General features: G+C 60.4%; 52 protein-coding genes, 1 tRNA gene and 1 pseudogene (2 of these 54 only partly in view). 27 read left to right on the top strand and 27 right to left on the bottom strand.

The genetic code is table 11. The features are described from left to right. Positions 1-48: the 5' end (the start) of an ABC transporter ATP-binding protein gene (locus ACS4NR_RS23360; RefSeq protein WP_041071351.1), read on the bottom strand. The gene continues 726 nt to the left of window position 1, outside the view; 48 of the gene's 774 nt are visible here — the first part of the coding sequence; the start codon lies at positions 46-48; the stop codon falls past the left edge of the window. A gap of 553 nt (positions 49-601) precedes the next feature. Between ACS4NR_RS23360 and gabP the strand changes: the two genes are divergently transcribed. Beyond that, positions 602-1,993, top strand: coding sequence for a GABA permease (gene gabP / locus ACS4NR_RS23365; protein WP_253148834.1), 1,392 nt, complete (start codon positions 602-604; stop codon positions 1,991-1,993). A gap of 96 nt (positions 1,994-2,089) precedes the next feature. Here the strand turns inward: gabP and ACS4NR_RS23370 are convergent, their stop codons facing one another. From ACS4NR_RS23370 to ACS4NR_RS23385, 4 genes are read right to left on the bottom strand one after another with little or no spacing between them, the layout of a single operon-like run. Next, entirely contained in the window at positions 2,090-2,257 is a 168-nt protein-coding gene (locus ACS4NR_RS23370; protein ID WP_456018457.1) for a hypothetical protein, read from the bottom strand. Between the two features lie 44 nt (positions 2,258-2,301). Continuing rightward, positions 2,302-2,754, bottom strand: coding sequence for a hypothetical protein (locus ACS4NR_RS23375; RefSeq protein ID WP_003220723.1), 453 nt, complete (start codon positions 2,752-2,754; stop codon positions 2,302-2,304). A gap of 6 nt (positions 2,755-2,760) precedes the next feature. Then, the gene (locus tag ACS4NR_RS23380; RefSeq protein ID WP_042608625.1) at positions 2,761-3,174 is read right to left on the bottom strand and encodes a hypothetical protein; all 414 of its coding nucleotides are present in this window, start codon (positions 3,172-3,174) and stop codon (positions 2,761-2,763) included. Beyond that, positions 3,065-4,153, bottom strand: coding sequence for an alpha/beta hydrolase family protein (locus ACS4NR_RS23385; RefSeq protein ID WP_456018458.1), 1,089 nt, complete (start codon positions 4,151-4,153; stop codon positions 3,065-3,067). The genes ACS4NR_RS23380 and ACS4NR_RS23385 overlap by 110 nt, the downstream gene beginning before the upstream one ends. Positions 4,154-4,418: 265 nt before the next feature. Between ACS4NR_RS23385 and ACS4NR_RS23390 the strand changes: the two genes are divergently transcribed. Together ACS4NR_RS23390 and ACS4NR_RS23395 are read left to right on the top strand one after the other, a co-directional pair. Continuing rightward, a complete protein-coding gene (locus tag ACS4NR_RS23390) occupies positions 4,419-4,868 on the top strand; it encodes a carboxypeptidase regulatory-like domain-containing protein (RefSeq protein WP_253148824.1) in 450 nt (149 codons plus the stop codon). Positions 4,869-4,943: 75 nt separating this feature from the next. Then, a complete protein-coding gene (locus ACS4NR_RS23395) occupies positions 4,944-5,225 on the top strand; it encodes a YceK/YidQ family lipoprotein (RefSeq protein WP_095137954.1) in 282 nt (93 codons plus the stop codon). 13 nt (positions 5,226-5,238) lie between these two features. On the opposite strand, the gene ACS4NR_RS23400 is transcribed toward ACS4NR_RS23395, so the two are convergent. From ACS4NR_RS23400 to panM, 6 genes are all read right to left on the bottom strand, one after another. Then, positions 5,239-5,586: a hypothetical protein gene (locus tag ACS4NR_RS23400; RefSeq protein ID WP_456018459.1), complete on the bottom strand. Its 348-nt coding sequence runs from the start codon at positions 5,584-5,586 to the stop codon at positions 5,239-5,241. A 166-nt stretch (positions 5,587-5,752) separates the two neighbouring features. Next, positions 5,753-5,828, bottom strand: a tRNA-Phe gene (locus ACS4NR_RS23405). A 103-nt stretch (positions 5,829-5,931) separates the two neighbouring features. Continuing rightward, positions 5,932-6,204 carry an oxidative damage protection protein gene (locus ACS4NR_RS23410; RefSeq protein ID WP_007961706.1) on the bottom strand — a complete coding sequence of 91 codons (273 nt, stop codon included), beginning with the start codon at positions 6,202-6,204 and terminating at the stop codon, positions 5,932-5,934. Then, positions 6,201-7,268, bottom strand: coding sequence for an A/G-specific adenine glycosylase (gene mutY / locus ACS4NR_RS23415; protein ID WP_456018460.1), 1,068 nt, complete (start codon positions 7,266-7,268; stop codon positions 6,201-6,203). The genes ACS4NR_RS23410 and mutY overlap by 4 nt, the downstream gene beginning before the upstream one ends. Beyond that, entirely contained in the window at positions 7,265-9,490 is a 2,226-nt protein-coding gene (locus ACS4NR_RS23420) for an AsmA family protein (protein WP_456018461.1), read from the bottom strand. The genes mutY and ACS4NR_RS23420 overlap by 4 nt, the downstream gene beginning before the upstream one ends. A 78-nt stretch (positions 9,491-9,568) precedes the next feature. Next, entirely contained in the window at positions 9,569-9,973 is a 405-nt protein-coding gene (panM, locus tag ACS4NR_RS23425) for an aspartate 1-decarboxylase autocleavage activator PanM (RefSeq protein WP_456018462.1), read from the bottom strand. A gap of 318 nt (positions 9,974-10,291) precedes the next feature. Between panM and ACS4NR_RS23430 the strand changes: the two genes are divergently transcribed. The 7 genes from ACS4NR_RS23430 (at position 10,292) to ACS4NR_RS23460 (ending at position 16,102) form a co-directional block, all read left to right on the top strand. After that, on the top strand, positions 10,292-11,956 hold the full coding sequence (locus ACS4NR_RS23430; protein ID WP_095137959.1) for an OFA family MFS transporter: 1,665 nt from the start codon (positions 10,292-10,294) through the stop codon (positions 11,954-11,956). A 264-nt stretch (positions 11,957-12,220) separates the two neighbouring features. Continuing rightward, positions 12,221-12,814 (top strand): imidazoleglycerol-phosphate dehydratase HisB, encoded by a 594-nt coding sequence (gene hisB / locus ACS4NR_RS23435; protein ID WP_007909204.1) that lies wholly within the window; start codon positions 12,221-12,223, stop codon positions 12,812-12,814. Continuing rightward, complete coding sequence (gene hisH, locus ACS4NR_RS23440) at positions 12,814-13,452, top strand: imidazole glycerol phosphate synthase subunit HisH (protein ID WP_443531808.1); 639 nt, start codon at positions 12,814-12,816, stop codon at positions 13,450-13,452. The genes hisB and hisH overlap by 1 nt, the downstream gene beginning before the upstream one ends. Beyond that, positions 13,453-13,713 (top strand): DUF2164 domain-containing protein, encoded by a 261-nt coding sequence (locus ACS4NR_RS23445; RefSeq protein ID WP_103368309.1) that lies wholly within the window; start codon positions 13,453-13,455, stop codon positions 13,711-13,713. Between the two features lie 42 nt (positions 13,714-13,755). Then, positions 13,756-14,493 carry a 1-(5-phosphoribosyl)-5-[(5-phosphoribosylamino)methylideneamino]imidazole-4-carboxamide isomerase gene (hisA, locus tag ACS4NR_RS23450; protein ID WP_095137961.1) on the top strand — a complete coding sequence of 246 codons (738 nt, stop codon included), beginning with the start codon at positions 13,756-13,758 and terminating at the stop codon, positions 14,491-14,493. Between the two features lie 9 nt (positions 14,494-14,502). Further along, the gene (gene hisF / locus ACS4NR_RS23455) at positions 14,503-15,273 is read left to right on the top strand and encodes an imidazole glycerol phosphate synthase subunit HisF (RefSeq protein WP_007909211.1); all 771 of its coding nucleotides are present in this window, start codon (positions 14,503-14,505) and stop codon (positions 15,271-15,273) included. Positions 15,274-15,346: 73 nt separating this feature from the next. After that, a complete protein-coding gene (locus ACS4NR_RS23460; protein ID WP_096796692.1) occupies positions 15,347-16,102 on the top strand; it encodes a substrate-binding periplasmic protein in 756 nt (251 codons plus the stop codon). Here the strand turns inward: ACS4NR_RS23460 and ACS4NR_RS23465 are convergent. The 6 genes from ACS4NR_RS23465 to gpmI form a co-directional block, all read right to left on the bottom strand. Next, the gene (locus ACS4NR_RS23465; protein WP_456018463.1) at positions 16,083-17,387 is read right to left on the bottom strand and encodes a Vps62-related protein; all 1,305 of its coding nucleotides are present in this window, start codon (positions 17,385-17,387) and stop codon (positions 16,083-16,085) included. The two genes, ACS4NR_RS23460 and ACS4NR_RS23465, sit on opposite strands and share 20 nt — an antisense overlap. Positions 17,388-17,593: 206 nt before the next feature. Continuing rightward, the gene (locus ACS4NR_RS23470; protein ID WP_456018464.1) at positions 17,594-19,072 is read right to left on the bottom strand and encodes a trypsin-like peptidase domain-containing protein; all 1,479 of its coding nucleotides are present in this window, start codon (positions 19,070-19,072) and stop codon (positions 17,594-17,596) included. Positions 19,073-19,203: 131 nt separating this feature from the next. Beyond that, positions 19,204-19,980, bottom strand: coding sequence for a divergent polysaccharide deacetylase family protein (locus tag ACS4NR_RS23475; RefSeq protein ID WP_456018465.1), 777 nt, complete (start codon positions 19,978-19,980; stop codon positions 19,204-19,206). Positions 19,981-19,982: 2 nt separating this feature from the next. Further along, positions 19,983-21,302: a S41 family peptidase gene (locus ACS4NR_RS23480; RefSeq protein ID WP_027611261.1), complete on the bottom strand. Its 1,320-nt coding sequence runs from the start codon at positions 21,300-21,302 to the stop codon at positions 19,983-19,985. Between the two features lie 31 nt (positions 21,303-21,333). Continuing rightward, positions 21,334-22,620, bottom strand: a complete 1,287-nt coding sequence (locus ACS4NR_RS23485; protein WP_027611262.1) for a murein hydrolase activator EnvC family protein — start codon at positions 22,618-22,620, stop codon at positions 21,334-21,336. 252 nt (positions 22,621-22,872) lie between these two features. Then, the gene (gpmI, locus tag ACS4NR_RS23490) at positions 22,873-24,402 is read right to left on the bottom strand and encodes a 2,3-bisphosphoglycerate-independent phosphoglycerate mutase (protein ID WP_166496358.1); all 1,530 of its coding nucleotides are present in this window, start codon (positions 24,400-24,402) and stop codon (positions 22,873-22,875) included. 153 nt (positions 24,403-24,555) lie between these two features. On the opposite strand from gpmI, the gene ACS4NR_RS23495 reads away from it, so the two are divergent. From ACS4NR_RS23495 to secB, 3 genes are read left to right on the top strand one after another with little or no spacing between them, the layout of a single operon-like run. Beyond that, positions 24,556-24,969, top strand: a complete 414-nt coding sequence (locus ACS4NR_RS23495; RefSeq protein ID WP_108590832.1) for a rhodanese-like domain-containing protein — start codon at positions 24,556-24,558, stop codon at positions 24,967-24,969. A gap of 1 nt (position 24,970) precedes the next feature. Next, positions 24,971-25,225 (top strand): glutaredoxin 3, encoded by a 255-nt coding sequence (gene grxC / locus ACS4NR_RS23500; RefSeq protein ID WP_003220774.1) that lies wholly within the window; start codon positions 24,971-24,973, stop codon positions 25,223-25,225. 57 nt (positions 25,226-25,282) lie between these two features. Further along, positions 25,283-25,768, top strand: coding sequence for a protein-export chaperone SecB (gene secB / locus ACS4NR_RS23505; protein WP_025110924.1), 486 nt, complete (start codon positions 25,283-25,285; stop codon positions 25,766-25,768). A gap of 130 nt (positions 25,769-25,898) precedes the next feature. On the opposite strand, the gene trmL is transcribed toward secB, so the two are convergent. Beyond that, positions 25,899-26,354, bottom strand: a complete 456-nt coding sequence (trmL, locus tag ACS4NR_RS23510; RefSeq protein ID WP_027611265.1) for a tRNA (uridine(34)/cytosine(34)/5-carboxymethylaminomethyluridine(34)-2'-O)-methyltransferase TrmL — start codon at positions 26,352-26,354, stop codon at positions 25,899-25,901. Between trmL and ACS4NR_RS23515 the strand changes: the two genes are divergently transcribed. Beyond that, on the top strand, positions 26,353-26,793 hold the full coding sequence (locus tag ACS4NR_RS23515) for a hypothetical protein (RefSeq protein ID WP_456018466.1): 441 nt from the start codon (positions 26,353-26,355) through the stop codon (positions 26,791-26,793). The two genes, trmL and ACS4NR_RS23515, sit on opposite strands and share 2 nt — an antisense overlap. A 515-nt stretch (positions 26,794-27,308) precedes the next feature. Here the strand turns inward: ACS4NR_RS23515 and ntrC are convergent. The 5 genes from ntrC to glnA all read right to left on the bottom strand — a co-directional run bounded on the left by ntrC (position 27,309) and on the right by glnA (position 32,879). Further along, on the bottom strand, positions 27,309-28,745 hold the full coding sequence (ntrC, locus tag ACS4NR_RS23520; RefSeq protein WP_007961729.1) for a nitrogen regulation protein NR(I): 1,437 nt from the start codon (positions 28,743-28,745) through the stop codon (positions 27,309-27,311). Then, positions 28,742-29,827, bottom strand: a complete 1,086-nt coding sequence (gene glnL, locus ACS4NR_RS23525) for a nitrogen regulation protein NR(II) (RefSeq protein ID WP_007909240.1) — start codon at positions 29,825-29,827, stop codon at positions 28,742-28,744. Before glnL ends, ntrC begins: the two co-directional genes overlap by 4 nt. 231 nt (positions 29,828-30,058) lie before the next feature. Beyond that, on the bottom strand, positions 30,059-30,676 hold the full coding sequence (locus tag ACS4NR_RS23530) for a DUF4124 domain-containing protein (RefSeq protein WP_456018467.1): 618 nt from the start codon (positions 30,674-30,676) through the stop codon (positions 30,059-30,061). Further along, a complete protein-coding gene (locus tag ACS4NR_RS23535; protein ID WP_456018468.1) occupies positions 30,673-31,185 on the bottom strand; it encodes a DUF4124 domain-containing protein in 513 nt (170 codons plus the stop codon). Before ACS4NR_RS23535 ends, ACS4NR_RS23530 begins: the two co-directional genes overlap by 4 nt. A 287-nt stretch (positions 31,186-31,472) precedes the next feature. Next, entirely contained in the window at positions 31,473-32,879 is a 1,407-nt protein-coding gene (gene glnA, locus ACS4NR_RS23540; RefSeq protein WP_007961736.1) for a glutamate--ammonia ligase, read from the bottom strand. A 328-nt stretch (positions 32,880-33,207) separates the two neighbouring features. Here glnA and thiI point away from each other — a divergent pair, with 328 nt between their 5' ends. Together thiI and typA are read left to right on the top strand one after the other, a co-directional pair. After that, the gene (gene thiI / locus ACS4NR_RS23545; protein ID WP_027611269.1) at positions 33,208-34,662 is read left to right on the top strand and encodes a tRNA uracil 4-sulfurtransferase ThiI; all 1,455 of its coding nucleotides are present in this window, start codon (positions 33,208-33,210) and stop codon (positions 34,660-34,662) included. 139 nt (positions 34,663-34,801) lie between these two features. Continuing rightward, the gene (typA, locus tag ACS4NR_RS23550) at positions 34,802-36,622 is read left to right on the top strand and encodes a translational GTPase TypA (protein ID WP_007961739.1); all 1,821 of its coding nucleotides are present in this window, start codon (positions 34,802-34,804) and stop codon (positions 36,620-36,622) included. Between the two features lie 229 nt (positions 36,623-36,851). Here the strand turns inward: typA and ACS4NR_RS23555 are convergent, their stop codons facing one another. After that, on the bottom strand, positions 36,852-37,289 hold the full coding sequence (locus ACS4NR_RS23555) for a YkgJ family cysteine cluster protein (RefSeq protein ID WP_007961740.1): 438 nt from the start codon (positions 37,287-37,289) through the stop codon (positions 36,852-36,854). A gap of 259 nt (positions 37,290-37,548) precedes the next feature. Here ACS4NR_RS23555 and ACS4NR_RS23560 point away from each other — a divergent pair, with 259 nt between their 5' ends. From ACS4NR_RS23560 to ACS4NR_RS23580, 5 genes are all read left to right on the top strand, one after another. After that, complete coding sequence (locus ACS4NR_RS23560; RefSeq protein WP_095137971.1) at positions 37,549-39,999, top strand: glycogen/starch/alpha-glucan phosphorylase; 2,451 nt, start codon at positions 37,549-37,551, stop codon at positions 39,997-39,999. 255 nt (positions 40,000-40,254) lie between these two features. After that, the gene (locus tag ACS4NR_RS23565; protein WP_456018469.1) at positions 40,255-43,851 is read left to right on the top strand and encodes a DUF2339 domain-containing protein; all 3,597 of its coding nucleotides are present in this window, start codon (positions 40,255-40,257) and stop codon (positions 43,849-43,851) included. After that, positions 43,848-45,212 (top strand): DUF3999 domain-containing protein, encoded by a 1,365-nt coding sequence (locus tag ACS4NR_RS23570; protein ID WP_456018470.1) that lies wholly within the window; start codon positions 43,848-43,850, stop codon positions 45,210-45,212. Before ACS4NR_RS23565 ends, ACS4NR_RS23570 begins: the two co-directional genes overlap by 4 nt. A 328-nt stretch (positions 45,213-45,540) precedes the next feature. Continuing rightward, a complete protein-coding gene (locus ACS4NR_RS23575) occupies positions 45,541-46,551 on the top strand; it encodes a class 1 fructose-bisphosphatase (RefSeq protein WP_007961744.1) in 1,011 nt (336 codons plus the stop codon). A 3-nt stretch (positions 46,552-46,554) separates the two neighbouring features. Next, entirely contained in the window at positions 46,555-47,157 is a 603-nt protein-coding gene (locus tag ACS4NR_RS23580) for a DUF924 family protein (protein ID WP_115985293.1), read from the top strand. Positions 47,158-47,291: 134 nt separating this feature from the next. On the opposite strand, the gene ACS4NR_RS23585 is transcribed toward ACS4NR_RS23580, so the two are convergent. Then, entirely contained in the window at positions 47,292-48,056 is a 765-nt protein-coding gene (locus ACS4NR_RS23585) for a methyl-accepting chemotaxis protein (protein ID WP_371920137.1), read from the bottom strand. A gap of 93 nt (positions 48,057-48,149) precedes the next feature. After that, positions 48,150-49,184: pseudogene (locus ACS4NR_RS23590) on the bottom strand (cache domain-containing sensor histidine kinase); the annotation flags it as partial. A 282-nt stretch (positions 49,185-49,466) separates the two neighbouring features. Between ACS4NR_RS23590 and ACS4NR_RS23595 the strand changes: the two are divergent. Beyond that, positions 49,467-49,721, top strand: coding sequence for a hypothetical protein (locus ACS4NR_RS23595; RefSeq protein ID WP_003220802.1), 255 nt, complete (start codon positions 49,467-49,469; stop codon positions 49,719-49,721). Positions 49,722-49,752: 31 nt separating this feature from the next. After that, positions 49,753-50,322, top strand: a complete 570-nt coding sequence (locus tag ACS4NR_RS23600) for a lipocalin family protein (RefSeq protein ID WP_041071454.1) — start codon at positions 49,753-49,755, stop codon at positions 50,320-50,322. A gap of 119 nt (positions 50,323-50,441) precedes the next feature. On the opposite strand, the gene ACS4NR_RS23605 is transcribed toward ACS4NR_RS23600, so the two are convergent. Next, complete coding sequence (locus ACS4NR_RS23605; protein WP_456018471.1) at positions 50,442-51,806, bottom strand: formimidoylglutamate deiminase; 1,365 nt, start codon at positions 51,804-51,806, stop codon at positions 50,442-50,444. Positions 51,807-51,952: 146 nt separating this feature from the next. On the opposite strand from ACS4NR_RS23605, the gene hutC reads away from it, so the two are divergent. The 4 genes from hutC to ACS4NR_RS23625 all read left to right on the top strand — a co-directional run. Further along, positions 51,953-52,663: a histidine utilization repressor gene (hutC, locus tag ACS4NR_RS23610; protein ID WP_162803449.1), complete on the top strand. Its 711-nt coding sequence runs from the start codon at positions 51,953-51,955 to the stop codon at positions 52,661-52,663. Continuing rightward, entirely contained in the window at positions 52,660-53,229 is a 570-nt protein-coding gene (locus tag ACS4NR_RS23615) for a HutD/Ves family protein (protein ID WP_456018472.1), read from the top strand. Before hutC ends, ACS4NR_RS23615 begins: the two co-directional genes overlap by 4 nt. A gap of 480 nt (positions 53,230-53,709) precedes the next feature. Further along, positions 53,710-55,410, top strand: a complete 1,701-nt coding sequence (gene hutU, locus ACS4NR_RS23620) for a urocanate hydratase (RefSeq protein ID WP_183783819.1) — start codon at positions 53,710-53,712, stop codon at positions 55,408-55,410. A 163-nt stretch (positions 55,411-55,573) separates the two neighbouring features. Continuing rightward, positions 55,574-56,762 carry the 5' portion of a cytosine permease gene (locus tag ACS4NR_RS23625; protein ID WP_204894324.1) on the top strand. The gene runs 284 nt beyond the window's last position, so 1,189 of the gene's 1,473 nt are visible here — the first part of the coding sequence; it begins with the start codon at positions 55,574-55,576; its stop codon lies beyond the right edge, outside the window.

The following is a 56,762-nucleotide window of genomic DNA, read 5'->3' on the forward strand; positions in this document are numbered from 1 at the left end:
GCGTTTGTGCAAGTTGCGGATTTCAAGCGCGGGCGTGGCCTCAGCCATGTGCGTTCCTCATATATGTTGCGCTCCTGCTGTTGGCGGGCCTTCCTGGCGAGGCGGCCAAGCTAGCATAGCGTTTCAATGGCAGCCAACAGCGCTACGAGCGGTAAGCGGATGGCGTGTGGCAGGTTGTCGCATCGGCACAGCAGACTGTCGCCCCATCAACAACCGAACGGGTGTTTGATCGTGCAAACCCGTGGGCGTCGCGTAAAAAAAGGCGCGATGTTGCCAGCTTTGGCGGGGTGTTGGAAGCGCTATCCGGCCGAACGTTCCTGAATCGCCCTTTTATTGTGCATCCCACACTTTTTCAGTGTGTTTCTGGTGCGCTGAATCGTCTGAAAAGTGAGTCGCAGGGTAACGCTCTGGCGAATTGCCATTCATTCCAATGACTTGCGATGACTGTCCGGTCTCGCTGAAAACCGCGGCCCAGAAGAGTTTGAAACATTTTGGCGCATTTATTGCGTGCAGAATCTGGAACGCCCTGTTGGTTTCTTTTTACGAGAAGGAAATACCAGACAGGACGGACGCAATCGCTTTCCTCGCAAAGGTAGTTCCGATGAGCAGTACCCCAAGCTCCAATGGCCTCGAACAGGGGCTCAAACCGCGTCATGTGACCATGTTGTCGATCGCCGGTGTTATCGGCGCCGGTCTGTTCGTTGGCTCCGGCCACGCGATCGCTGCCGCCGGCCCTGCCGTGCTGCTGGCCTACGCCGCCGCCGGTACCCTGGTGGTGCTGGTGATGCGCATGCTCGGTGAGATGGCTGTCGCCTCGCCCGACACCGGCTCGTTCTCGACATACGCCGACCGTGCCATCGGGCACTGGGCCGGCTTCACCATCGGCTGGTTGTACTGGTGGTTCTGGGTATTGGTGATTCCACTGGAAGCCAACGCCGCCGCGACCATCCTCCATGCCTGGTTCCCAGGGATCGAGATCTGGGCGTTTGCACTGATCATCACCATGCTGCTGACGGTCACCAACCTGTTCAGCGTGAAAAACTACGGTGAATTCGAATTCTGGTTTGCTCTGATCAAAGTCCTGGCGATCATCGGCTTCATCGCGCTGGGTCTTGCGGCCGTTTTCGGCTTCCTGCCGACCAGCCAGGTCAGCGGTGTTTCGCACCTGTTTGATTCCGGCGGCTTCCTGCCAAACGGCATGGGCGCGGTACTGGGTGCAATCCTGACCACCATGTTCTCGTTCATGGGTACCGAGATCGTGACCATCGCGGCCGCGGAGTCGAAGAACCCGGGCAAGCAGATTTCCAAGGCCACCAACTCGGTGATCTGGCGGATCGGCCTGTTCTACCTCGTATCTATCTTCATCGTTGTGGCCCTGGTGCCGTGGAACGATCCTGCGCTGGCCAGCCTCGGTTCCTACCAGACCGTGCTTGAGCGCATGGGCATTCCGAACGCGAAAATGATCGTCGACATCGTGGTTCTGGTCGCGGTAACCAGCTGCCTGAACTCGGCGCTGTACACCTCGTCGCGCATGCTGTTCTCCCTCGGCAAGCGCGGTGACGCACCGGCGATGTCGACCCGGGTCAACAAAAGCGGTACGCCTTACTGGGCAGTCATGCTGTCGACCGGCGCGGCGTTCCTCTGCACCTTCGCCAACTACGTGGCCCCGGCTGCCGTGTTCGAGTTCCTGCTGGCCAGCTCCGGGGCCATCGCGCTGCTGGTGTACCTGGTGATCGCGTTCTCGCAACTGCGCATGCGCAAACAACGCATGGCCCGCGGCGAGAAAATCGTCTTCAGCATGTGGCTGTTCCCGGGCCTGACCTACGCGGTGATCATCTTCATCGTCGCGGCCCTGACCATCATGCTGTTCCAGGAAGCCCATCGCGTGGAAATCCTCGCAACCGGCCTGCTGAGCCTCATGGTCGTTGCCGCCGGCCTGCTGGTGGCACGCCGTCGCAAGCTGGAAAACCGTGGTGCGGTGGTGTTGAACTGATCCGCAACGCGTAATGCAAAACGGCCGCTGTCAGTGATGACGAGCGGCCGTTTTTGTTTGTGCTGCCGGTGGCGAAACATCGCCACATATCCGTAATCAGCTTTGTTCTCGCAAGAACATAAAGTCTGAGCTGCCTTTCTCTTCGTCGAACCATTCATCCCAAGTTGCTTCCTTGGGAGTTTTAACAGTTTTGCTTTGGAGGGTCGCAGCTGAGTCTTCTGATTTCGGCAATTGTCCATCCTTGCATGAAGCTGTCTTCTTCACCTGACCTCCTTTTTTGATCGTGCGTGAATGTCAGGTGCAAAAAGTTACTCGGCTTTGGGGGCGCTGTCCTCCAGCGACTTGCCGTAAGTATCCAGCGCAATTCCGAAATCGGTGATGAACTGTGGCTCGGTCAGCCAGGCCTGGGCGGTTTCGATGTCCATGCCGTCGGCCCACATGCGGTAGTCGATCAGCATGTCGGCGGCCAGGTGAGTGGCGGCCATGCCTTCGTTCTCGGCGTTTTCCATGTCCAGCAGTTCTGGATGGTCAACGATGATGAACGCCAGTTCGCGTAGCAGGGTCAGCAGCATTTCGTTGCGGCTGACGGCTTCGGCGTCGCGCATTTTGCTGAACATCGCCAGGGTGTATTCCGGGATCGGCTCGTCCAGATGCCCGAGGTTGTCGTCCTGGTCCAGCGGCTTACGGCCGACCATGCGGATGTGCTTGGCTTTGGCCTTGGCGCGTTTGGCGCGTTTCTGTTGCTTGTTCAGGGATGCCATGGGAACTCAGTTTTTCTGTTGGGTTTGTGCGGCAATCGCGTCGGACGCCGCCACATAGTCGGCCTGGAAGGCCGGGGATTCGATCCACGCCAGAGCGCCGGCTTCGTCGGTTTCCTGCGACCACTGGCGATACTCGATCAGCGCGGCAAGGATGAAGTCCATCGCGCCTTCTTCGCCTTCCTGCTCGTAAACCAGCTCCAGCAGCGGGTCTTCGAGGAATGCGGTGCACATGGCTTGCTGGCTGATCTTCTCGGCGTCGATCATTTTCTTGAACAGCTCGGTCAGGTCCACCGACTCGAAGTCGATGCGGTCATCGTTCGGGTCCAGTTCGACCGGCGCCTCGGCGCGTTTGGTGCGGTTCTGCTTGGCCTTGGTCTTGGCCCGGGCGGCGCGTTTTTGCTGCTTGTTGGCGGAGGCCATGGTGTGTTCCGTCGTGCGTTGAAAGGGCTCGGCTGCGTGCCACTGGCCGCCCGGGTGTGGCGGGGGCCAGCTTGCCGGTTTGCAGCCAGGTCAGAGCGATGGGCCATAGTGTGGCTTGGTATGCGCTACGAAAAAAGGCGAAATGTCCGACTTGTTGTTCGCCGATGTCTTGTGGCGCGATGCGCAAGTGGGTTTTGTGCGCATGGCTGAAGTAGCCGAGCAGGCGTTCGATGGCCGGGATCGTGCCATAAGGGTCGTCGCTGATGCTGATCGCCAAGGTCTTTGCGCGGACATTGGCGAAGGGCAAGCGACCGCTGGCCTTAAGCAGTCGGCGGCCACTGGGACGCTGCTCGTAGCGCGCGGCAGGCGTGCTCCAGTCGCGTACGACGCCTGTTGGCGTGTCCTCCAGCCAGCCGAGGCGTTTGCCCGGGAAGTAGCCACAGAGCCGCGTCAGCAGCGGCATCAGCAAATGCCATTGACCAAACATGCGCCAGCGCTGTGCCGGCGCATAGTCGCGCCAGTAAGCGAACTGCGCGCCGACCGTCACCAGCCGACGAATGACCTGCCCGGACTCGCCGAGCCCAGCCGCGCAACCGCCGAAGCTGTGGCCGACCACATCAATCGGCTGGCCGGGGAATTCCCGTTGCGCGCGTTTGAGCATCGCTTCGAAATCCAGCGCGCCCCAGTCGGTCCATGAGGCCTCAAGGCCTTTCAGGGTGGCCGGGCGCGATTCGCCGATGCCTCGGTAGTTGTAGGTGATCACGTCGAAGCCGTTGGCGAACAGGTAATCGGCGAAGCGCGAATAGTGTTGGCAGAGTACCGAGGTGGCAGCGTTGATGATGACCACCGGGCGTTGCGGGTCAGGCAGGGTGTGCCGCCAGGTGAAGCCTCCAAGGACAAAGTCGTCGGCCGCGGCCTCATGGAAGGGCTCATTGACGATAACGGCGCTGTGGGTGAGCGCAGTGCTGCATGAGTTCATAAGGACTCGGTCTTTGCGGGATCTCCTGAGCATGAGCTTCATCAAGGCGTAAATGCAACGATTCGGAACGCGCTGCGTTCCAGATCCGAAGGCAGTGCGCTTTCGAGAATTCGTGACGCACTGCGTCACAAAATCAATGCAGTCCTGCCGGCGTAGTCCATTTCGGACACAGGCCAAGTTCCAATCATTCTAAAACACGTGCTTCCCTGGCCGGATCAAATAAGGAGTAACGATTGGGCTCTACAAGAGCCCGGGAGTTGTCATCATGAAACGCGTTCTTTCATTCCTGCTTCCCATCGCGGCGGTGGCTGCATTGGTCTTTCCGGCGATGTTGCAGGCGGCCAACCTCGACCCGATCGACAGTGCCGGTGTGCAAGTTCAGCAACAACAGCAAAACGGCATCAATTACCTGTCCGGCGGGATCGGTCTGGACGAGTCAAAAGCCATTCAACAATCCACCGGTTATAACCTGCACATGACGTTCGCGGTGGGCGCGCAAGACCAGTACACCGCTGATGTCGATGTGATGATTGAAAAGTCGCCGGGGCAAACCGTGCTGACCCTCACCCAAACGGGTCCGCTGGTGTACGTGCAACTGCCACCCGGTAAGTACACCGTGGTCGCCACGCGCAACGGCGAAACACGGCGTGACGTGACAGACGTTGGCAGCGGCACTGCGCGCAATCTGGTGTTCCACTGGAATGACGCTGGATAACGTTGGGTGTATTGAAGAATCGAGGCGCGGGTACAATCCCGCGCCTTATGTTTTGTGATGCAAGGAAGTACTGGTTTGAAAGGGATTTTGCGTATTGGCTCAGTGATGAGCCTGGTTTTGCTGCTGGCCGGTTGTGGAACGATGATGGGGCGCCTGAATGGTGATTCAGCAGAGCCGTACTACAAAGGTGTCGACGGCAACCTGCACTTGCTTGGCGTGAGAGGGGGCGACGGCATGCCCTCAGCGGTCATCTGCTACATGATGATCGTTTGCCCGCTGATTACCGTGGTATCGCTGCCGGTAGACGCTGCGCTCGACACGGTTTTGTTGCCGGTCGACTACGTCAACACCCTCTGAGGCCGGTCTTCATTTAGCGCGTACGCTTGGCCTTCTGCTTGTCACTGGGCTCTTGCGCCATTCGGTGAATCCATAATCCGATCCAGCCGACGGCTATCAGGAATAACGTGCCGACGCACTGCGACACGATCTCGAACCAGAACATTCGGGGTTGCAGCGCGAGGGTGTAGGTATGGCGTGGGCCCGATCGGTTCCAGGTGGTGATGGAGCCGCTGATCAAGCTGTGGACGATCAGGTAAATCGACGCACCGATGAGGAAGGCGATCAGTACGCCGACCAGCACCGTCAGCCAGAATGCCACCCGGCTCTGACGATAGGGTGGCGGATGGGGCAGGGGGACGCGGGTTCTTTTCTGGTTCATCGAGCGGATGACCCTCTTCCTTAAGGTGCGGCCAAAGTAGCGCGGATCGCCTTTGTTCGAAACCCGTCGCGCATTTGCGCAGCCCGGAAAAAAGGATCAAGAGAGCCGCCATCAAATCGCAGGCATAAAAAAACCCTGAATCTTGCGATTCAGGGTTTTCGGTATTTGGTGCCCAGAGACGGAATCGAACCGCCGACACGGGGATTTTCAATCCCCTGCTCTACCGACTGAGCTATCTGGGCAACGGGGCGCATTAAAAGGGTTTTTCGGATTTACGTCAACGACTTTTTTAAAATTTCTTAAATTAATTCCGTCGCTTACGATCCGCCCCCCGATTTTGCGGGTTTACTCAGCAGGCGGAACGTAGCCTTCAGCCTTGGCGTAATCCTCGCCGGAGAAGTACTTGTCCATTTCGCCCTGCAGATATTTGCGGTCTTCGGCATTCATCATGTTCAGACGCTTTTCGTTGATCAGCAGGGTCTGGTGTTTCTGCCAGTCAGCCCAGGCCTTGGCCGAGACGTGGTCAAAAATATCCTGACCTTTGGCGCCCGGGAAAGGAGCGCGGTCCAGCGCGGGCAGTTCTTCTTTGTACTTGCGGCACATGATGGTGCGGGTCATGACGACTCTCCTGCGTTCAATACGGCGGCCGCGCGTTCGAGCAAGGTTTTGACCGGGGCGGCAAGGCCCAGGCGCGGCGGGGTGGCGAGGTTATACCAGAGCCAGTCGGCCTCGGCCATGTGGTGACCGGCCTCCCGCACCTGAACCAGCCAGGGTTCGATGGACAGCTGGAAGTGGCTGAAGGTGTGGACGAGGCTTGGCAGCGCTTGCTGCTCGCCCATGGTCAGCGAGTGCTGATCGGCCAGATGCTGCAGGTCGTCGAGATCGTCGAGTTCCGGCAGGCTCCATAAGCCGCCCCACAGCCCTGTGGACGGGCGGCGATAAAGCAGAATCGCGCCTTCGCCATTGGCCAGCAGCGGCATCAGCGTGCGTTTTTGCGGGATCGCCTTGCGCGGTTTGGGGATCGGGTAGCGTGTCTCCAGGCCGAGCATGTGCGCCTCGCAGCCCTTTTCCAGCGGACACAGCAGGCAGCTCGGTTTGCTCCGCGTACACAGCGTGGCACCGAGATCCATCATCGCCTGGGTGTAGGCGTTGACCCGATCGTGCGGCGTGAAACGCTCTGCGTTGGCCCACAGCTGTTTGGCGACCTTCGGTTCACCCGGGTAACCCTCTTGCGCAGTGAAACGCGCGAGAACGCGTTTGACGTTGCCATCGAGGATCGGTGCGCGCAGGCCCATGCTGATGCTGGCGATGGCCCCCGCGGTGGACAGGCCGATACCCGGCAGATCCGTCAGTTTTTCGACGTCCCGCGGAAATTCGCCGCCGTACTGGCTGACGACGATCTTCGCGGTCTTCTGCAGATTGCGCGCGCGGGTGTAGTAACCCAGTCCGGTCCACAGGTGCAGCACTTCGTCCTCCGGCGCTTCGGCCAGGGCTTGCACCGTTGGCAACGCGGCCATGAAGCGGTCGAAGTAATTGAGCACGGTGCTGACCTGGGTCTGCTGCAACATGATCTCCGACACCCACACCCGATACGGGTTGATGTCTTGCTGCCAAGGCAAATCGTGGCGGCCGTGGCGGTCGAACCATTCCAGCACCGCCGTGGAAAACTGCTCCGCTCTCATCGCTTGAACAGCCCCTTCAATGCGTTTTTCAATTCCGGGCTGACCTTGTCGCCGAGTTTTTCATCGATCTTCTCGCTGAGTTTGTTACCGGCCATTTTGGTCGCGACCTGGCCGAGACGTTCGTTATCCACACGGCAGGCCTTGGCGCCCAGCTCCAGCGGGCCACGGCAACGCAGCGGCCACTCGATGCCGACGAATTTCTCGCCGACCTGACAGGCCGGATCCGGCATCGCGCTGGTGTCGCCTTCGACGATGATGCCGACGCGGTAATCCATGCCCAGTACCCGCAGGTCGATGTCGCCATCGCCGTTGACGGTCATGCCCGGGATGCGCACTTTCAGGTCCGGGTTGCTGGCGATACCGTTGCGCAAGGTCAGGTTGCCCTTGAGTTCCTGGAACGGCGTGTCCTTGCCCCGTGGCTCGCCGCTGAGGGTTTTGCGGTTGAGGGTGGCGATGCCTTTGCACAGTTGCTGTTCAAGGTTGGCGTTGAGCAGCACGCCGTTGTTGATCACGAAACTGGCGTTGCCGTTGAGGGTTTCAATCAGCGCCTGCTGGCTGTTGCCGCTGCCGGTGAGGCTGCTGGTCAGTGTGACCAGGCCTTTGACCGGCGGATTCTTGCCTTGGCTTTCGAGGATTTTCTCGGCCGGTACGCGGTTGATCCTGGTTTGCAGGTTCAGCACCGGCGCACTCGGGCGTACGTCGAGGGTGCCCTTGGCTTCGAAGTCGCCGTTGTACAGGCCACCACGCAGATTTTCCAACGTCAGCAGGCCGCCCTGGCCGGTGGCTTTGAGCGCGGCGTTCTGGATCGGCAGTTTGTCGAGGGTCAGTTGGCCGAAGGTCAGGTCGGCATCGACGTCGAGTTTGGCCAGGCGCTCGACCGGCAGCAGGCGCTCGGTGCTCCAGGCGCTTTTGCTTGGTTTGTCCGGCAACGGTGTGCTGCCGGCGCCGGCCATGGCATCGGCTTCGGTGCTGGCGACTTCGGCCTGGCGCACTTGCGTGGCGTTATTGGCTTTTTCCGACTTCGGCGGCAGGTAGCGGTCGACGTCGAAGGTGTCGGCCTTGAGGATCGCGCGCAGCGACTGCTTGGCGAAATCTTCCACGGCAATGCGCCCGCTGAAGCTGCTGTCGTCGAGTTTCAGGTTGATGTTGTCGAAGGCGACGCTGGTGGGCGTGGCGGCCACGCGGCTGACCAGTTCGACTTTGCTCAGGCTGCCGGGCGCCATGGCTGGCAGCGTTTGGCCGATGCTGTCGACAAATTTCGCCAGATCGAACTGGGCGATCGAGATTCCGCCAGTGATCTGCGGGGTCTTGTCGAGGTCGTTGGCCTTCAGCTCACCGAGCGCGCGCAATTGGTTGGCGGAGATCTTGATCCCGGTCCATTCGGCGACGTTCGCCGCCTTGTCCAGCAAGATCTGCCCTTGGGCGGAGAAGGTCATGGCCTTGCCCTGCAGCGGATCGCCGGTCAGTTCGCCGGACAATTTCATGTCTTCGAACTTGTAGCGCTGCAAGGCGCGCTCGATGCGCAGCTCGCCGTTGAGTTCGGTACGCACCCGCAGCACAGGCTGATTGGTGCTGAGGAACGCCGTGGCTTTCAGCGGAATGTTGGTCGAATCGTGTACCGCACCGGTGCTCAGCTGGATGCTTTCGGCGCTGTACTGCTTGCCGGTCTGCTCGTCGTTGTATTCAACGCGGGCGTTGTTGACGGTCAGGCTGTCGATGTCGAGGCGGATCGGCTGCGGCGGTTTTTCCGGCTGGGCGGCGGCCTCTGCTGCAGGTGCGCTGGCGGGTGCCGAGCTGCCGGCAGGTGCAGCGGCTGTCGGCAGCTTGCCAATGTCTTCCCAGTTGCCGTGGCCGTTCTTGTCGCGTTTGAGGCGCAGGTTCAGGCCTTCGACGCGCACATCGCTCATCTGCACTTCGCGGCGCAACAGAGGCAACACGCGCACGGACAGTCCAAGCATCTGCAGGTCGGCATACGGTTCAGTCGGATTGATCAGAGTGGCGACGCTGGCCTCGTGCAGTTCCAGGCCGAGCCACGGGAACAGGCTCCAGCCGATATCGCCATTGAGCGTCAGCTCGATGTGGGCCTTGTCGCGGGCTATCTGGCGAATCTCGTCTTTGTAGTCGTTGGGATCAAACAGGTGGGTCAGGGCGAAGCCCGCCGCCACAATGATCAGCAACAGCCCGAGAAGTACCAGACCCAGGATTTTGCCGAACGCTTTCATGGGCGAGTCCTTGTAGTTAGTCGAATTCGTAATTTAGCCGGGGAGTATAGCGCTGCATCCGCCCGGTTCGGGGCGCTGTCATGTCGCGATGACGTCCAGCGGCAATTGCAATCTGGCGGCCAGCGCCTGGGTTTCAAGGTGTCCGGCCGGTGCCAGCAGGCGCAGTTGGGCACCCGCTTGCGACGCCATTTTCTGTGCTTGGTTCACCAATCGCTCGGCTACCCCACGGCGCCGGGTGACTTTTCGTACACACAAATGTGACAAGTACCAAACCTTGTCGTGCCGTGTCAGCCGTGCTGCACCGAGCAGGCGATCGTTGAAACGTCCTGCAATCAAAGCGCTGTCAGCCAGGCTGCTTTCGATCAGTTGAGCGTCCCCGGAATACGGTGCGAACAGCCATTGCGGAGCGTCACGATAGATTTTTTGCAGATCCTGTTGATCCTGGTAACTGGCGTCTTCAAGCATTTGAACGGTGACAGGCATTGGTGCCTCCTCAAAAGTGCCCCCTGTAGGCGCTGTCGCAGGCGGCGATCTTTTGATTTTGCCTTTCAAAACAAGGTCAAAAAATCGCAGCGTTCCGCAGCTCCTGCACGGGACTGGATCAGATGACATGAAAAAGGTGATATCAGTTTGGTTTTTCTGTCACGTGCAAATGGTAACCTTCGCCGGTTCGTCCGTCCTTCTGCGACTTAACGTCGCGCCTTCAAGGAGCTTCACCCGAAAAAACGGTCATGCCTGCGTGCATAAAGGCCGAGGGTGAGCAGTGGCTGGCGAACCATACTAATAATTGGGGGATACACAATGAGCACGAGCATCACGGCGGACGGCCTTCGCGCCGACCAGCCTGCGTTCCTGTCCAAGGAACGCATCATCGCCAAGCCCGGTTTCAACCGTTGGCTGGTTCCACCGGCCGCTCTGGCCATCCACCTGTGCATCGGCATGGCCTATGGCTTCTCGGTGTTCTGGTTGCCGTTGTCCAAGGCGCTGGGCGTCACTGCACCAGTGGCTTGCGCACCGGACATGAGCTTCATCGCTCAGATCTTCTCTTCGCAATGCGACTGGCCGATCTCCATGCTCGGCTGGATCTACACCCTGTTCTTCATCTTCCTCGGCTGCTCCGCAGCGATCTGGGGTGGCTGGCTGGAACACGCCGGGCCACGCAAGGCCGGTGTGGTATCGGCGCTGTGCTGGTGCGGCGGTCTGCTGATTTCGGCACTGGGGATTTATACCCACCAGATCTGGCTGATGTGGATCGGCTCTGGCGTGATCGGTGGTATCGGTCTGGGCCTGGGCTATATCTCGCCGGTATCGACCCTGATCAAGTGGTTCCCGGACAAGCGCGGCATGGCGACCGGCATGGCGATCATGGGTTTCGGTGGCGGCGCGATGGTCGGTGCACCGTTGGCGACTGCGCTGATGAGCCACTTCGCTTCGCCTGCCGGTGTCGGCGTCTGGCAGAGCTTCGTGGCCATGGCCGCGATCTACTTCGTATTCATGATCGGTGGCGCCCTGGCTTACCGCGTGCCGCCAACCGGCTGGAAGCCTGAAGGCTGGACTGCTCCGGCGAAGAAAGCCTCGAACGCGATGATCACCCACCGTCACGTGCACGTGAATGTGGCGTGGAAAACGCCACAGTTCCGTCTGGTGTGGCTGGTGCTGTGCCTGAACGTATCGGCCGGTATCGGCATCCTCGGCATGGCTTCGCCATTGCTGCAGGAAGTGTTCGGCGGCAAGCTGTTGGGCGTTGACGTGCCGTTCGGTCAACTGGACGCCGGGCAACTGGCTTCGATCGCCGCGATCGCTGCCGGCTTCACCGGTCTGCTGAGCCTGTTCAACATCGGTGGCCGCTTCTTCTGGGCCTCGTTCTCGGACTACCTGGGTCGCAAAAACACCTACTTCGTGTTCTTCGCCCTCGGTTTTGCCCTGTACGCACTGATCCCGAACATGGGCCATCTGGGCAACGTTGCGCTGTTCGTGGCGGCGTTCTGCATCATTCTGTCGATGTACGGCGGCGGTTTTGCGACCGTTCCGGCGTATCTGGCCGACCTGTTCGGTACGCAGATGGTTGGCGCGATCCACGGTCGCCTGCTGACTGCCTGGGCTGCGGCCGGGGTGCTCGGTCCGGTGTTGGTGAACTACCTGCGTGAGTATCAGTTGAGCATCGGCGTTGAACGCGCTGCCGCTTACGACATCACTCTGTACATCCTCGCCGGCCTGCTGGTGCTGGGTTTCCTGTGCAACCTGATGGTGCGCCCGGTGGCCGACAAGTACTTCATGACCGACGCCGAACTGGCCGCCGAACAGGCGCTGGGCCACGACAAAGGTGCTGATGCGAGCACCGTGCTGGAGTGGAAAGCCGCACCGGGCAGCAAGCCGCTGGCAATCGCCGCGTGGCTGGTGGTGGGTATTCCGTTGGCGTGGGGTGTGTGGGTGACCCTGCAGAAGACGGCGGTACTGTTTCACTAAACAAAACGTAGTACCCCTGTAGGAGTGAGCCCTGCTCGCGATAGCGGTCTGACAGTCACGGAAATGTTGGCTGTCACGCCCTCATCGCGAGCAGGCTCACTCCTACAGTTGTTTTCGGGGTGCCTGTAATGGCTTGTATGGACATGTCTACCCGCGACAGCCGGGCGTTCTGTCCGTCAGCCATCTCACGTCGCGTGTTTCTGTTTCGGCCCCGCGTGCCTATAATGGCTGCCTTTTTCGCCCAATGATTTTGCGGAGCTGGTGATGGCCGAACGTAAGGCGTCTGTCGAGCGCGACACTCTGGAAACCCAGATCAAAGCCTCGATCAACCTTGATGGCACCGGAAAGGCCCGATTCGATATCGGTGTTCCTTTTCTTGAGCACATGCTGGATCAGATCGCCCGTCACGGGTTGATCGACCTGGATATTGAATGCAAGGGCGATCTGCATATCGACGACCACCATACCGTGGAAGACGTCGGTATCACCCTCGGCCAGGCCTTCGCCAAAGCCATCGGCGACAAGAAAGGCATCCGTCGCTACGGCCACGCCTACGTGCCGCTCGATGAAGCGCTGTCGCGCGTGGTGATCGACTTCTCCGGCCGTCCAGGCCTGCAGATGCACGTGCCGTACACCCGCGCCACCGTGGGCGGCTTCGACGTCGACCTGTTCCAGGAATTCTTCCAGGGTTTCGTCAACCACGCCTTGGTCAGCCTGCACATCGACAACCTGCGTGGCACCAACACCCACCACCAGATTGAAACCGTGTTCAAGGCTTTCGGCCGCGCGCTGCGCATGGCCGTCGAGCTGGATGAGCGCATGGCCGGGCAAATGCCATCGACCAAAGGCGTTCTGTAATGCAGACGGTTGCAGTTATCGACTACGGCATGGGCAACCTGCACTCGGTGGCCAAGGCCCTCGAGCACGTTGGCGCCGGCAAGGTGCTGATCACCAGCGATGCCGACGTGATCCGCGAAGCCGACCGTGTGGTATTCCCCGGCGTAGGTGCGATTCGCGATTGCATGGCGGAGATCCGTCGCCTCGGGTTCGACTCGCTGGTGCGTGAAGTCAGCCAGGATCGTCCGTTTCTCGGCATCTGTGTCGGCATGCAAGCCCTGCTCGACAGCAGCGAAGAGAACGACGGCGTCGACTGCATCGGCCTGTTCCCGGGCGCGGTGAAGTTCTTCGGCAAAGACCTGCATGAAGAGGGCGAGCACCTGAAAGTCCCGCACATGGGCTGGAACGAGGTGAAGCAGAAGGTCAGTCACCCGCTGTGGCACGACATTCCGGACATGGCGCGTTTCTACTTCGTGCACAGCTATTACATCGCCGCTGCCAACGCGCGGCAGGTGGTCGGTAGCGGTCATTACGGGGTCGATTTCGCTGCAGCGCTGGCCGAAGGCTCGCGTTTCGCCGTGCAGTTTCACCCGGAGAAGAGCCATACCCATGGCCTGCAATTGCTGCAGAACTTCGCCGCGTGGGACGGTCGCTGGTAAATGGTTGCCAAGAAGTCCAAGCCGCCGATCCTGACCCTCACTCCCGAACAGGAGAGCGAGGCCAACCGCAAGATCCAGCGGTTCATGGAGGATCGGTTCGAACTCGACCTGGGTTCGTTCGAGGCGGCGGAAATTCTTGAGCTGTTTACCCGCGAAATTGCTCCGCACTATTACAACAGGGCGATTTTCGATGTGCAGACCCACCTCAAAGAGCGGTTTGAAAGCATCGAAAGCGACCTGTGGGCGCTCGAGAAGAACTGATTTCCGAGCCAAGCTGAACATTCAAATTTGAAGGTTTGCCAGATGCTGATTATTCCCGCTATCGATCTTAAAGACGGTGCCTGCGTACGTCTGCGCCAGGGCCGCATGGAAGATTCCACAGTGTTCTCCGATGACCCGGTGAGCATGGCTGCCAAGTGGGTGGAGGGCGGTTGCCGTCGTCTGCATCTGGTCGATCTGAACGGCGCATTCGAAGGTCAGCCGGTCAACGGTGAAGTGGTTACCGCGATCGCCAAGCGCTACCCGAACCTGCCGATCCAGATCGGCGGCGGTATCCGCTCGCTGGAAACCATCGAGCACTACGTCAAGGCGGGCGTGAGCTACGTGATCATCGGCACCAAAGCTGTTAAAGATCCGGCGTTCGTCGCTGAAGCCTGCCGCGCGTTCCCGGGTAAGATCATTGTCGGTCTGGACGCCAAAGACGGGTTTGTCGCCACCGATGGCTGGGCTGAAATCAGCACCGTGCAGGTCATCGACCTGGCCAAGCAGTTTGAAGCCGACGGCGTATCGTCGATCGTTTATACCGACATCGCCAAAGACGGCATGATGCAGGGCTGCAACGTACCGTTCACCGCTGCGCTGGCTGCAGCGACGAAGATCCCGGTGATCGCGTCCGGCGGTATCCACAATCTGGGGGACATCAAGTCGCTGCTCGACGCCAAGGCGCCGGGCATCATCGGTGCAATCACTGGCCGGGCGATCTACGAAGGCACCCTCGACGTCGCCGAAGCGCAAGCTTTCTGCGATTCGTACCAAGGCTGAGGACTGACCATGGCGCTGGCCAAACGCATTATCCCTTGCCTGGACGTGGACAACGGCCGGGTCGTCAAAGGTGTGAAGTTCGAGAACATCCGCGATGCCGGCGACCCGGTGGAAATCGCCCGTCGTTATGACGAGCAGGGTGCCGACGAGATTACCTTTCTCGACATCACCGCCAGCGTCGATGGTCGCGACACCACACTGCATACTGTCGAGCGCATGGCCAGCCAGGTGTTCATTCCACTGACCGTCGGCGGCGGCGTGCGCACCGTGCAGGACATTCGCAACCTGCTCAACGCCGGTGCGGACAAGGTATCGATCAACACCGCTGCCGTGTTCAACCCGGAATTCGTTGGCGAAGCGGCGCAGCATTTCGGCTCGCAGTGCATCGTCGTCGCCATCGACGCGAAGAAAGTCTCCGGCCCGGGCGAAACCCCGCGCTGGGAGATCTTCACCCACGGCGGGCGCAAGCCGACCGGTCTCGACGCGGTCGAGTGGGCGAAGAAAATGGAAGGCCTCGGTGCCGGCGAGATCCTGCTGACCAGCATGGATCAGGACGGCATGAAAAACGGCTTCGACCTCGGCGTGACCCGCGCGATCAGCGATGCGCTGGGCATTCCGGTGATCGCTTCCGGCGGCGTCGGCAACCTGCAGCACCTGGCCGACGGCATCCTCGAAGGCCACGCCAGTGCGGTGCTGGCGGCGAGTATTTTCCACTTCGGCGAATACACCGTGCAGGAAGCGAAAGCGTATATGGCCAAACGCGGCATCGTGATGCGCTAAACCGTACAGGCCAGTGGACAGCATGGCGTACCCAAGGCACTCTTGGGCACGCCATGGATTCCGGTAGCCCGACATGATCAAACGCCTGCTTCTTGTTCTCGCCAGTGCCTCTGTGTTGTTGCTCAACACGGCGCGGGCCGAAAACAGTCCCGACACCGATCTGGTGCTCCTCACCGAAAACTTTCCGCCCTACAACATGGCGAAAGACGGCAAGAACTTCGCCAAGGGCGAGAACATCAACGGCATTGCCGCCGACATCGTGCGCGAAATGTTCAAGCGCGCCGGGCTCACCTACAGCCTGACGCTGCGCTTCCCCTGGGAACGGGTCTACAAACTGGCGCTGGAAAACCCGGGTTACGGCGCCTTCGTGATGGCCCGCCTGCCGGATCGCGAAAAACTCTTCAAATGGGTCGGCCCGATCGGTCCGGACGATTGGATCATGTTGGCCAGGGCCGACAGCAAGATCACCCTCGACACCCTCAACGATGCACGCAAATACAAGATCGGCGCCTACAAGGGCGACGCGATTGCCGAGACGCTGACCAAGCAGGGTTTGAAACCCACGGTCGTGCTGCGCGATCAGGACAACGCGAAAAAACTGGTCAACGGCCAGATCGACCTGTGGGCCACGGGTGATCCTGCCGGGCGTTATCTGGCGCGGCAGGACGGGGTCACCGGGCTCAAGACCGTGTTGCGCTTCAACAGCGCCGAGTTATATCTGGCGCTGAACAAGGACGTGTCGGATGCAACGGTCGCCAGGCTGCAGGCGGCGCTGGATCAGATGCGCAAGGACGGGGTTGTCGACGAGATCATGGGGCGCTATCTGTAGCCGTCGGCAACGACTGGTCCGCTGCATCGTGGGTGCATTCTTGCGGCGGATACTGCAGCAGATTCAGGTTTTCGTTCTGGGTGTAAGCCAGATTGATCCCCGCCTGCGAGCCGTCAGCACGACGCAGCTCGTAGAAACTCTCCAGCTGATAAACCGCGACGAATTTGCCTTTGCCGGCCATCGCGATCACATGGGTAACAAATGGAGTCTGCCAACCACTGGTTGACGTCTCGCTGTGAGTGAACTGGCTGTCCAGTCTTGCCGAGAATGGGAGTGACGGAGGAGCGTCTGCCTTCGATGCCCACGGACTCACAAAACTGATCGCGGTAAGTTGAGTGAACAGACGCAACGTCTTCGGATTCTGCAGCCGCTGCGCAGTCCACTTGAAAGCCCGTGCCTCCTCGCCCGTGTTATGTCCGCTCCCCACCAAATAGTACTGGTCGGTTCTTTCCAGGCGATAAAACGGCGTGGTGCGTAATTGCTCAATTGGCGACAAGTCATCCTTGACCACGAACCATGGCAGCTTGATGACCTGGGAGAGCGTGGCCGCGCCTTTGGTTTCTGGGGCTTGCGCTGCGGAGAGCGTCGGCAGCTGTGGTGATGACTGGATCAGCGGCGCGATCTGCATCCGTAGTGAATAGGCACCGACATTGCCCTCTGGCCGGTTGAAACTGCTTGTCGCAACAAACGTACCTGGCGCGAAATGAATCTCTCCCGGCGGCGCATTCGTCGGTGTGACGCTCCAGGCGCTGAAACTCTGTCTGGCACCGCTGCCCCTGTCATTCCAGATCAGTTCGCCAACGTCCGAGGCGATCACCAGATCGGCGCGTACACAGCGAACCGCGTTGAGTGAAGGTTTTTCGTGATCATTGGAGCAGACCGCCCCCATGGCCACATAACCTTGCGGGGCGATCGGTCGCCATACGGCCCCGTCTTTCTTCGAGCCTGAGCCGGAATCTTTCCAGATCAGCTCGAAATCGTCCGGGCGCCTTAATGCCGGGCCCATGGCCGGATCTGCACTGGGTGCATCGCCTTCGCAAACCACAGCTACCACGGTGCTGCCGTTAATGTTGTCGTGCCCGGCGACGAACACGTCGCCGAGCGGGAAATAGCCCGGCAATACATCCGGAGCCGGAGTCGGGCGCCAGAAGGCTGCGGGTTTAGCCCGTGAGCCGGTGCTGTCCCAGATCCGGTGAAATTCCGTGGTGAAATGGATCAGCAGATTGTCGTGTCTGATCGGTTCGATTTGCCCGGATGGCGCTGCGGCCTGGTCATGAATGGTCATGGTCACTCCTGATAGTTGAACGGCGACTCAAGGGAGTCGCGACCCTTTGCAGGTTTCACTATCGGTATTCGCATCCGGCCTCTGGCGGTAACTATGTATGACGTCGTGACCAGTTATTTCCAAAAAACCGTTCCTTGCCATTGGCAGCCTTGCGCTCCTGTTTTGACTATTGATGCAGAAGCACAAGGCCAACGTCACTGATCAGCTCAGGGGGCGCTGTTTTTGAGCGCCTCCCAATCCAGGATGTATTCCTTCAATTCTGAGCGCTGATTGTTGGGGTCGACAGCGTAAACGCAGAGCTTGAGGGGGAAGTTGCTTTCCGGGCGTAGCCAATTGGAGGTCACATGCCTATAACCCTGCGGGTCTTCGCAACTGACTTTTTCAGCAAGGCCGCCTTTTACCTCGTATCGATCAAGGCCCTCGTTCCTGCGCTCTGGCCAAAGAATCTGCGCTCTGTTTATTTCTTTGTTAAACGAAGTCTCTATGGTCGGAACAGGCGTCGGGCCCGCATCAATCAGATAAGTGGGAACAGTCACAGCATTTCGATAAGTGCCTGCCGGTAATATGTCCTCAGTACTGTTTGTGGCGATGATACAAAGGTTGTTAAGCCCGGTTTCAGGTCCCATTGGAATATTTAACTGGGTGGGAGTAGTGCCAGTATTGATCGGCTGGCTGTAGCCTTGCGGAACTTCGCAGTCGACCGGGTCAGACGTCCGTTTGGTCCGGATAAACCGGGTGCTGGCGGTTATTTCGAAGTTCCATTCTGGATAAACGTAGTTGCCCTGAGCGCTTACGCTGATCTTTGCATGCGTTGGCAGTTGGGCGGGCAGTCTGATAGAGGCAGCCGGAAATAATTCGCACACCTGCGGATCCGTATTGAGTTTGCCATCGATAAAGCAATTGTTGAAAACCGAGGTCGGGCTGCCGTAACTGCCGCTCGGCATCTGACCGTATCCAGGCAGTGGCGTCAGATGGTGAGCCAAGGTCCCAAGGACGCCATAGACCTCGTTGTTCGCTCGAACGATGACCGGACTGCCCGAGCTTCCGGAAGCAATATCTTTGCATTGGTTGCTGACGGTATGCCGCCAAACCCAGGGCTTTTCGAAAATCGCCGGGGAGGGCATGTGGGTGCAAGCTGACATTTGTAATGGAGAACCAACGGGTTTGTGCACAATCAGAATGTCGCTATCTTCTGCCGGCGCCTGCCGGGCCAGTTTCATGGGCTTGATGCCCTGTGCCAGAAGTTCGCCCTGTGACACTCCAAGCTCCAACAGAGCCAGGTCGACACCCTGAATACTGCTCCAGGCTACGTTCTTCAGAGGAACAGTCCAGGAGGCAGAAGTCGTATCGATGAAGTCATTGAAGGTAATGGTGGCTTCGATAGGGTCATCTATTCGCATGACCCCGTTTTCCTTGCCCACGCAGTGCGCACTGGTCAGTGCATAGGCGGAATCGGACGGGCGAGAGCTGTTTGTGTCGATCAGGAAGGCGGTGCAGGAGCCATGCTCGCGGCTTTTGTACTCGCCGACTCCCATCCAGTGGTTATTTTCGCCATTTTTGTTAGTCAGGTATTGCGACGGTGAGAAGTTCTCAGCGCCCTTGCCGTAATCGACGGGGCTGGAACAGGCAGGAAGTGAGAATAAAGTCAGTAATAAAAAGCTTGGGTGAATATATTTCAAGTTCATGGCCAGTCCTTGGCTAATATAGGGGTGCAAGACTGGCGCAGAATAAGACAGTTAGGTTTGAGTCGGTTCCATAAGTTATTGCTACTTGTTTTTGGTTGTAGGGGCTTATGAAAATTTAATGACTTGATAGTTTAACGATAAATACCATTTTTCCCGTGTGCAGCTGTCGCCTTGTTACTGCGCACACTGATCATCTGCTTGATATCGATCCACTCGATGCCTTGGGCCTTGAGTTTGGGCAATTCACGTTCCAGCACCGCCAGCGTCTGCGGGTAAGGGTGGCCGATCATCACCGCCGAACCCTGCTTGCGCGCCAGGCTGATCGCCGTCTGTAGCTGGGTGAAGATGGCGGCTTCGGTGCGCTCGTCATCGAGGAAAACATCCCGCGAAACACTCGCCAGATCGATCTTCTGGGCCTGCTGCGCCGCCACGGTCTGCGCGCTGGTGCGGCTGTCGACGAAGAACTTGTGCCGGCGCTGCAACTCACCCATCAGCCACGCCATCGCCACGGGCTGGGCGGTCATGCGGCTGCCCATGTGGTTGTTGATGCCGGCGGTGTAGGGGACCATTTTGAACGCGGCGTCGAGGCGCTTTTGCAGCTCTTCGAGCGGCAGTTCGGGGTGCCAGGCGTACGGACCGGTGGCCGGGTCCATGGGCATATGCAGGATCACGATCTTGCCGGCGCGATGGGCTTCGCGGGCGAATTCGGTGGCGTGCGGGGTGTCGGGCATGACCGCCGTGGTCACCGGGCCGGGCAGGGCCAGCACACGGCGATCCCGGGGCAGGTTCTGCCCCAGGTCGTCGATGATCAGCGTCAGGTAGGCTTTTGGCGGTGGCGTCCTGGCGGGTTCTGCGTGAGCAGCACCCGCCAGACAGCACAGCAGGACGAAGAGCAAACGCAACGACATCCTCAACGGCCGGACGTGATGCTCAAGCCCTTAAGCAGGCTCAGGGCCTGGGCCAACTGGTAATCGTCATCCTGCGGCATGGCCTTGGCCTTGGTGCCGGAACCGGTCGGCTTGTCCGCGCCGCCGTTGCCGTTGCCCAGGTGGCCTTGCAGGTCGGCTTCCTTGAAGTAGTCGCCGTCCGCTTCGTTGGTGATCTTGGCCTTGCGCACTTCGATGTCCGGGACGATGCCCTGCGCCTGGATCGAGCGGCCGTTCGGCGTGAAGTACAGCGCCGTGGTGATCTTCAGCGCGCGGTCGTTGTTCAGCGGCAGCACGGTCTGCACCGAGCCTTTGCCGAAACTGGTGGTGCCCATGACCACGGCGCGTTTCTGATCCTGCAAGGCGCCGGCGACGATTTCCGAAGCCGAGGCGCTGCCACCGTTGATCAGCACGACCATCGGCACCGCTTCGCTTTCGTCCTTGCCGGTGGCGGAGAAGCGCAGTTCGGAGTTGGCGATCCGGCCTTTGGTGTAGACGATCAGGCCTTTCTTGATGAAGTGGTCGACCACTTCCACTGCCGCCTGCAACACGCCGCCCGGGTTGTTGCGCAGGTCGAGGATGATGCCGTTGAGTTTCTTGCCGTTGTCCTTGCGCAACTTGGCCAGAGCCTTGGAGACCTCTTCGCCGGTCTTGACCTGGAACTGGGTGATGCGGATGTAGCCATAGCCCGATTCCAGCAGCTGCGCCTTGACGCTTTTCACTTGAATCACGGCGCGGGCCAGAGTCACGTCGAACGGCGTGCCGCCGTCGCGCACCAGGGTCAGGGTGATCTTCTGGCCGATCTTGCCGCGCATCTTGTCCACGGCTTCGGTCATGGTCTGGCCGCGAGTTGGCGCACCGTTGATCTTGACGATGAAGTCACCGGCCTGGATGCCGGCCTTCGATGCTGGCGTGTCATCGATCGGCGACACGACTTTGATGAAGCCGTCTTCGGAGCCGACTTCGATGCCCAGGCCGCCGAATTCGCCGCTGGTGCTTTCCTGCAGTTCGGTGAAGTCTTCAGGACCGAGATAGGCGGAGTGCGGATCGAGGTTGCTGAGCATGCCCTTAATCGCGTTTTCCAGCAGAGTCTTGTCATCCACCGGCTCGACATACGCCGCCTTGATCCGGTCCATGACCTCGGCAAAGGTGCGCAACTCTTCCAGCGGCAACGGTGCCTTGGCGGTCGCGGCAGTGCCTGCCGGGGCGACGGCCGGGGCCGGTTGAGCGGCGAACGCCAGAGGCGCGCCGATCACCAGGGCGATCGTCAGGGCCAGCGAGGTAAGGCGGGACAAATGCAGCATGTCGAACGAACTCCTGAATTAGGCGACGCGCTTATCCTTGCGCGTGACACCATTGCGCCGGATCACTCGGGTGACCCTGCTGACGAATTGCGAAATACAGTGCTGGTGTGTCCTGACCGCCACTGTTACCCACAGTGGAGATCGACTCACCGGCTTTTACCACGTCGCCGGCCGACTTGAGCAGCGTCTGGTTGTGACCGTAAAGACTCAGATAACCATTGCCGTGATCAAGGATCACCAGCAGACCGGCGCCACGCAGCCAGTCGGCGAACACCACGCGCCCGCCGTGCACGGCATGCACCTGGCTGCCGGCGGCGGCGCTGATCATCACGCCATCCCACTTGGTGCGAGCATCGTCGCCACGGCTTTCACCGAAGCGTGCCAGCAATCGACCATCAACCGGCCACGGAAGTTTTCCCCGTGTTGCAGCAAAAGGGCCACCGAAGGTCTCGCCGCTGCTGGACACCAGTGCGCCGGGGGTTGATTTGACGGGTTTTCGTGGGGCGTCGCTGTTGTCAGCCTGCGCCTCACGCAAACGCTTTTTTTCCGCTTCCTGCTGGGCGATCAGCGCTTTCTGCCGCGCTTCTTCTGCCTCACGGGCCTGACGGGCCAAGGTTTCTTCAATGGTTTTAAGGACTTTAGACAGGTCTGCCTGATCCTGCTCGCGGGCGGCCAGTTTCTGGTCGCGGGCTTTCACGTCATCGTTGAGCTTGGCGAGAACCTGCTGGCGTTCCTTGCGGACCTTTTCCAGTTCGTCGCGCTGGGTGTCGAGGCTGCTTTTCTGTACCAGCAATTGCGCCTGCTGCATGGCGATGTCTTTTTCGACATTGGCCAGTTGGCGCAGGGTTTCGTTGAAGTTCTTCAACTGCTCCAGGCGGGCCTGGCTCAGGTAATCGTAATAGGTGAGGGTGCGGGCGAACTTCTCGGGATTCTGCTGGTTGAGCAGCAGCTTGAGGTATTCCTGACGGCCGTTCTGGTAGGCCGCGCGGGCCTGGATGGCGATCAGTCGCTGCTGTTCAGTGCGCGCGCTCTGGAGTTTTTTTTTCTCCGCATCGAGCCGCTGCAGCTCGGATTCGCTTTTCTTCAGCTCTTTCTGCAGGGCATCGACCTGCTTCTCGAGCTTGCCCATCTCGGTTTCAGTGCCCTTGAGCTCTTTCTGCACACCGGATTTTTCTTCCTGCAGCTTGCCCAGCAGCTTTTTCAGCTCGGCAATGTCCTGACGCGTGGCATCCAGCTGCTGTTGGGTTTGCGCGCGCTCGTCAGCGAAGGCCGGTTGGAGCAGGCAGGTCAGAGCGAGGGCGATCAGGACGCGGAGCATAGAGGCGGGCGGCACCAGGGTAATGGACGGCCTAGTATGCCCGCCCGGGGCTGCAAAAAAAACGCCCAATTGGGCTTGTGTGATAACTGGCTGGAGATGCAGCATCAAATAATCTTTGAAACAACCATAAACAAATGTAGGAGTGAGCCTGCTCGCGATGGCGTTCTCACATTCAACAGAGTAGTTGACTGTCAGATTGCTATCGCGAGCAGGCTCACTCCTACAGGGTTTTGCGGTGTTTGATCTGGCGAATTAGACCAGAATCGAGGTACCGGTCATCTCCGCCGGTTTTTCCAGGCCCAACAGCATCAGCATGGTCGGTGCCACGTCCGCCAACACGCCGCCTTCACGGACCTTGAGGTCGCGCTTGCCGACATAGATGAACGGCACCGGCTCGGTGGTGTGCGCGGTGTGCGCCTGGCCAGTGGAGGCGTCGGACATCTGCTCGACGTTGCCGTGGTCGGCGGTGATCAGCGCTTCGCCGCCCACCTTTTCCAGCGCCTCGACGATGCGCCCGACGCAGGTGTCCAGGCATTCCACGGCTTTCACCGCAGCGTCGAACACGCCGCTGTGGCCGACCATGTCGCCGTTGGCGTAGTTGACCACGATCACGTCGTAACGCTGGTGTTCGATGGCGTCGACGATGCGGTCGGTGACTTCCGGCGCGCTCATTTCCGGTTGCAGGTCGTAAGTGGCGACTTTCGGCGACGGAATCAGGATGCGCTCTTCGCCCGGGAACGGTTCTTCACGGCCACCGGAGAAGAAGAAGGTCACGTGTGCATATTTTTCGGTTTCAGCGATACGCAGCTGGGTCTTGCCGTTTTTCGCCAGATAGTCGCCGAGCACGTTTTCCAGGCTGCCGGCGGCGAAGGCCGATGGCGCAGGGATGCTGGCGGCGTACTGGGTCAGCATGACGAAACCGGCCAGTTTCGGCTGGCGCGCACGTTCGAATTCCTTGAAGTCGTCTTCGACGAATACGCGGGTCAGCTCGCGGGCGCGGTCGGCGCGGAAGTTCATGAACACCACGGCGTCGCCGTCTTCAACCTTGACCGGCTCGCCGATGGTGGTGGCTTTGACGAATTCGTCACTCTCGCCACGGGCGTAGGCGGCGTCGAGGCCTTCCTGGGCGGTGGCCGCGTTGAATTCGGCGTTGCCGTCGACGATCAGGTTATAGGCTTGGGATACGCGGTCCCAACGGTTGTCACGGTCCATCGCGTAGTAGCGACCGACGATGCTGGCGATACGGCCCTTGCCGAGCGCCTGGAAGGTCGCGTCGAGCAGTTCGATCGACGAAGCGGCGCTTTTCGGCGGCGTGTCGCGGCCATCGAGGAAAGCGTGCAGGTAGATTTTCTCGGCGCCGCGCTTGAAGGCCAGTTCGGCCATGGCGATCAGGTGATCCTGGTGGCTGTGCACGCCGCCATCGGACAGCAGACCCATGAAATGCACGGCTTTGCCGGCGGCCACGGCTTTATCCACGGCAGCGCAGATGGTCGGGTTGTCGAAGAACTCACCGTCGCGGATCGCTTTGGTCACGCGCGTGAAGTCCTGATACACCACGCGCCCGGCGCCGAGGTTCATGTGGCCGACTTCGGAGTTGCCCATCTGGCCGTCCGGCAAACCGACGTCCATGCCGCTGCCCGAGATCAGGCCGTTCGGCACCGTGGCCCACAGACGATCGAGCACAGGTTTCTTCGCCGCATAAACGGCATTGGATTCGTGGCTGTCACTGTGACCGAAGCCGTCGAGAATCATCAGGACCAAAGGTTTAGGCGTGGTAGTCATGGAATCCACTCGTGGCTAATAAAGAAGAGGGCGATGGAAAAGGGAGTGGCAGTTTAAAGCGAAGTTCCTGCGGCGTCACCGCCGGACGGGGTTTGGCCCACCATAGTGGCTGTGTATACTGGCCGACATTTTAACGCCCTGGAACCTCCTTCGATGGTTGCTCACCTGATTGAATTTGCCACTAACCACTACATTCTTGTCGGTATCTTCGTCGTACTGCTGGCTCTGCTGCTGGCGCACACGATGCAGGGCGGCGGTAAAAGCCTGAGCACCGGCGAGCTGACCGCACTGGTCAACAAGGACGCAGGCGTGGTGGTGGACATCCGTCCAGCGAAGGATTACGCCGCCGGTCATATCGTTGGCGCGATCAACATTCCTCAAGACAAGCTGGCCGCGCGCGTCGGCGAGCTGGAAAAGCACAAGGCCAAGACCATTATTCTGGTCGACGCCCTGGGCCAGACCGCTGGCACCCACGCTCGCGAGCTGATGAAATCCGGCTTCACCGCCGCCAAGCTGTCCGGCGGGATCTCCAGCTGGAAAGGCGACAACCTGCCGCTGGTGAAGTGATATGAGCGAAGTCATCGTCTACTCCAGCGACTACTGCCCTTATTGCATGCGAGCCAAGCAATTGCTCGCGAACAAAGGTGTGGCCTTCGAAGAGATCAAGGTCGATGGCAAGCCGCAGATTCGTGCTGCCATGAGCCAGAAGGCCGGACGCACGTCGGTGCCGCAGATCTGGATCGGCGAAAAGCACATCGGCGGTTGTGATGATTTGTATGCCCTGGAGCGCGCCGGCAAGCTCGACGCGTTGCTCAAGGCCTGAACGGCTGCACCCACGTACAGCAATCCCTAAAAGACCCAAGATCAGAAAGGATCTGAGATGACTGACCAACAGAACACTGCAGCCAGCGAAGAAGAAACCGCACCGCAATTCTCCTTGCAGCGCATCTACGTACGCGATCTGTCCTTCGAAGCCCCGAAAAGCCCGGCGATCTTCCGCCAGCAGTGGGACCCGACCGTCGGTCTGGACCTGAACACCCGCCAGAAAGAACTGGAAGGCGATTTCTACGAAGTCGTGCTGACGCTGTCGGTGACCGTGAAAAACGGTGACGAAGTGGCCTTCATCGCTGAAGTGCAACAGGCCGGTATCTTCCTGATCAAGAACCTGGACGCGGCTTCGATGAGCCACACTCTGGGTGCGTTCTGCCCGAACATCCTGTTCCCGTACGCGCGCGAAACCCTGGACAGCCTGGTGACCCGCGGTTCGTTCCCGGCCCTGATGCTGGCGCCGGTGAACTTCGACGCCCTGTACGCGCAAGAGCTGCAGCGCATGCAGGCTGCGGGCGAGACGCCGACCGTTCAGTAAGTATCTGAGCGACGACGCAAGTCCAATGTGGGAGCGGGCTTGCTCGCGAAAGCGCAGTGTCAGGCGACATCAATGTCATCTGATCCGACGCCTTCGCGAGCAAGCCCGCTCCCACATTTGTTATCCGGTTTTATTTGAAGTCGTTCTGCCGCCACGCTTCGTAAACGGCCACCGCCACGGTGTTGGACAGGTTCAGGCTGCGGCAGCCTTCACGCATCGGCAGGCGCAGGCGCTGTTCGGCGGGCAGGGCGTCGAGCACTTCCGCCGGCAGGCCACGGCTTTCCGGGCCGAAGATGAACGCATCGCCCGGGACGAACGCGGCGTCGTGAAACGGCCGCGAGCCCTTGGTGGTGAAGGCGAACAACCGTGGGTTGCCGAGGCTTTCCAGGCAACTGGCGAGGTCGGCGTGGCGCTGCAACGTGGCATATTCGTGGTAGTCGAGACCGGCCCGGCGCAAGCGCTTGTCGTCCATCTCGAAACCCAGCGGTTCGATCAAATGCAGGTGGCAGCCGCTGTTGGCGCACAGCCTGATAACGTTGCCGGTGTTCGGCGGAATTTCTGGTTGAAAAAGGATGACGTGAAACATGCACGGCTCCGAAGGTAAAGATGAGCGGCATTCTACGCCGCCTGTGGACAACCGTTCGAAACTATTCCCGCGGGTGATCGGTTCGCTGGCGATTGTCGGCTTGATGGTCGGTTTGATGATCGGTCGCCTGACCACACCGGACCCCAGTGTGCTGCAGCAGGTCGAGGTTACCGATGACGGCCTGGTGGTGTGGTTCAACAACGAGCCGAAGCTGCATGGCGAAATCATCGATGGCACCGTGGCCCTGTTGTTCCAGGCAGAAGGCCGCGCGCAAAAGGGCCAGCTCAAGCTCAATGGCAAGGATGTGAACTGGCGTACTCGAGTGAGTGACGGTGGGCTGTTGCTGACGGTGCTGGCGGCGCGGCCGCTGCGGGGGGACTGGGCCGGCAGCGAGGTCGATGACCGCTGGCGGCTGGAGATCCATCTCCGGGAGCAATAAAAGCGGGAATCCCCGGCCTGCCTGTACCAGGGTTCCCAAAACGGGTGGACTTCGCTGAGAGCGTCGGTCCGGTGTAAAGAGGGAACCCCCGGCCTGCCTGTACCAAGGATCCCAAAAGGGTGGGTTCGCCGCGTTGCGGTTTGAACCCGGTGTAAAGAGGGGAATCCCCGGCCTGCCTGTACCAAGGTCCCCGAAACGGGTGGTGAATCGAATCACCTGTGAGGAATATTGCAGGGGGCGTGCCAGTTTTAGTATTTGGAAACAGAAAAAAGCTTCAGATGCGCGAAAGCCCCGTAAATCGGGGCTTTCGTGTTTTTACTGGCTGGTTTTTTCAGTCTTGCCTGGATGGTTTTTGCACAGGCTGCGATGCCCGATCACGGGTCAAAGTGCATTAGGTTGGTGCACGGCGGGGCCACTGTGGGAGCGGGCTTGCTCGCGAAGGCGTCGCGTCAGTCACTGATATGTTTCATGAACAGCGCTTTCGTGAGCAAGCCCACTCCCACAGGGGGCGTTGATCAGCCCTCATCCCCCTCATCGTCATCCCCGCCATCCACTTTCATCCCCAATTCCTTGATCTTGCGCGTCAGAGTATTCCGCCCCCAGCCGAGCAATACCGCCGCATCGCGACGACGACCGGCCGTGTGCTTCAGTGCAGTCTCGATCATGATCCGCTCGAACGCCGGCACCGCGCTGTCGAGCAGGCTCGACTGGCCACGGGCCAACGCTTGATCGGCCCACTGGCGCAGTGCCTGCTCCCAGTTGGTCACCGGTGCCGAATCCTGTGGCAGGCTCAGCAGTTCCGGTGGCAGGTCACTGATGTGCACTTCGCGCCCGGAGGCCATCACGGTGATCCAGCGGCAGGTGTTCTCCAGCTGCCGCACGTTGCCCGGCCATGGCAGGTTCTTCAGGTATTCCTCGGTCTCGCTTTTCAGCAGTTTCGGCTCCACCGCCAGTTCTTGCGCGGCGCGGCTGAGGAAGTGCTTGGCCAGGGTCGGGATGTCTTCGCGACGGTCCGACAGGCGCGGAATGTGGATGCGGATCACGTTGAGGCGGTGGAACAAGTCCTCACGGAATTTCCCGGCGTGCACCAGGGTTTCCAGATTCTGGTGAGTCGCGGCAATGATCCGCACATCGACCTTGACCGGCACATGCCCGCCGACGCGATAGAACTCGCCGTCGGCCAGCACGCGCAGCAAACGGGTCTGGGTGTCGGCCGGCATGTCGCCGATTTCGTCGAGGAACAGCGTGCCGCCGTCCGCCTGTTCGAAGCGGCCGCGACGCAGGTTGGCCGCGCCGGTGAACGCGCCTTTCTCGTGGCCGAACAGTTCGGATTCCATCAGATCCTTGGGGATCGCCGCCATGTTCAGCGCAATGAACGGCGAGGCCGCGCGTGGGCTGTGGCGGTGCAGGGCGTGGGCGACCAGTTCTTTACCGGTGCCGGATTCGCCGTTGATCAATACGGTGATGTTGGAGTGGCTCAAGCGGCCGATGGCGCGAAACACCTCCTGCATCGCCGGCGCTTCGCCGATGATTTCCGGGGTGCGGGTCAGCGCCGGCACCACTTCCAGGCCTTGCTGTTCCTGCGCATGCTGATTGGCGCGTTTGACCAGCGATACCGCCTCGTCGACGTCGAACGGCTTGGGCAGGTACTCGAACGCGCCGCCCTGATAGGACGCGACGGCGCTGTCCAGGTCGGAGTGAGCGGTCATGATGATGACCGGCAACCGTGGGTGTTGCTCGCGGATGCGCGCCAGCAGGTCGAGGCCACTGGCGCCCGGCATGCGGATGTCGGAAATGATCACATCAGGCTGCTGACGGGCCAGACGACTCATCACGCCATCGGCGCTGTCGAAGCTCTGCGTGGTCATGCCTTCCTGCTGCAAGGCCTTTTCCAGAACCCAACGGATAGAACGGTCGTCATCGACGATCCACACGGTTTCACTACGGCTCATGTCGATGTGGCTCCTTGTTCCAGTGGCAGAAAGATCGAGAACGTGGTGTGGCCGGGGTGGCTGTCACACTCGATCAGGCCCTGGTGCTGGCTGATGATGTTCTGGGTAATGGCCAGCCCCAGCCCGGTACCGTCCGGACGGCCGCTGACCATGGGAAAGAAAATGGTTTCCTGAAGTTCTGCAGGGATCCCCGGACCGTTGTCGATGATCTCGATTTTGGTCACCAGACGATGGCGGACGTGGCCAATGGTGAACTGGCGCATGGTCCGGGTGCGCAGGCTGATGCGGCCCAGGCGCAGCTCGTTCTGGCTGCTGATCGCCTGCATCGCGTTGCGCACGATGTTCAGCACGGCCTGAATCATTTGTTCGCGGTCGATCAATACGTCGGGAATGCTCGGATCGTAGTCGCGCACCAAGGTGATGCAACCCTGGCTTTCCGCTTCGACCAGTTGGCAGACGCGTTCGAGCACTTCATGGACGTTACACATGGCCAGCGACGGCAGCTTGTTCGACCCGAGCATGCGGTCGACCAGATTGCGCAGGCGGTCGGCCTCTTCAATGATCACGTTGGTGTAATCGCGCAGGCTGTCTTCCGGCAGTTCGCGGGCCAGCAATTGCGCGGCGCCCCGGATCCCGCCGAGCGGATTCTTGATCTCGTGAGCGAGACCACGCACCAGCATTTTGCTGGTTTCCTGCTTGGATAGTTGCGCCTCTTCCTTGGTGATCCGCAGCAGACGGTCACGCGGGTGCACTTCCAGCAGGAGCATGGTCGCGCCGTTGCTGAGGATCGGCGTCACCGCGTAGTCCACGGTCAGGGTCTGGCCGGTGAGGGCGGTGAGCATCGCTTCGCGCTTGGTGAACGGGTGTGCCTGTTCGACTGCCTGACGCAGCGAGTTGAGCGCCTCGGTGGACTCGGTGAACAACTCGCTGATGAACTGTCCATGGCTGCGCTGACCGCTGATGGCCAGCAGCATCTCGGCCGCCGGGTTCATGTACTCAAGGCGCAGTTCGGCGTCGAGCAGAATGGTGGCGGTGGTCAGGTTGTCGAGCAGCAAACGGTGGATTGCGTCGCTAATAGTCATCGGAGCCTCTTTTGGGGGCGGAGCGTGCGCAAGAAGCAGGCGTCGTTAAACGGAAAATGCAAAAACCAAACCAAGGCTCCGAAAAGAAGCGTTCAACCCGTGAAACAGGCGTTTGACGCTCGTTTGAGTGGCAGGGTGCCAGCTCGAACGGGAAGTTTCGAACCAAAATGGGTTGGAATCTGGGTACGGTGCAGCCTATTGCACCAATATAGTGCGTAATGCTGAATGGCGTTAGAAGAAGCGCAGGAAGGGATTTTTTTCTTCGGCGGGTTTGTCTTTCAGCGGGCATTCCGGGCGCACGCCGTAATCCTCGCTGACGCAGGGTTTGATCTGGCGTTTCTGCGCCAGCGAGATGCGCAGCATGTGGAATGGCTGGTTGGCGGTGCGCTCGACAGTGCGACCCTGTTCATCAAGGATTTCCACCGACAGGTTGTGACTGCCGCGGTCGATGTTGCTTAGCGGGAATACCGGACTCAGGCCGGGCTCGCCAGTGGCTTGGCCGTCCAGCAGCAGGCGATAGCGATGGCCCTGCTGCAGGCCGGGCTCGCTGGTGACGCTGACGATCACCTCGCCCGCGCTGCTGCGAAGGGTCGCATCCGGCTCGGGGATCAGGATGCGCAGCATGTCGTAGTGGAACAGCGGTTGTTCCGCGACCTTTTTTGCAGCGCTGATCGGTGCAGCAGATGTGGGGTTGGCCGACATGCGATTGCTGGTCGCAACAGGTACACGCTTGGCGTTGCCGCGCGGCTGGTCGGTGTAGACGCGATTGCCCTGCGCATCGACGTAGGTGAATACCTCCGCTGAAACGGGCAGGGCGAACAGGCACAGGATCAGCCAGAAAATTCTCATGGCTTGTGCACCCGCTGTACGGTGAACACCACTGCCGGGCTCTGCTGGATGATCGTTTCGCCGTCGATCACCTGTACCGCTAGACGATGCTCGCCGCGATCGACATTCACCAGTTGCAGGATCGGCACGTTGCTCGGCTGGCCATAAGGCGCGTCGTCCAGGACCAGCCTTAATTGGTGCGGCGCCTGCAGGCGCGGCTTGATCAGCACGTTGACAGTGAAGGTGCCGTTGTTGGCGCGCAGCGCTTCCTCGTCGGGCAGGCCGGTCAGTTCCAGCACTTCATAAGCACTGCGTGCCGCGGGGCGTGTGTCGGTGCTGGAGGGCGCTGGCGCGCTCGGTGCCTGTGGCTCGACGCGGTTGAGTGGCGGCAACTCGACCGGCTGCGCCTGAACACCGTCCGGCGAGTGATCGCTGTAAACCGTGTTGCCGGCGTCGTCGGTGTACTTGTAGATCTGCGCAGCGGCGGGCAGGGCGATCAGCAGCAGGATGTAGAGAAAGGTGCGACTCATGAAATCGACCGGGAAAGAAAACGATGGAGTGCAGCATAGGCCAGGTGCGGCGGTTGGCCCAACCCGGGACATATCCGGAGATCATTCAGATGCCAAAAATTCTCTGTGGGAGCGGGCTTGCTCGCGAATGCGGTGGGTCATTGACAGAGATGGCGACTGATACGCCGCATTCGCGAGCAAGCCCGCTCCCACAGGGGTTTTGCGTAGCTTCATAAATCGGGGGCAATAAAAAAGGCCTCCCGAAGGAGGCCTCTTTTTGTCACGCCGCGTAGCGCGGCGCTACCGGATCAGCAGCTGTAGTACAGCTCATATTCCAGTGGGTGTACGAAGGTGCGCACCTTGATTTCTTCTTCGGATTTCAGCGCGATGTAAGCGTCGATGAAGTCGTCGGAGAACACGCCGCCCTTGGTCAGGAACGCACGGCCCTTGTCCAGCTCTTCCAGGGCTTCTTTCAGGCTGCCGCAAACTTGCGGGATCTCTTTCGCCTCTTCAGGCGGCAGGTCGTACAGGTTTTTGTCAGCGGCATCGCCTGGGTGGATCTTGTTCTGGATACCGTCCAGGCCGGCCATCAGCAGTGCTGCGAAAGCCAGGTACGGGTTGGCAGCCGGATCCGGGAAACGGGCTTCGATACGACGGCCGCGTGGGCTGTTGACGTAAGGAATACGGATCGAGGCGGAACGGTTGCGCGCCGAGTAGGCCAGCATTACCGGAGCTTCGAAACCTGGCACCAGACGCTTGTAGGAGTTGGTGGCCGGGTTGGTGAAGCCGTTCAGGGCCTTACCGTGCTTGATGATACCGCCGATGAAGTACAGGGCGGTTTCGGACAGACCCGCATAGCCTTCGCCAGCGAAGGTGTTCTTGCCATCTTTGGCGATGGACATGTGCACGTGCATGCCCGAGCCGTTGTCGCCGTACAGTGGCTTCGGCATGAAGGTCGCGGTGCGGCCGTAAGCGTCGGCTACGTTGTGGACAACGTATTTCAGAGTCTGAACTTCGTCAGCTTTCTTCACCAGGGTGTTGAACTTGACACCGATTTCGTTCTGACCGGCAGTCGCCACTTCGTGGTGGTGAACTTCAACGGTCTGGCCCATTTCTTCCAGTGCGTTGCACATGGCAGTACGGATTTCGTGGTCGTGGTCAAACGGCGGAACCGGGAAGTAGCCACCTTTGACGCCTGGACGGTGACCTTTGTTGCCGCCTTCGATGTCCTGGTCGGACATCCACGAACCTTGTTCGGAGTAGATCTTGAACATCGAGCCGGAGATGTCCGACTTGAACTTCACTTCGTCGAAGATGAAGAATTCTGGTTCTGGACCGGCGAAGACGGTGTCACCGATACCGGTGGTCTTCAGGTATTCCTCGGCACGGTGAGCGATGGCGCGCGGGTCGCGATCGTAACCTTGCATGGTCGAAGGTTCGATGATGTCGCAAACCAGAATCAGGGTCGCGTCTTCGGTGAACGGGTCGAGAACGGCAGTATCGTCGTCCGGCAGCAGGATCATGTCGGAGGCTTCGATGCCTTTCCAGCCAGCGATGGAGGAACCGTCGAACATCTTGCCGACTTCGAAGAAGTCGTCTTCCAGCGCATCGCGAGCCGGCATGGTCACGTGGTGCTGAGTGCCTTTGGTGTCCGTGAAGCGCAGATCAATCCACTTGACGTCATGATCTTTGATGAGTTGAACCGACTTCGACATAGTGTCCTCCGGGTGGCTTAGGGCTTGGTAGTGGATGCCCTTAATAGGGGTGATGCCGGCGCAGATACTCTGCCAAGGCAACCTGCCTCACAAGTGAGCAAATTGCATGCCAGTGCCCCAGCATGGGTTTTTTGCCCCAAATTCACGCTTGCAGCACTGCAAAGCGCCATAAAGGCGAAAATCTCGCCCCTTAATGTAGCGCTTCAAATCAGAAATGACCCGTTTTGGTGCATGTGAAACCTTCTGCATATTAACTGGTTAAACCTTGAGCAATTTCCGCTATAATCCGCGCCCCCCTTTTTCGGCTGGCCCTGCGCGCGCTGTTTTCATGAAACTAATCGTAAAAGTCTTCCCCGAGATCACCATCAAGAGCCGCCCTGTCCGGATGCGTTTCATCCGCCAGCTGGCCAAGAACATCCGCGCCGTGCTCCGCGATCTGGACCCGGCCGTGGTGGTGAACGGTGTGTGGGACAATCTCGAGCTGGAAACCCGCGTTACCGACCCCAAAGCCTTGAAAGAGATGGGTGAGCGCCTGACCTGCACCCCGGGTGTCGCGCACTTTCTGCAGATCGACGAGTACCCGCTGGGCGACTTCGACGACATCACCGAGAAGTGCAAACAGCACTACGGCGATGTGCTGGCCGGGAAGATTTTCTCGGTGCGTTGCAAGCGTGCCGGCAAGCACCCGTTCAGCTCGATGGACGTCGAAAAATACGTCGGCAGCAAGCTGCGTCGTGAGTGCGGTGCGGCCGGAATCGACCTCAAAGACCCGGAAATCGAAGTTCGCATCGAAGTTCGCGACCAACGGTTGTTTGTCATCCACAGCCAGCACAACGGCATCGGCGGTTACCCGCTCGGCGCCCTGGAGCAGACGCTGGTATTGATGTCCGGCGGCTTTGACTCGACGGTTGCCGCGTACCAGATCATGCGTCGCGGCCTGATGGCGCATTTCTGCTTCTTCAATCTTGGCGGGCGTGCCCACGAATTGGGCGTGATGGAAGTCGCGCATTTCATCTGGAAGAAGTACGGCAGCTCGCAACGCGTGCTATTTGTCAGTGTTCCGTTCGAAGAAGTGTTGGGCGAAATTCTCGGCAAAGTCGATAACAGTCATATGGGCGTCGTATTGAAGCGTATGATGTTGCGCGCATCGTCGGCCATCGCCGACCGGCTGCACATCGATGCGCTGGTCACCGGCGAAGCGATCTCCCAGGTATCGAGCCAGACGCTGCCGAACCTGTCGGTGATCGACTGCGTGACCGACAAACTGGTCCTGCGCCCGCTGATCGTTGCGCACAAGCAGGACATCATCGACACGGCCAACGAGATCGGCACCGCCGATTTCGCCCGGCACATGCCGGAGTACTGCGGGGTCATCTCGGTCAATCCGAAGACCGCCGCCAAGCGCCACCGTGTTGAGCACGAAGAGAAAGAATTCGACATGGCGGTTCTCGAGCGTGCGCTCGAAAACGCCAAACTGGTGCCGATCGATCGAGTGATCGACGAATTGGGTCAGGACTTGCAGATCGAAGAAGTCGGCGAAGCGCTGGCCGGTCAGATCGTTATCGACATCCGTCACCCGGATGCGGCCGAGGATGACCCGCTGGAACTCGCCGGCATAGAAGTACAGACGATGCCGTTCTACGCAGTGAACGCTCGTTTCAAGGAGCTGGATCCGACTCGCCAGTACCTGCTGTATTGCGACAAAGGCGTGATGAGTCGCCTGCATGCTCACCATTTGCTCAGTGAGGGGCATGCCAATGTGCGCGTTTATCGACCGAGCTAAGTGCCCGGGGCTGTTTGCCTGTGGCCTGCGTCACCGGCCCCCCGACACCGCCGTCAAGCTGTAACGGCCATGCCGGACACTACTGTTAATCGCTGCCAAGACTTGTCAGCAAACCGAATCCTCTGATCGAGATACACAAGTGATCGAAAATCTACGTAACATCGCCATCATTGCCCACGTTGACCATGGTAAGACCACCCTGGTAGACAAACTCCTGCGTCAATCCGGCACCCTGGAGCGCAACGAGCTCAACGACGAGCGCGTGATGGACTCCAACGACCAGGAAAAAGAGCGCGGTATTACCATTCTGGCGAAAAACACCGCCATCAACTGGAACGGCTACCACATCAACATCGTGGACACCCCGGGCCACGCCGACTTCGGCGGTGAAGTAGAACGCGTAATGTCGATGGTTGACTCCGTTCTGCTGCTGGTTGACGCTCAAGACGGCCCTATGCCGCAAACCCGTTTCGTGACCAAGAAGGCGTTCGAAGCCGGCCTGCGTCCAATCGTGGTTATCAACAAGGTTGACCGTCCAGGCGCGCGTCCGGACTGGGTTCTGGACCAGATCTTCGATCTGTTCGACAACCTCGGTGCTACCGAAGAACAACTGGACTTCCAGGTTGTTTACGCTTCGGCCCTGAACGGCATCGCCGGTCTGGATCACACCGCCATGGGCGAAGACATGACTGCGCTGTACCAGGCAGTTGTCGACCACGTTCCGCCTCCGGCCGTTGACCGTGACGGTCCGTTCCAGATGCAGATCTCCGCTCTGGACTACAACAGCTTCCTGGGTGTTATCGGTGTTGGCCGTATCGCTCGTGGCCGCGTCAAGCCGAACACCCCGGTTGTCGCTATCAGCGCCGACGGCAAGCGCCGCAATGGTCGTATCCTGAAGCTGATGGGTCACCACGGTCTGCACCGCATTGACGTTGAAGAAGCAGCAGCCGGCGACATCGTCTGCATCAGCGGCTTCGACGAGCTGTTCATCTCCGACACCCTGTGCGACATCAACACCGTCGAGGCGATGAAGCCGCTGACCGTTGACGAGCCAACCGTTTCCATGACCTTCCAGGTAAACGACTCGCCATTCTGCGGTAAAGAAGGCAAGTTCGTGACCTCCCGTAACATCAAGGATCGTCTGGACAAAGAGCTGCTGTACAACGTTGCACTGCGCGTTGAAGAAGGCGACTCGGCTGACAAGTTCAAGGTTTCCGGCCGTGGTGAGCTGCACCTCTCGGTACTGATCGAAACCATGCGTCGCGAAGGCTTCGAGCTGGCCCTGGGCCGTCCTGAAGTGATCATCCGTGAAGTTGACGGCGTGAAGCAGGAACCGTTCGAAAACGTCACCATCGACATCCCTGAAGAATCGCAGGGCAAGGTCATGGAAGAGATGGGTCTGCGTAAGGGCGACCTGAGCAACATGGTGCCGGATGGCAAGGGCCGTGTTCGTCTGGAATACAACATCCCTGCTCGCGGTCTGATCGGTTTCCGTAACCAGTTCCTGACCCTGACCAACGGTGCTGGCATCCTGACCTCGATCTTCGACCGTTACGCTCCAGTGAAGTCGGGCCACATGTCCGGCCGTCAGAACGGCGTTCTGGTTTCGGTTGAAACCGGCAAGGCACTGACCTACTCGCTGGAAACCCTGCAGGCTCGTGGCAAGCTGTTCGTAGAACACGGTCAGGAGATCTACAACGGTCAGATCGTTGGTCAGAACAGCCGCGACAACGACCTGGGTGTGAACCCAACCAAAGGCAAGAAGCTCGACAACATGCGTGCTTCGGGTAAAGACGAAACCATCGCTCTGGTACCACCTGTTCGCTTCACTCTGGAACAGGCTCTGGAATACATCCAGGAAGACGAGCTGTGCGAAGTGACTCCTAAGTCCATCCGTCTTCGCAAGAAGATCCTGGACGAAAGCGAGCGTACCCGCGCTGCCAAGAAAGCCAAGGCGTAATTTAGCCCGAGCTTGAAAAAAACGCCCCCGGTCGCGAGACCGGGGGCGTTTTTGTTTGTCTGGGGTTCAACTGAGGGTTGTGCGGTGTTGGTGCTGGCCTCTTCGCGAGCAAGCCCGCTCCCACAGGGAATCCATGGCGTACTCAAGAGTTGTGTTCACCAAGGATCTACTGTGGGAGCGGGCTTGCTCGCGAAGGCGGCCTAACAGGCGCCGGAAATTTCAGGAAAGATCAAAACTTCTCGATCGACCGCGAATTCTGCACCCGCTCGACTTCTTTCGGCTTGTACGCGCAATACCCTGGGCGCGGGCCGATCTTCGGGTGGTTGCGGCAGGTGTCCGGGCGCTTGTCATAAATGGTGCACAGGCGGCTCTTACGATCCAGGTAGTAGCAATCGTTGTTGCTCATGCGCTGCAGGGTGAAGATCCCCGACTTCTGATTGAAGCGCTCGACCAGACCTTCCTTTTGCAGGCGCTTGGCGATGTTCTTCGGCGGATCGCCCAGCTCGAACTCATCGACCACGCCGATGCGTACCAGGTCCTTGATCTTGACCTCGACCGGCAGGGTGCAGCAGCTGGAGACACAAGAGCCGCACATCGGGGCCGAATATTTGGCCCACGTATCGAGACGGTCGATCTCGGCGGCGGCAATCAGGTTGGGCTTCATCATCGGGGGTTACCAGGCGTGTGTGCATCAGGGCGCGCGATCATACCGGGACTGGTGGATTTTTGAACAACCTTTCGCCAGATTTTTGCAAACGCCACGCAAATGCCATTCAGTCCGGCACGGCCCCTGCATTCATTAGCCCACTCGCCAAGGTAATGCCGGGCTATCTCAACGTCTTCGGAAAAACTGCCGAACCTGCGCCTCTACCGTCGGTCAGACCGTCTAGGCTCAGACAATTCCCCGCTCGCTCGAGGTCCTATCGATGACTCAAGAACCACTAGTTCGCGAAGCAGAGGTGGCCGCATTCCGCGATGCCGTCCTGACCAAACTCACCTACGCGGTGGGCAAAGACCCGGATCACGCCTTCGACCATGACTGGTTCGAAGCCATTGCCCTGGCTGCGCGCGACCACATGGTCGAACACTGGATGGACCACACCCGGCAGATCTACCGCAAAGGCCAGAAGCGGGTGTATTACCTCTCGCTGGAATTTCTCATCGGCCGTTTGCTCTATGACAGCCTGAGCAACCTTGGCCTGCTCGATGTCGCCCGTGAAGCGCTGACCGAACTCGGTGTCGATCTGGAACGCATCCGTCTGCTCGAACCCGATGCGGCTCTCGGCAACGGCGGCCTCGGACGCCTGGCGGCGTGCTTCATGGAAAGCATGTCGACCCTCGGCATCGCCGGGCACGGCTATGGCATTCGCTACGAGCACGGGCTGTTCCGGCAGGCCATCGTCGATGGCTGGCAGCAGGAGCAGACCGAGCACTGGCTGGACTTCGGCAACCCGTGGGAATTTGAACGTCCGGAGGTGGTGTACACCATCGGCTTCGGCGGCAGTGTCGAAACCGTCACCGATGCCAGCGGAAAAACCAAACAGGTCTGGTCGCCAGCAGAAACCGTACGGGCGATTGCCTACGACACCCCGGTGGTCGGCTGGCGCGGGGCGAGCGTCAACACCTTGCGCCTGTGGCGTGCGCGCGCCATGGAGGATCTGCACCTGGAGCGTTTCAACGCCGGTGACCACCTGGGTGCCGTCGCCGAAGTGGCCCGGGCTGAAAGTATCTCCCGGGTTCTCTATCCGGCCGACAGCACCGAGGCGGGCCAGGAACTGCGCCTGCGTCAGGAATACTTCTTCGTTGCCGCGTCCTTGCAGGACTTGCTGCGTCGCCATCGCAACATGCACACCTCGGTGCTGACCCTGGGCGATCACGCGGCGATCCAGCTCAACGACACTCACCCTTCGATTGCCGTCGCCGAACTGATGCGGCAACTGGTCGACGTCTACGACGTGGCCTGGGATGCCGCGTGGCAAGTCACCGTCGACACGCTGTCGTACACCAACCACACGCTGCTGCCCGAAGCGCTGGAAACCTGGCCGGTCGGCCTGATGGAACGCATGCTGCCGCGGCACATGCAGATCATTTATCTGATCAATGCGCAGCACATCGACTCGCTGCGCGCCAAAGGCATTCATGATTTCGACGTGCTGCGCGCGGTGTCGTTGATCGAAGAGGACAACGGTCGCCGGGTGCGCATGGGTAACCTCGCGTTCCTCGGTTCGCACAGCGTCAACGGTGTGTCCGGGCTGCACACGCAGTTGATGCGCAAGACCGTGTTCGCCGAGCTGCACAAGCTCTACCCGGAGCGGATCAACAACAAAACCAACGGCATCACCTTTCGCCGCTGGCTGTTCCAGGCCAACTCCGAACTGACCTCGATGCTGGTCGACTCCCTCGGCCCGGAGGTGCTGGATAACCCGGAAGAGCGCTTGCTCGATCTGGAACCGTTCGCCGAGAAACCCGCCTTCCGCAAAGCCTTCGCCGAACAGCGCCTGCACAGCAAAAAGGCCCTGGCCTATCTGATTCACGAGCGGCTGGGGATCGCGGTCAACCCGGCGGCAATGTTCGACGTGCAGGTCAAACGGATCCACGAATACAAGCGCCAGTTGCTCAACCTGATGCACACCGTGGCGCTGTATCAGGCAATCCGTGCCGAGCCGGAAGTCGACTGGGTACCCCGGGTGAAAATCTTCGCCGGTAAAGCGGCGGCCAGTTATCACCAGGCCAAATTGATCATCAAGCTGACCAACGACATCGCCCGGGTGGTGAACAACGACCCGACAGTGCGCGGCCTGCTCAAAGTGGTGTTCCTGCCCAACTACAACGTCAGCCTGGCGGAAAGCATCATTCCGGCGGCGGACTTGTCCGAGCAGATTTCCACCGCCGGTTTCGAAGCCTCGGGCACCAGCAACATGAAGTTCGGCCTCAACGGTGCGCTGACCATCGGCACCCTCGACGGCGCCAACGTGGAAATGTGCGAGCGCATCGGTGCCGAGCACATGTTCATCTTCGGCCTCAGCGCGCAGCAGGTTGAAGCGCGCAAACAGAACCACGAGTTCAGCGCCGTGCCGGACATCGCTGCGTCTCATCGTCTGAACGATGTGCTGCAAGCGATCCGCAGTGGTGTGTTCTCGCCGGACGATACCTCGCGTTACACCGGACTGATCGACTCGCTGGTGGACTACGACCGCTTCCTGGTCTGCGCCGACTTCGATTCCTACTGGGAAGCGCAAAAACGCGTCGACGCGCACTGGCACGACGCCAACAACTGGTGGCGTTCGGCGGTGCTCAACACGGCGCGGATGGGCTGGTTCTCGTCTGATCGAACGATTCGCGAGTACGCCACGGATATCTGGAAGGCACTGGAGTGATTTTCTGCAACAAATGTGCGTAAGGCCCAACGTTTGTTGGGCCGGATCGATATACTGAGCGCCGGTTACCGGGCTGTTCAGTCACCACTGATCCAATGTAGGAGTGAGCCTGCTCGCGATAGCGCCGTCACATTCAACAGCTTCGTTGACTGACAAATCGCTATCGCGAGCAGGCTCACTCCTACAAGGGTTTGTGCCTAGACTGAAGCAATCGCCGGACTCGCCCCGCCTCGGGGCTGCTTAGGGATATCGACCATGCAATGGATGTTCATGTTGATCGGGCTGGTGCTCGGCTGGCTGCTCGATGAGTCGTTCAGTGCCGCGCTGCTTGGTGCACTGCTCGGGCTGGCGATCGGGCAAACGCTGCGCATCGCCCGTCTTGGCTCGCAGGCCACCGAACAACAGCGTCAACTGGAACAGGCCAAGGTCGCCTTGCAAGCCGTCGAGCAGCGTCTGTTTCTGCTGGAAGGTGCCGACGTGCGCACCACACCACCCAGCGTGGCTCCGACCCCGGACGCCATCGTCGACCCCGTCATCGTTGCCGAACAATCATCCACCCCCACGCCGGATCTGGTCTGGGAACTGCCGCCCGAACTCGAACCGATCTCTGCCGTCGCCAGCGAAACCAGTCAGCCGCTGCCGGCCGATGTCTGGCGTCTGGATGCAGTCACCGACGAGTCAGCAGCCCCGGCACAACCTGCCGAACCCCGTGGCCCGAACCTGATCGAGCGTGGCATCCGTGCGGCGCGTAACTGGCTGTTCGGCGGCAACACCGTGTTGCGGGTCGGCGTAGTGTTGCTGTTTTTCGGTCTGGCGTTCCTGCTGCGCTACGCCACCGAAGGCATGGTGGTGCCGATCGAATTGCGTTACGCCGGTGTTGCGGCAGCGGCGTTGGCCCTGCTGGCGCTGGGTTGGTGGCTGCGTACGCGCAACAGCAGTTATGCGCTGATCTTGCAGGGCACCGGGATCGCGGTGCTGTACCTGACGGTGTTTGCGGCGATGCGTCTGCATCCGTTGCTCGATCCGTCCGCCGCGCTGGGTTTGCTGGTGGCGGTCACGGTGTTCTCGGCGATTCTCGCCATCACCCAGGATGCCCTTGGACTGGCTGCCGCCGCTGCGCTCGGCGGTTTCGCCGCGCCGATCCTGACCTCGACCGGTGCCGGCAACCATGTCGCGCTGTTCAGCTATTTCGCGTTGCTCAATGCCGGCATCCTCGCCATTGCCTGGTTCAAGGCCTGGCGCCTGCTTAACCTGATCGGTTTTGTCGGTACCTTCGGCATCGGTCTCGCTTGGGGCCTGCGTTCGTATGCGCCCGAGCTGCTGTGGAGTACCGAACCGTTCCTGATTCTGTTCTTCCTGATGTACCTGGGCATCGGCCTGTTGTTTGCCCGGCGCAAGTTGCTCGACATGCCCGATGCGCCGGCGGACGCCGATCGCGAGGCGCTGCTGCACTGGTCGGCGCGCAAGGGCGATTACGTCGACGGCACGATGCTGTTCGGCCCGCCGATCGTGGGCTTCGGTCTGCAGTTTGCGCTGGTGCAGCACCTGGAGTTCGCCGCCGCGTTCAGCGCACTCGCACTGGGCGTGATCTACATGGGCCTGGCCCGGGTGTTGATGGGCGGTCGCGCTTTGTTGCTGGGCGAAACCTGTCTGGCGCTGGGGGTGATTTTCGCCAGCCTGGCGATTCCGCTGGGCCTCGATGCGCGCTGGACTTCAGCGGCGTGGGCAGTGGAGGGCGCGGGGATTTTCTGGCTCGGCCTGCGTCAGCAGCGGCCGTTCGCCCGAGCGTTTGCCCTGCTGCTGCAACTGGGGTCGGCGCTGGCCTTTCTCAGTCAGTTGCGCGTCGGCGAAAGCAGCCTGCTCGACGGCGCACCGCTGGGGGCGTTGATGCTCGGCATCGCGCTGCTGTTCAGTTTCTATCAATTGCGTAAAGCCTCGGCGGAACAGGCTTCGCCGTGGGAGCACCAGGGTTTGCCGGTGCTGGCGGCGCTGGGCCTGACGTTCCTGTACCTGCTGGCGCCGCTGTTTTTCCTGGTTCAGGCGACGGCGATCAGTTGGGCCTTGGCCGGACTGCTGACCTTGTTTGTCGGCCTGCGCCTGCAATCGCGCACGTTCCTGTTCACCGCGTTCACTGTGCAGTTGCTCGGTGGTGCGCTGTTCCTGTTGCGCCTGCAAGGCGCGGGCGAGGATTCAGCGGCGGTGTTCAGCGCTGGCTGGAGCGGTTTGCTCAGCGCATCCGTGATCGGTCTGGCATTGATCGGCGGGATGCTGCTGGCGGCGCGCGACGAGATGGTGCGCGGCGATGTGCGGCTGCTGCGTGGCTTGTCGGTGGTGTTGCTGGCGGGGTTAGTGCTGATCAATCTGGCGGTGCTGTTCGTGCTGCCGTGGCAAACCGCGAGTGCGGTGTGGGCGGCGAGTGGTCTGCTGATCATCTGGCTGAGCCTGTACCTCAAGCAGCGCGTGAGTTTTGTTTTCGGCCTGTTGTTGCAGTTGATCGGTGGCGCGGCATTCTTGTTGGCCGGCCCCGAGTTGCTCGGGCCGCTGTCCAGCGAAGGTCTGCGGCCGTTGGCCCATGGCGGCTTCTGGACGCCGCTTGTGCTGGGGTTGGCCGCGCTGGTCGGTGCCTGGCGCCTGCAATTGGGCAATCACGCCTCGGCCTTCGATGCGCTGAGTTTGCAACGCCTGTCTGAAGTGCTGCTGGTGTGGGGCGCCGGTTGGCGGGCGTTGGCGTGGGTCAGTGAGGTGCTGCGTTTTGCGCCGCTGAATCTGCAGGCGACGCTGTTGCTGCTGGTCGCTGCGCTGAGCGTGGCGTTGTGGACGCTGTTGGCGCTGCGCCTGAAATGGCCGGCGCTGGGCCTGCTCTGCACCTTGTTGATTCCGGCGGCGGGGCTGGTGCTGCTGGCTGCGTGGCATGCGCGTTATCACCCGGCGGCGAACTTCGGCTGGCTGGCGTGGGTATTGGTGTTCGTCGTGCACTTCTTCAGCCTGCGGCGTCTGGCGCCGATGCTGCCGGCGCGGGCCTTGAGCACGGCGCACGTGCTGGGTTGCTGGCTGCTGATTGGCGTGCTGGCGCTGGAATTGCGCTTCGGCTTGCTGCTGTTATCGGAGCAATACAACGCGTGGCGCTGGCTGGGCTGGGCGATCCTGCCGAGCCTGTATCTGTTGCTGGCAGCCGCTCCGCGCAACTGGCCGTGGCCGGTGTTGGCATTCCCGCGCGAATATCGTTTGTACGCCGCGGCGCCCTTGGCAGTGCTGATGCTGGCGTGGTTCTGGCTGGCCAACGGCTTCAGCGACGGTAACGCCGAACCGCTGCCGTACGTGCCGTTGATCAACCCGCTGGAATTGGGCCTGCTGTTCGCCCTGTTCGGGGTGTACGCGTGGTCGCATCATGCGGTGACGCAGTTTGCCCTGCGCAAGGATTACGCCGAGTACGCCACGCAACTGGTCGCCGGGGTCTCGCTGTTCGCCTTCTGTACGGCGCTGGTGACCCGCGCTGCGCACCATTGGGCGGACATTCCGTTCGAGCTGGATCTGCTGCTCGAATCGATGCTGGTGCAGGCCGGGTTGTCCATCGTCTGGACCCTGATGGCATTGGGTCTGATGATCGGCGGGCATCTGCGTCACCGGCGCGAAGTCTGGCTGATCGGCGCGGCGCTGATTGCGCTGGTGGTGGCCAAACTGATTTTTGTCGAATTGAGCAATCGTGGCGGTCTCGCCCGGATCGTCTCGTTTATCGGGGTCGGCGTGTTGCTGTTGGTGGTGGGCTACTTTGCGCCGCTGCCGCCTAAACGTGTCGAAGCCGAACCGGCGGCGGACAAACCCGTGCCGGATACCGAAGGAGTTTCATCTTGAGTCGCATGCTGAATCTGGGGTGGTTGGCGCTGGGCGTGGTGATGGCTGCCGGCGCCCAGGAAAAACCGGCGGACTTCGCCACGCAGGTGCCGCTGACGGTGAGCGGCAACGGCCCGTGGTATCGCCTCGACCTGCCGCTGAGCGCGCAATTGCAGGCTCGCCAGACCGATCTCAGTGATCTGCGCGTGTTCAACGCTGCTGGCGAGCCGCAGGCCTACGCCCTGGCCCGGGAATCGGCGCAGACCCGCGACGACGGGCAGTTGCATGAGGTGAAGTGGTTTCCGTTGTACAACGCTGCCGATGCCAGCGAGCGGGCGCCGAACGTGCGCGTGCAATCGACCACCACCGGCACCCTGGTGGAAGTGCAGCCGTCGACTCAGCTGGAGGCTGGTGAAGAGGTGTTGCGTGGCTGGCTGCTCGATGCCAGCGCGATCAAGGCGCCGCTTCAGCAGCTGATTCTCGACTGGACCAGCGAGCGCGACGGCTTCCAGCGTTTCAGCATTGAGGCCAGTGATGACTTGCAGCATTGGCAGGCGTGGGGCGAGGGGCAGGTCGCGCGGCTGACCTTTTCCGACGAACGCATCGAACAGCACGAAGTGACGCTGCCGGGGCAATCCGCTCGCTATCTGCGTCTGCTGTGGGATGCGCCAACCTCGGCACCAATCCTCACGTCGGCGCAACTGAAAAGCAGCGATCCACGCAACGTGCCGCTGCCGTTGGTCTGGTCGCAAGCGCTGGTGGGCAGTAGCACCAAGTCCGGCGAGTACACCTGGCAGTTGCCGATGGGCCTGAATGTCGAGCGCGTGCAGGTCGAGCTGAAACAACCGAACAGTCTGGCTCCGGTCACGCTCGCGGGTCGGCGCGAGAGCAGCCTGCCGTGGCAGACGCTGAGTAACGGTTTGCTGTATCGCCTGACCCAGAACGGTCAGGACGTGGTGCAAAATGAATTGCAGTTGTACGGGCAGACTGTGCAGCAATTGAAACTGAGCGTGGACGAGCGTGGCGGTGGTCTGGGTGAGCAGGCACCGAGCCTGAAATACGCGGTGCGGGCGACGCAGGTGATTTTCCTCGCACGTGGTGACGGGCCTTACAGCCTGGCACTGGGCAATCCGACGGTGAAAACCGCGAACCTGCCGCTGAGTACGCTGATTCCGGATTTCAAGCCGGAAAAACTCGCGACGCTGGGCAAGGCGACCGTGCAGGGTGAGGTGGTTGCCACGCAGGCTGCACCAGCAACCACGGCGGCGGTAGCCGAGACCAACTGGAAGAAGATTGGCCTGTGGGCGGTGTTGCTGGTGAGTGTGGTGTTCCTGGGGATGATGGCGGCGAGTCTGTTGCGCAAGCCGCCAACCAATTCCTGAGAATGGCTGGCGCTGCGCCCCATTCGCTGGCAAGCCAGCTCCCACAGTTGACCGAGTAGCCTTGATGGACGCGATCAATGTGGGAGCGGGCTTGCTCGCGAAGGCGTCCGGTCAGCCGACAAAGATTTCTGTCCGGACGTTTGCGCCACGCACCACCCGTCCCGTTTCGAACTACGCTCAATCCGGCACCTGAACTCTCTCGACCCGATCACGTCTGATACAAGCAATTGCGCCCCAATGCACGTTACCGGGCGTCATCGCTCGCTAGGTTTTCAGACTCCCTGTAAACTGCGCGGGTTTTTAGCCCCCCATTCCACCGGAGCCGTCCATGTCCCGCGTTACCCTGAGTCGCTATTTGATTGAGCAGACCCGCAGCAATAACACTCCTGCCGATCTGCGCTTCCTGATCGAAGTGGTGGCGCGTGCCTGCAAAGAGATCAGCCACGCCGTGTCCAAAGGCGCCCTGGGTGGTGTTCTGGGCAGCATGGGCACTGAAAACGTCCAAGGCGAAGTGCAGAAGAAACTCGACGTGCTGTCGAACGAGATCCTGCTCGAAGCCAACGAATGGGGCGGTCACCTGGCCGGCATGGCGTCCGAAGAAATGGACAATGCCTACCAGATCCCGGGCAAATACCCGAAAGGCGCCTACCTGCTGGTGTTCGACCCACTGGACGGCTCGTCGAACATCGACATCAACGCCCCGGTCGGCACCATCTTCTCGGTACTGCGTTGCCCGAACGAATACCTGAGCCAGAACGAGCCGCTGAACGAAAAAGCCTTCCTGCAGCCAGGCACCCAGCAGGTTGCTGCCGGTTACGCGATCTACGGCCCGCAGACCATGCTGGTGCTGACCCTGGGCGATGGCGTCAAAGGCTTCACCCTGGACCGCGAAATGGGCAGCTTCGTGCTGACTCACGAAGACATCACCATTCCTGAAACCACCCAGGAATTCGCGATCAACATGTCCAACCAGCGTCACTGGGAAGCCCCGGTACAACGCTATGTCAGCGAACTGCTGGCCGGCGAAGAAGGCCCGCTGAAGAAGAACTACAACATGCGCTGGGTCGCGGCGATGGTGGCCGACGTGCACCGCATCCTGACCCGTGGCGGTCTGTTCATGTACCCACGCGACAGCCGTGAGCCGTCGAAGCCGGGCAAACTGCGTCTGATGTACGAAGCCAACCCGATGTCGTTCCTGGTGGAACAGGCCGGCGGCGCGTCCACTGACGGTCACCAACGCATCCTCGACATCCAGCCGGAAGGCCTGCACCAGCGCGTAGCGGTGTTCCTCGGCTCGAAAGAAGAAGTCGCCCGCGCCACGGCTTACCACAAGGAATAAACCATGACTGCGCCCTGGCAGCCGTTGCTCGATTGGTGGTTCGGACATGCCGAATCACCGGACGAGATTGCGGCTGACAAGGGCAAGTTGTGGTTCGGCAAGAAAGACAGCCAGGACCTCGAAGCGCGTGAGCGTTTCGGGGTCTTTGTCGATCAGGCCCTCGCCGGCGAATTGACCGAGTGGACGCAACGTCCGGAAGGTTGGTTGGCGGTGGTGTTGCTGCTCGATCAATTGCCGCGAATGATCTTTCGCGACACTCCCAAAGCGTTTTCCGGTGATCTGCGCGCGCAGAAACTCGTCGCTCAAGGCATTGCAGCGGACTTCGATCGGCAATTGAAGCCGATTCAGCGGGTATTCATTTATCTGGTGTTCGAACACTGCGAAAACCTCGCGGTGCAGAACGAAGCCGTTTCGCGCTTTATCGATCTGCTGGCTGAACAGCCGGAAGCCGAGCGGGCGGTGTTTGCCGACAATCTGGACTATGCCGAGCGGCATCAGAAAGTGATTGCGCGGTTTGGACGGTTTCCGCATCGCAATGCGGTGTTGGGGCGGGAGTCGACGGCGGAAGAACTTGAATTTCTCGCCGGGCCAGGTTCCCGATTCTAAACTTGCGTTAAGGCTGCTGCCGCCTTCGCGAGCAAGCCCGCTCCCACAGTGCCTCATGGTGGAACACACATTCTGTTAACACCGAAGATCCCTGTGGGAGCGGGCTTGCTCGCGAAGAGGCCAGTGGCCGCGCCTCAGATCCTGAAACTGCCCACCAGTTGCTTCAAGCGCGCCGCCTGTTGCTCCAGATCCGAGCAAGCGCGCAAGGTTGCCTGCAGGTTCTCGACACCTTCCTGGTTCAGCGTGTTGATCTCGTTGATGTCGACGTTGATCGACTCGACCACCGCCGTCTGCTCCTCAGTCGCGGTAGCCACCGACTGATTCATGCCGTCGATCTCGCCGATGCGCTGGGTCACGCTGCCCAGGCGTTCGCCGGCCTGGTTGGCGATGCCGACGCTGCTTTCGCTCTCGCGCTGGCTCTCGGTCATGATGCTCACTGCCTGGCGTGCGCCGACTTGCAGTTCTTCGATCATCTTCTGCACTTGCTGCGCCGAATCCTGGGTGCGGTGCGCTAGATTGCGCACTTCATCAGCAACCACCGCGAAACCACGGCCGGCCTCACCGGCGCGGGCCGCTTCGATGGCGGCGTTGAGCGCCAGCAGGTTGGTCTGCTGCGAGATGCTGGTGATCACTTCCAGAATCTGCCCGATGTTCACCGTGTTGCTGTTCAGGGTTTCGATGTTGCCGCATGAGTCGCTGATTTTTGCCGACAGCTGCTGCATCGCTTGAATGGTTTTATCCACAACCTGCTGACCGTCGACCGCCAGGCTGCGCGCATCGCTGGAATGCTGCGAGGCGAGGGCCGCGTTCTGGGCGATTTCCTGGGCGGCGGCGCCGAGCTGGTTGATCGCCGCGGCCACGCTGTTGGTGCGGCTGGCCTGCTGATCGGAGTTGTACATCGACGAGTTCGAAGCGGCGACCACGCGCAGGGCGACTTCGTTGACCTGGCCGGTGGCCGAGGACACCTCGCGGATCGAGGTGTGAATACGCTCGACGAAGCGGTTGAACGACAGGCCCAGCGCACCGAACTCGTCGTGGCCGTGGATCACCAGACGTTTGGTCAGGTCGCCTTCACCTTCGGCGATGTCGTGCATCGCGCGGCCCATGGTCAGCAGCGGTTGCATCAGCACGCGGATCAGCATGCCGAGCAGGGCGATGATGATCACCACGGCGATCACCATGGCGATCAGCGCCGAGGTGCGGAATTCGCTGAGCATCGAGAACGCGGTGTCCTTGTCCAGCACCAGCGCCACGTACCAGTCGGCCGATGGCACGCCGTTGACGCGGGTGAAGGAGATCAACTGCGTCTTGCCGTCGAACTCGACTTCTTTCAGTCCCGGGCTGACTTTCGGTGCACCGTTCGGATAGGCCTCGGCGAGGGTTTTCAGAACCAGTTTGCTGTCCGGGTGAATCAGGATCTTGCCATCGGCGCTGACGATGAACGCATGGCCGTGGCCACCAAAGTTGAGCGAGTTGATGATCGCGCTGACGCTGGTCAGGTCGATATCCGCGCCGGCTACACCGATCATCTGGCCCTGACGTTGCACTGGGGTGGCGACGGTGATCACCAGTTTGCCCGACGAAGCGGCGATGTAGGGTTCGGTGACAATGGTCTGTTGGGCGCTGTTGGCAGCCTTGTACCAGCCGCGGGCGCGCGGGTCGTAGTCCGGCGCGCGATTGCCGGCGGGTACCGAGAACATCACGCCGTCAGCGCCGCCGAAGTAGCTGAGCTGGAAATTGCCGGTGTAGGCGGGCAGGTCGATGATGCGCTTCAGGCTGGCCGGGGCGCTGCCGTCGGCGGCGACCTGCTGCGACAGCGATTGCAGCAACTGAATACGGCTTTCCAGCCAGGTCTGGATGTTGCTGGTGGTCAGGCTGCCCAGTTCCTGCATCGAGGCTTCGGTGCTGCTGCTCAGGGCTTCGCGTTGTCGATAGTCGTTGAACAAAATGAAACAGGCGAATGCAACGGCCACCACGAGGGCGGCAGCCAACAAAATCTTGTGGCTGAATTTCATGTTTCTGGTCATCGAATGAACTACCGCGAAGGGGCTGGTCGAGAAAGGGCGGCAATTTGCCACACTCGGGGGCTTTGCGCTGCTCTTATTTCGACCGCAGCGCGCCAAAGATTAGGCGTCTTGGATGAAATGCGACGAAATGCTCATTAGCCGCAGAAAGTGTCTGATTTACCGGTAAATGCCAGACGAGCGGAGCAATAAATAGGCCTTTCTGAAGGGAACCAGATGAGGGTTTTCTCTTCTAAGCTTCTGGTTGGCACCATGCCATCCCCCTTCCGCTCCAGGAGTTACTTCATGTCGCTGCGATCTATCGCCCTTCTGACTTTTTGCGTGCTGTTGGCCGCGTGCAGCAAGGTCAATCAGGAAAACTATTCCAAGCTTTCGGCCGGCATGGCCAAGGCCGAGGTTGAGACGCTGCTCGGCAAACCCACCGACTGTTCGGGTGCGCTCGGCATGTCCAGTTGCACCTGGGGCGACAAAAACAGCTTTATCAGCGTGCAGTACGCCGGTGACAAAGTGCTGATGTTTTCCGGCCAAGGCCTGAAGTAAACCGGGGCCACGCGCCCACGGGAGAAAAATAATGAAGCGGTTATTGTTCGTCCTTTTTGCCGGCCTGGTACTGGCCGGCTGCGCCACCCACGGTGAAGATCCGCTGGCGCCCAAGACGGCTCATAGTGTCAACCTCAAGCGTTATCAGGGCACCTGGTATGAACTGGCGCGCCTGCCGATGTACTTCCAGCGTAACTGCGCGCAGTCCGAAGCCCATTACTCGCTCAGACCGGACGGCAATGTCGATGTGCTCAATCGCTGCCTGACCGCCGACTGGCAATGGGAAGAAGCCAAAGGCAAGGCCTACCCACAGGTGCCGGGCAAGACCGACAAGTTGTGGGTCGAGTTCGATACCTGGTTCTCGCGCTTGATTCCGGGTGTGGCGAAAGGCGAATACTGGGTGTTGTACGTCAGCGACGACTACAAGACCGCCATTGTCGGCGACCCGAGTCGCAAGTACATGTGGCTGCTGTCGCGCACGCCGACCGTCAACGGTGTGGTGCGTGAAGAGCTTTTGAGCAAGGCGCGTCAGCAGGGCTACGACACCACGCGACTGATCTGGCGAGCGTCGGATCGGCAGATGGCCAAGACTTCGAACTAAAGCCATCACAAATCAAATGTGGGAGCGAGCTTGCTCGCGAAGAGGGCGTGTCAGTCGATGGAAATATTGACTGATTCACCGCTTTCGCGAGCAAGCCCGCTCCCACATTTTGTTTTGTGTCAGCCTAAAAGTTCGCGCAGAACCTGGGTGAAGGCGCGTGCACTGTCTTCTTCGCCCGCATGTCGGCCATCGCGCACCACCCACTGGCCATTGACCAACACGTCGCGCACCTGACGATCGCCACCGGCAAACAGCCAGCGATTCAGAATCCCGTCACCGCTGGCCGTCGCCAGATACGGATCATTGCCATCGAGCACGATCCAGTCCGCACGCTTGCCGACTTCCAGCGCACCAATCGGCTGCCCCAGCGCCTGGGCGCCGCCGTCCAGCGCCGCGTCATACAACGTGCGCCCTACCATCGGTTGATCCGCGCCATACAAACGGTTACGCCGCTGATCGCGCAGACGCTGGCCGTATTCCAGCCAACGCAATTCCTCGACCACGCTGAGCGAGACATGGCTGTCGGAACCGATGCCCATGCGCCCGCCCTGAGCGAGGAAATCCACCGCCGGGAAAATCCCGTCGCCCAGATTCGCTTCAGTGGTCAGGCACAGGCCGGCGATGGCGCGACTTTTGGCCATCAGCGTGACTTCTTCCGGGTTGGCGTGGGTCGCGTGAACCAGGCACCAGCGCTGATCGACCTCGGTGTTTTCGTAGAGCCATTGCAGCGGGCGACGGCCGCTCCAGCTCAGGCAGTCGTCGACCTCTTTCTGCTGTTCGGCGATGTGGATGTGCACCGGGCATTGTTTGTCGCTGGCCGCCAGAACTTCACTGATCTGCTGCGGGGTGACCGCGCGCAGCGAGTGGAAGCACAGACCCAGCGATTGCGCCTTTTGCTGAGCCAGCAGCGGTTGCAGGCGCGATTGCAGCTTCAGGTAGTTTTCGGTGCTGTTGATAAAGCGGCGCTGCCCATCATTGGGCGTTTGGCCGCCGAATCCGGAATGGCTGTAAAGCACCGGCAACAGAGTCAGGCCGATACCGCTTTCGCTCGCTGCCTGACTGATGCGCAGTGCCAACTCGACCGGATCGGCATACGGCTGACCGTTGTTGTCGTGGTGCACATAGTGGAATTCAGCAACTGAGGTGTAACCGGCCTTGAGCATTTCGATGTACAGCTGACGGGCGATCACGCCGAGCTGCTCCGGGCTGATTTTTCCGACGAGGCGATACATCAGGTCACGCCAGGTCCAGAAACTGTCGTTGGGATTACCGGCCACTTCGGCCAGCCCGGCCATCGCGCGCTGGAAGGCGTGGGAGTGCAGATTGGGCATGCCCGGCAGCAGCGGACCGCTCAGCCGTTCGGCGCCGTCTGCGGTGGAATCGGCCAGGATTTGGGTCAACACGCCATCGGCATTGACCTCAAGACGTACATTATTGGCCCATCCGTTAGGCAGCAGCGCGCGTTCGGCAAAGAAAGCGGACATGGTTCAGCACCCCATCGTGTGTTATTTGTATATACATATACAGACGTTTGCCTGCCCGGTAAACTCCGGCAAGCTAGCAACCTTCATCCAATGAACAGGGATCAACCGTGCCGACTCCGCCTCCAGTCTCCCCGTTGGCCGCGAACATGGGCGACAGTCCGGCGCCCTTGTACGCCCGCGTCAAACAGATGATCACCCAGCAGATCGACAGCGGTAACTGGCCACCGCATTACCGCGTACCCTCGGAAAGCGAACTGGTCAGCCAGCTCGGTTTCAGCCGCATGACCATCAACCGCGCGCTGCGCGAAATGACCGCCGACGGCCTGTTGGTGCGCATGCAAGGTGTCGGTACGTTTGTCGCCGAACCGAAGAGCCAGTCCGCGCTGTTCGAAGTGCACAACATCGCCGACGAAATCGCCTCCCGTGGCCATCGCCACACCTGCCAGGTGATCACCCTCGAAGAAGAGGCCGCGGGCTCCGAGCGCGCGCTGGCGCTGGACATGCGCGAAGGGCAGAAGGTCTTCCACTCGCTGATCGTGCATTACGAAAACGACATTCCGGTACAAATCGAAGACCGTTTCGTCAACGCGCTGGTCGCCCCGGAATACCTCAAGCAGGACTTCACCCTGCAGACGCCTTACGCCTATCTCAATCAGGTCGCGCCACTGACCGAAGGCGAGCACGTCGTCGAGGCGATTCTCGCCGAGCCGTCCGAGTGCAAGTTGCTGCAGATCGAAAAAGGCGAGCCTTGCCTGCTGATCCGTCGCCGCACGTGGTCGGGGCGTCAGCCGGTGACCGCCGCGCGTTTGATTCACCCCGGTTCCCGTCATCGTCTGGAAGGACGCTTTCATAAATGAATGGTTTGAAGGTTTTACGCGCCGAGGGTTACCCGCGCATGCCGTGGAAAAACGGCGGCGGCAGCACCGAAGAAATAACCCGTGACACCGGCGCTGGCCTTGATGGTTTCGGCTGGCGTCTGTCGATTGCCGACATTGCCGAGTCCGGTGGTTTCTCGACATTCGCCGGTTACCAGCGAGTGATTACGGTGCTGCAGGGTGACGGCATGACCCTGTGCGTCGATGGTGATGACACACGCCCATTGTTACCGCTGGATCCGTTTGCGTTCAGTGGCGAAAGCCAGGTGTCCTGCACTTTGCTCGGTGGCGCGATCCGCGATTTCAACCTGATCTACGCGCCGCAGCGGTACAGCGCGCGGTTGCAGTGGCTGGATGGTGAGCAGCGGTTCTTCAGCTCGGCATCGACGGTGCTGGTGTTCAGTGTCAGTGAGCTGCTGCAAGTGCAGGTCGGTGACAGCACTTCGCAACTGGGTCGGCATGATTGTCTGCAACTGGACGGTAACACCGGGCTGGTTGAAGTGGCGGTCAATGCGGGCTGCTGCGTGATCGAACTGACTGCGCGCTGATCCTTCTGCTCATATAAAACACATGTGGCGAGGGAGCTTGCTCCCGCTGGGCTGCGAAGCGGCCCCATTTCGGTAAATGCCGGAATGGGAGTCCTTCGGCCTCCAGCGGGAGCAAGCTCCCTCGCCACAATTGCATTTCTACAGGCCGTTTCCCTCGGCGCACCAACTTGTTACCGAACGCCCCAGCGTGGCGCAAAACCACGCTTTCGTAACAGCCGCACACTTCCCTCATACACCTCCGCAAAAATTTTCATTCACGCCGCAACCCTTGACTCAGGCGCTCTGCAGCCCTGTCCGCGATTTTTCTTGAACGCCCCTCCAGTAAGTTGGCCGCTTGATTGCATATGCTTGTATGTACAAGTAAAGACGTATGCGTATAAGTCCGCAGCGTCCACTGATTCGCTTGTCGCGCATTGAGGCGCACAGGCTGCTTGCCCACTGCCAGGGTTGGTTTGAATTGATCGCTGAGGAGTCTTTTTCGTGACTGACAATAAGCCTACAACTGCCGTTTATACAAAGAGACGTGACGTCGAAATCCGTGCATCGCGCGGCAACAAGCTGACCGCCAAGAGCTGGCTGACCGAAGCGCCGCTGCGCATGCTGATGAACAACCTCGACCCGGAAGTCGCCGAGAACCCGAAAGAGCTGGTGGTTTACGGTGGTATCGGTCGCGCTGCGCGCAACTGGGAGTGCTACGACAAGATCGTCGAAAGCCTGACCAATCTGAACGACGACGAGACCCTGCTGGTGCAATCCGGCAAGCCGGTCGGCGTGTTCAAAACCCACAGCAACGCCCCGCGCGTACTGATCGCCAACTCCAACCTGGTGCCGCACTGGGCGAGCTGGGAGCACTTCAACGAACTCGACGCCAAAGGCCTGGCCATGTACGGCCAGATGACCGCCGGCAGCTGGATCTACATCGGCAGCCAAGGCATCGTCCAGGGCACCTACGAAACCTTCGTCGAAGCTGGTCGCCAGCATTACAACGACAACCTCAAGGGCAAGTGGGTCCTGACCGCGGGTCTGGGCGGCATGGGCGGTGCTCAGCCACTCGCTGCAACCCTGGCTGGCGCCTGCTCGCTGAACATCGAGTGCCAGCAGGTGAGCATCGATTTCCGCCTGAAAAGCCGTTACGTCGATGAGCAGGCCAAAGACCTCGACGACGCCCTGGCGCGCATCGCCAAATACACCGCCGAAGGCAAAGCGATCTCCATTGCCCTGCTGGGCAACGCCGCCGAAATCCTCCCGGAACTGGTCAAACGCGGTGTGCGCCCGGACATGGTCACCGACCAGACCAGCGCCCACGACCCACTCAACGGCTACCTGCCGGCTGGCTGGACCTGGGACGAATACCGCGCCCGCGCCAAGACCGAGCCGGCTGCCGTGATCAAGGCCGCCAAGCAGTCGATGGCTGTCCACGTCAAAGCGATGCTGGACTTCCAGAAGCAAGGCATTCCGACCTTCGACTACGGCAACAACATCCGTCAGATGGCTCAGGAAGAAGGCGTGGAAAACGCGTTCGACTTCCCGGGCTTCGTCCCTGCCTACATCCGCCCACTGTTCTGCCGTGGCATCGGCCCGTTCCGCTGGGCGGCGCTGTCGGGTGATCCGCAGGACATCTACAAAACCGACGCCAAAGTCAAAGAACTGATCCCGGACGACGCGCACCTGCACAACTGGCTGGACATGGCCCGCGAGCGCATCAGCTTCCAGGGGCTGCCGGCACGTATCTGCTGGGTCGGTCTGGGCCTGCGCGCCAAGCTCGGTCTGGCGTTCAACGAAATGGTGCGCAGCGGTGAGCTGTCGGCACCGATCGTGATCGGTCGCGACCACCTCGACTCCGGCTCGGTGGCCAGCCCGAATCGCGAAACCGAATCGATGCAGGACGGTTCCGACGCCGTATCCGACTGGCCACTGCTCAACGCTCTGCTGAACACCGCGAGCGGCGCGACCTGGGTTTCCCTGCACCACGGCGGCGGCGTGGGCATGGGCTTCTCGCAGCACTCGGGCATGGTGATTGTCTGCGACGGCACTGACGAAGCGGCCGAGCGTATTGCCCGCGTGCTGCACAACGACCCGGCCACTGGCGTCATGCGTCACGCCGATGCCGGTTACCAGATCGCTATCGATTGTGCGAAGGAGCAGGGGCTGAACCTGCCGATGATTACCGGCGGCAAGTAACACGCTTTGGCTTTATGTGGGAGCGAGCTTGCTCGCGAAAGCAATCTGTCAGCCAGCACAGATGTTGAATGTGCTGGCCAATTCGCGAGCAAGCTCGCTCCCACAGAAAAGCAGCCCTACCGAAGCTCAGTGAACAATTAAAACAATCCACAGAGGTTGAATCATGGCTGTAACCCCCGATCGTGCAGGCAACAAACCGTTGATCGAAAGGCGTTCGATCGACTACATCCCGGAAGCGGAAAGACACGGTCGTCTGTTGAGCCAGTTCACCCTGTGGATGGGTGCGAATCTGCAAATCACCGCGATTGTCACCGGGGCGCTGGCCGTGGTGCTGGGCGGTGATGTGTTCTGGTCGTTGATCGGTCTGTTGCTCGGTCAACTGCTGGGCGGCGGGGTGATGGCGCTGCACGCGGCGCAAGGGCCGAAACTGGGCCTGCCGCAGATGATTTCCAGCCGCGTGCAATTTGGCGTGTACGGCGCGGCGATCCCGATCGTGCTGGTGTGCCTGATGTACCTGGGGTTCACCGCCACCGGTACAGTGCTTTCCGGTCAGGCGCTGGGCCAGCTGTTTGGCGTCAGTGACACGGTTGGCATCCTGCTGTTCGCCAGTGTCATCGTGCTGGTCACGGTGCTGGGTTATCGGGTGATCCACTGGATCGGCCGGGTCGCCAGTGTCATCGGCGTGATTGCCTTCGTGTATCTGTTCAGCCGTTTGCTGAGCCAGGTGGACGTGGGCGCACTGTTGCAGATCCGTCACTTCAGCTGGAGCAGCTTCCTGCTGGCGGTGTCGCTCGCGGCGTCCTGGCAGATCGCGTTCGGCCCATATGTGGCGGACTATTCGCGCTACCTGCCGAGCAAGATTTCCTCGGTGAAAACCTTCTTTGCCGCTGGCGCCGGTTCGGTCATCGGTGCGCAGGTGGCGATGGTCCTCGGCGTGTTCGCGGCCGCTTCGGCCAACGGCCAGTTTGCCGGGCACGAAGTGGCCTACATCGTCGGGCTGGGCGGCACCGGTGCCACGGCGGCGCTGCTGTACTTCAGCATCGCGTTCGGCAAGGTGACCATCTCGACGCTGAACTCCTACGGCAGCTTCATGTGCATCGCGACCATCATCAGTGGTTTCAAAGGTCACCTGACCGTTACGCGCATGCAGCGTCTCGTGTTCGTGCTGGTGATCGTCGGCGCGGCAACCCTGGTCGCCTTGCTCGGTCAGCACTCGTTCCTCGGTGCGTTCAAGTCGTTCATCCTGTTCCTGCTGGCGTTCTTCACGCCATGGAGCGCGATCAATCTGGTCGACTACTACTGCATCACCCGTGAGCGCTACGACGTGCCGGCGCTGGCCGATCCGAACGGTC

The sequence above is a fragment of the Pseudomonas sp. JQ36 genome, from assembly GCF_053851495.1.

Excerpts from the sequence above, each read along its gene's own strand:
- mutY (WP_456018460.1), bottom strand. The coding sequence starts at position 7,268 with ATGAGAGCGGAGCAGTTTTCCACGGCGGTGCTGGAATGGTTCGACCGC.
- hisF (WP_007909211.1), top strand. The coding sequence starts at position 14,503 with ATGGCGCTGGCCAAACGCATTATCCCTTGCCTGGACGTGGACAACGGC.
- ACS4NR_RS23465 (WP_456018463.1), bottom strand. The coding sequence starts at position 17,387 with ATGACCATTCATGACCAGGCCGCAGCGCCATCCGGGCAAATCGAACCG.
- ACS4NR_RS23580 (WP_115985293.1), top strand. The coding sequence starts at position 46,555 with ATGACTGCGCCCTGGCAGCCGTTGCTCGATTGGTGGTTCGGACATGCC.
- ACS4NR_RS23565 (WP_456018469.1), top strand. The coding sequence starts at position 40,255 with ATGCAATGGATGTTCATGTTGATCGGGCTGGTGCTCGGCTGGCTGCTC.
- gpmI (WP_166496358.1), bottom strand. The coding sequence starts at position 24,402 with ATGACTACCACGCCTAAACCTTTGGTCCTGATGATTCTCGACGGCTTC.
- trmL (WP_027611265.1), bottom strand. The coding sequence starts at position 26,354 with ATGTTTCACGTCATCCTTTTTCAACCAGAAATTCCGCCGAACACCGGC.
- thiI (WP_027611269.1), top strand. The coding sequence starts at position 33,208 with ATGAAACTAATCGTAAAAGTCTTCCCCGAGATCACCATCAAGAGCCGC.
- ACS4NR_RS23575 (WP_007961744.1), top strand. The coding sequence starts at position 45,541 with ATGTCCCGCGTTACCCTGAGTCGCTATTTGATTGAGCAGACCCGCAGC.
- hisH (WP_443531808.1), top strand. The coding sequence starts at position 12,814 with ATGCAGACGGTTGCAGTTATCGACTACGGCATGGGCAACCTGCACTCG.
- ACS4NR_RS23555 (WP_007961740.1), bottom strand. The coding sequence starts at position 37,289 with ATGATGAAGCCCAACCTGATTGCCGCCGCCGAGATCGACCGTCTCGAT.
- gabP (WP_253148834.1), top strand. The coding sequence starts at position 602 with ATGAGCAGTACCCCAAGCTCCAATGGCCTCGAACAGGGGCTCAAACCG.
- ACS4NR_RS23460 (WP_096796692.1), top strand. The coding sequence starts at position 15,347 with ATGATCAAACGCCTGCTTCTTGTTCTCGCCAGTGCCTCTGTGTTGTTG.
- ACS4NR_RS23430 (WP_095137959.1), top strand. The coding sequence starts at position 10,292 with ATGAGCACGAGCATCACGGCGGACGGCCTTCGCGCCGACCAGCCTGCG.
- ACS4NR_RS23615 (WP_456018472.1), top strand. The coding sequence starts at position 52,660 with ATGAATGGTTTGAAGGTTTTACGCGCCGAGGGTTACCCGCGCATGCCG.
- ACS4NR_RS23585 (WP_371920137.1), bottom strand. The coding sequence starts at position 48,056 with ATGTACAACTCCGATCAGCAGGCCAGCCGCACCAACAGCGTGGCCGCG.
- ACS4NR_RS23535 (WP_456018468.1), bottom strand. The coding sequence starts at position 31,185 with ATGAGTCGCACCTTTCTCTACATCCTGCTGCTGATCGCCCTGCCCGCC.
- hisB (WP_007909204.1), top strand. The coding sequence starts at position 12,221 with ATGGCCGAACGTAAGGCGTCTGTCGAGCGCGACACTCTGGAAACCCAG.
- ACS4NR_RS23380 (WP_042608625.1), bottom strand. The coding sequence starts at position 3,174 with ATGGCCTCCGCCAACAAGCAGCAAAAACGCGCCGCCCGGGCCAAGACC.
- ACS4NR_RS23445 (WP_103368309.1), top strand. The coding sequence starts at position 13,453 with ATGGTTGCCAAGAAGTCCAAGCCGCCGATCCTGACCCTCACTCCCGAA.
- ACS4NR_RS23605 (WP_456018471.1), bottom strand. The coding sequence starts at position 51,806 with ATGTCCGCTTTCTTTGCCGAACGCGCGCTGCTGCCTAACGGATGGGCC.
- ACS4NR_RS23485 (WP_027611262.1), bottom strand. The coding sequence starts at position 22,620 with ATGCTCCGCGTCCTGATCGCCCTCGCTCTGACCTGCCTGCTCCAACCG.
- ACS4NR_RS23595 (WP_003220802.1), top strand. The coding sequence starts at position 49,467 with ATGTCGCTGCGATCTATCGCCCTTCTGACTTTTTGCGTGCTGTTGGCC.
- ACS4NR_RS23375 (WP_003220723.1), bottom strand. The coding sequence starts at position 2,754 with ATGGCATCCCTGAACAAGCAACAGAAACGCGCCAAACGCGCCAAGGCC.
- hutC (WP_162803449.1), top strand. The coding sequence starts at position 51,953 with ATGGGCGACAGTCCGGCGCCCTTGTACGCCCGCGTCAAACAGATGATC.
- ntrC (WP_007961729.1), bottom strand. The coding sequence starts at position 28,745 with ATGAGCCGTAGTGAAACCGTGTGGATCGTCGATGACGACCGTTCTATC.
- secB (WP_025110924.1), top strand. The coding sequence starts at position 25,283 with ATGACTGACCAACAGAACACTGCAGCCAGCGAAGAAGAAACCGCACCG.
- ACS4NR_RS23470 (WP_456018464.1), bottom strand. The coding sequence starts at position 19,072 with ATGAACTTGAAATATATTCACCCAAGCTTTTTATTACTGACTTTATTC.
- panM (WP_456018462.1), bottom strand. The coding sequence starts at position 9,973 with ATGCCTGTCACCGTTCAAATGCTTGAAGACGCCAGTTACCAGGATCAA.
- ACS4NR_RS23495 (WP_108590832.1), top strand. The coding sequence starts at position 24,556 with ATGGTTGCTCACCTGATTGAATTTGCCACTAACCACTACATTCTTGTC.
- ACS4NR_RS23400 (WP_456018459.1), bottom strand. The coding sequence starts at position 5,586 with ATGAACCAGAAAAGAACCCGCGTCCCCCTGCCCCATCCGCCACCCTAT.
- ACS4NR_RS23560 (WP_095137971.1), top strand. The coding sequence starts at position 37,549 with ATGACTCAAGAACCACTAGTTCGCGAAGCAGAGGTGGCCGCATTCCGC.
- ACS4NR_RS23410 (WP_007961706.1), bottom strand. The coding sequence starts at position 6,204 with ATGACCCGCACCATCATGTGCCGCAAGTACAAAGAAGAACTGCCCGCG.
- ACS4NR_RS23475 (WP_456018465.1), bottom strand. The coding sequence starts at position 19,980 with ATGTCGTTGCGTTTGCTCTTCGTCCTGCTGTGCTGTCTGGCGGGTGCT.
- glnL (WP_007909240.1), bottom strand. The coding sequence starts at position 29,827 with ATGACTATTAGCGACGCAATCCACCGTTTGCTGCTCGACAACCTGACC.
- ACS4NR_RS23480 (WP_027611261.1), bottom strand. The coding sequence starts at position 21,302 with ATGCTGCATTTGTCCCGCCTTACCTCGCTGGCCCTGACGATCGCCCTG.
- ACS4NR_RS23515 (WP_456018466.1), top strand. The coding sequence starts at position 26,353 with ATGCACGGCTCCGAAGGTAAAGATGAGCGGCATTCTACGCCGCCTGTG.
- ACS4NR_RS23600 (WP_041071454.1), top strand. The coding sequence starts at position 49,753 with ATGAAGCGGTTATTGTTCGTCCTTTTTGCCGGCCTGGTACTGGCCGGC.
- grxC (WP_003220774.1), top strand. The coding sequence starts at position 24,971 with ATGAGCGAAGTCATCGTCTACTCCAGCGACTACTGCCCTTATTGCATG.
- ACS4NR_RS23390 (WP_253148824.1), top strand. The coding sequence starts at position 4,419 with ATGAAACGCGTTCTTTCATTCCTGCTTCCCATCGCGGCGGTGGCTGCA.
- ACS4NR_RS23385 (WP_456018458.1), bottom strand. The coding sequence starts at position 4,153 with ATGAACTCATGCAGCACTGCGCTCACCCACAGCGCCGTTATCGTCAAT.
- glnA (WP_007961736.1), bottom strand. The coding sequence starts at position 32,879 with ATGTCGAAGTCGGTTCAACTCATCAAAGATCATGACGTCAAGTGGATT.
- ACS4NR_RS23420 (WP_456018461.1), bottom strand. The coding sequence starts at position 9,490 with ATGAAAGCGTTCGGCAAAATCCTGGGTCTGGTACTTCTCGGGCTGTTG.
- ACS4NR_RS23530 (WP_456018467.1), bottom strand. The coding sequence starts at position 30,676 with ATGAGAATTTTCTGGCTGATCCTGTGCCTGTTCGCCCTGCCCGTTTCA.
- hisA (WP_095137961.1), top strand. The coding sequence starts at position 13,756 with ATGCTGATTATTCCCGCTATCGATCTTAAAGACGGTGCCTGCGTACGT.